The sequence below is a fragment of the Rheinheimera sp. genome, from assembly GCF_030824435.1.
GTDB lineage: Bacteria > Pseudomonadota > Gammaproteobacteria > Enterobacterales > Alteromonadaceae > Pararheinheimera.
Window position 1 is genome coordinate 1 of sequence record NZ_JAVBXS010000026.1, and the last position, 57,671, is coordinate 57,671.

42 protein-coding genes (1 of these 42 running past the window's edge) are annotated in these 57,671 nt (G+C 48.7%); 26 read left to right on the top strand and 16 right to left on the bottom strand.

Going from position 1 to position 57,671, the window contains the following annotated elements; genetic code table 11:
* From RCH83_RS06340 to RCH83_RS06355, 4 genes are all read left to right on the top strand, one after another.
* Positions 1 to 1,426: choice-of-anchor I family protein (locus tag RCH83_RS06340; protein WP_306520169.1), on the top strand; the 1,426-nt coding region annotated here is incomplete at its 5' end.
* Positions 1,427 to 1,750: 324 nt separating this feature from the next.
* Positions 1,751 to 2,182 (top strand): hypothetical protein, encoded by a 432-nt coding sequence (locus RCH83_RS06345; RefSeq protein ID WP_306520170.1) that lies wholly within the window; start codon positions 1,751 to 1,753, stop codon positions 2,180 to 2,182.
* Positions 2,154 to 3,356, top strand: coding sequence for a hypothetical protein (locus RCH83_RS06350; protein ID WP_306520172.1), 1,203 nt, complete (start codon positions 2,154 to 2,156; stop codon positions 3,354 to 3,356). Before RCH83_RS06345 ends, RCH83_RS06350 begins: the two co-directional genes overlap by 29 nt.
* 3 nt (positions 3,357 to 3,359) lie before the next feature.
* Positions 3,360 to 5,783, top strand: coding sequence for a bifunctional diguanylate cyclase/phosphodiesterase (locus RCH83_RS06355; protein WP_306520174.1), 2,424 nt, complete (start codon positions 3,360 to 3,362; stop codon positions 5,781 to 5,783).
* Between the two features lie 221 nt (positions 5,784 to 6,004).
* On the opposite strand, the gene RCH83_RS06360 is transcribed toward RCH83_RS06355, so the two are convergent.
* The 10 genes from RCH83_RS06360 to RCH83_RS06405 form a co-directional block, all read right to left on the bottom strand.
* The gene (locus tag RCH83_RS06360; protein ID WP_306520175.1) at positions 6,005 to 8,692 is read right to left on the bottom strand and encodes a CHASE domain-containing protein; all 2,688 of its coding nucleotides are present in this window, start codon (positions 8,690 to 8,692) and stop codon (positions 6,005 to 6,007) included.
* A gap of 499 nt (positions 8,693 to 9,191) precedes the next feature.
* Entirely contained in the window at positions 9,192 to 10,115 is a 924-nt protein-coding gene (gene lepB / locus RCH83_RS06365) for a signal peptidase I (RefSeq protein ID WP_306520177.1), read from the bottom strand.
* Between the two features lie 37 nt (positions 10,116 to 10,152).
* Positions 10,153 to 11,031 carry an SAM-dependent methyltransferase gene (locus tag RCH83_RS06370; protein ID WP_306520179.1) on the bottom strand — a complete coding sequence of 293 codons (879 nt, stop codon included), beginning with the start codon at positions 11,029 to 11,031 and terminating at the stop codon, positions 10,153 to 10,155.
* A 10-nt stretch (positions 11,032 to 11,041) separates the two neighbouring features.
* The gene (locus tag RCH83_RS06375) at positions 11,042 to 11,662 is read right to left on the bottom strand and encodes a GNAT family N-acetyltransferase (protein ID WP_306520181.1); all 621 of its coding nucleotides are present in this window, start codon (positions 11,660 to 11,662) and stop codon (positions 11,042 to 11,044) included.
* A 9-nt stretch (positions 11,663 to 11,671) separates the two neighbouring features.
* Positions 11,672 to 13,405 (bottom strand): GGDEF domain-containing protein, encoded by a 1,734-nt coding sequence (locus RCH83_RS06380; protein WP_306520183.1) that lies wholly within the window; start codon positions 13,403 to 13,405, stop codon positions 11,672 to 11,674.
* Between the two features lie 10 nt (positions 13,406 to 13,415).
* Positions 13,416 to 13,679, bottom strand: coding sequence for a hypothetical protein (locus tag RCH83_RS06385; RefSeq protein WP_306520185.1), 264 nt, complete (start codon positions 13,677 to 13,679; stop codon positions 13,416 to 13,418).
* 256 nt (positions 13,680 to 13,935) lie between these two features.
* Entirely contained in the window at positions 13,936 to 17,052 is a 3,117-nt protein-coding gene (locus tag RCH83_RS06390; RefSeq protein WP_306520187.1) for a transglycosylase domain-containing protein, read from the bottom strand.
* 138 nt (positions 17,053 to 17,190) lie between these two features.
* Positions 17,191 to 17,673: a peptidylprolyl isomerase gene (locus tag RCH83_RS06395; RefSeq protein WP_306520189.1), complete on the bottom strand. Its 483-nt coding sequence runs from the start codon at positions 17,671 to 17,673 to the stop codon at positions 17,191 to 17,193.
* Between the two features lie 93 nt (positions 17,674 to 17,766).
* Positions 17,767 to 18,228: a hypothetical protein gene (locus tag RCH83_RS06400; protein ID WP_306520191.1), complete on the bottom strand. Its 462-nt coding sequence runs from the start codon at positions 18,226 to 18,228 to the stop codon at positions 17,767 to 17,769.
* 103 nt (positions 18,229 to 18,331) lie between these two features.
* On the bottom strand, positions 18,332 to 19,156 hold the full coding sequence (locus RCH83_RS06405; protein ID WP_306520192.1) for a zinc-dependent peptidase: 825 nt from the start codon (positions 19,154 to 19,156) through the stop codon (positions 18,332 to 18,334).
* Positions 19,157 to 19,324: 168 nt separating this feature from the next.
* On the opposite strand from RCH83_RS06405, the gene upp reads away from it, so the two are divergent.
* Both upp and RCH83_RS06415 read left to right on the top strand, forming a co-directional pair.
* Positions 19,325 to 19,978: a uracil phosphoribosyltransferase gene (upp, locus tag RCH83_RS06410; protein ID WP_306520194.1), complete on the top strand. Its 654-nt coding sequence runs from the start codon at positions 19,325 to 19,327 to the stop codon at positions 19,976 to 19,978.
* Positions 19,979 to 20,008: 30 nt separating this feature from the next.
* On the top strand, positions 20,009 to 22,129 hold the full coding sequence (locus RCH83_RS06415; RefSeq protein WP_306520196.1) for a CHASE domain-containing protein: 2,121 nt from the start codon (positions 20,009 to 20,011) through the stop codon (positions 22,127 to 22,129).
* Positions 22,130 to 22,245: 116 nt separating this feature from the next.
* Here the strand turns inward: RCH83_RS06415 and RCH83_RS06420 are convergent, their stop codons facing one another.
* On the bottom strand, positions 22,246 to 23,550 hold the full coding sequence (locus RCH83_RS06420; RefSeq protein ID WP_306520198.1) for a DUF3422 domain-containing protein: 1,305 nt from the start codon (positions 23,548 to 23,550) through the stop codon (positions 22,246 to 22,248).
* Between the two features lie 279 nt (positions 23,551 to 23,829).
* Here RCH83_RS06420 and RCH83_RS06425 point away from each other — a divergent pair, with 279 nt between their 5' ends.
* Both RCH83_RS06425 and RCH83_RS06430 read left to right on the top strand, forming a co-directional pair.
* Positions 23,830 to 24,762, top strand: coding sequence for a sterol desaturase family protein (locus tag RCH83_RS06425; RefSeq protein WP_306520200.1), 933 nt, complete (start codon positions 23,830 to 23,832; stop codon positions 24,760 to 24,762).
* Positions 24,755 to 25,375 (top strand): LysE family translocator, encoded by a 621-nt coding sequence (locus RCH83_RS06430; RefSeq protein WP_306520202.1) that lies wholly within the window; start codon positions 24,755 to 24,757, stop codon positions 25,373 to 25,375. The genes RCH83_RS06425 and RCH83_RS06430 overlap by 8 nt, the downstream gene beginning before the upstream one ends.
* Positions 25,376 to 25,412: 37 nt before the next feature.
* Here RCH83_RS06430 and RCH83_RS06435 read toward each other — a convergent pair whose 3' ends face one another.
* On the bottom strand, positions 25,413 to 26,672 hold the full coding sequence (locus RCH83_RS06435) for a hypothetical protein (RefSeq protein WP_306520204.1): 1,260 nt from the start codon (positions 26,670 to 26,672) through the stop codon (positions 25,413 to 25,415).
* Between the two features lie 123 nt (positions 26,673 to 26,795).
* Between RCH83_RS06435 and RCH83_RS06440 the strand changes: the two genes are divergently transcribed.
* Positions 26,796 to 27,458: a methylamine utilization protein gene (locus tag RCH83_RS06440; protein WP_306520206.1), complete on the top strand. Its 663-nt coding sequence runs from the start codon at positions 26,796 to 26,798 to the stop codon at positions 27,456 to 27,458.
* Between the two features lie 170 nt (positions 27,459 to 27,628).
* Positions 27,629 to 28,126: a thiol peroxidase gene (tpx, locus tag RCH83_RS06445; RefSeq protein WP_306520207.1), complete on the top strand. Its 498-nt coding sequence runs from the start codon at positions 27,629 to 27,631 to the stop codon at positions 28,124 to 28,126.
* A gap of 82 nt (positions 28,127 to 28,208) precedes the next feature.
* Here the strand turns inward: tpx and RCH83_RS06450 are convergent, their stop codons facing one another.
* Complete coding sequence (locus RCH83_RS06450) at positions 28,209 to 32,459, bottom strand: hypothetical protein (RefSeq protein ID WP_306520209.1); 4,251 nt, start codon at positions 32,457 to 32,459, stop codon at positions 28,209 to 28,211.
* 426 nt (positions 32,460 to 32,885) lie between these two features.
* Here RCH83_RS06450 and RCH83_RS06455 point away from each other — a divergent pair, with 426 nt between their 5' ends.
* From RCH83_RS06455 to RCH83_RS06470, 4 genes are all read left to right on the top strand, one after another.
* Positions 32,886 to 34,076 (top strand): flavin reductase family protein, encoded by a 1,191-nt coding sequence (locus tag RCH83_RS06455; RefSeq protein ID WP_306520210.1) that lies wholly within the window; start codon positions 32,886 to 32,888, stop codon positions 34,074 to 34,076.
* Positions 34,064 to 35,152 (top strand): acyl-CoA desaturase, encoded by a 1,089-nt coding sequence (locus RCH83_RS06460; RefSeq protein WP_306520212.1) that lies wholly within the window; start codon positions 34,064 to 34,066, stop codon positions 35,150 to 35,152. Before RCH83_RS06455 ends, RCH83_RS06460 begins: the two co-directional genes overlap by 13 nt.
* 12 nt (positions 35,153 to 35,164) lie before the next feature.
* Positions 35,165 to 35,962, top strand: coding sequence for a thioesterase family protein (locus RCH83_RS06465; protein WP_306520214.1), 798 nt, complete (start codon positions 35,165 to 35,167; stop codon positions 35,960 to 35,962).
* A gap of 213 nt (positions 35,963 to 36,175) precedes the next feature.
* Positions 36,176 to 37,084 (top strand): ABC transporter substrate-binding protein, encoded by a 909-nt coding sequence (locus RCH83_RS06470; RefSeq protein ID WP_306520216.1) that lies wholly within the window; start codon positions 36,176 to 36,178, stop codon positions 37,082 to 37,084.
* Here the strand turns inward: RCH83_RS06470 and mutH are convergent, their stop codons facing one another.
* A complete protein-coding gene (mutH, locus tag RCH83_RS06475; RefSeq protein ID WP_306520218.1) occupies positions 37,085 to 37,753 on the bottom strand; it encodes a DNA mismatch repair endonuclease MutH in 669 nt (222 codons plus the stop codon).
* Positions 37,754 to 38,135: 382 nt separating this feature from the next.
* Between mutH and rppH the strand changes: the two genes are divergently transcribed.
* From rppH to RCH83_RS06515, 8 genes are all read left to right on the top strand, one after another.
* Entirely contained in the window at positions 38,136 to 38,636 is a 501-nt protein-coding gene (gene rppH, locus RCH83_RS06480; RefSeq protein ID WP_306520220.1) for an RNA pyrophosphohydrolase, read from the top strand.
* 38 nt (positions 38,637 to 38,674) lie between these two features.
* Positions 38,675 to 40,939, top strand: a complete 2,265-nt coding sequence (ptsP, locus tag RCH83_RS06485; RefSeq protein WP_306520221.1) for a phosphoenolpyruvate--protein phosphotransferase — start codon at positions 38,675 to 38,677, stop codon at positions 40,937 to 40,939.
* 203 nt (positions 40,940 to 41,142) lie between these two features.
* Positions 41,143 to 41,937 (top strand): sulfite exporter TauE/SafE family protein, encoded by a 795-nt coding sequence (locus RCH83_RS06490; protein ID WP_306520223.1) that lies wholly within the window; start codon positions 41,143 to 41,145, stop codon positions 41,935 to 41,937.
* Positions 41,938 to 41,946: 9 nt separating this feature from the next.
* Positions 41,947 to 42,753: a prolipoprotein diacylglyceryl transferase gene (lgt, locus tag RCH83_RS06495; RefSeq protein WP_306520225.1), complete on the top strand. Its 807-nt coding sequence runs from the start codon at positions 41,947 to 41,949 to the stop codon at positions 42,751 to 42,753.
* Entirely contained in the window at positions 42,750 to 43,583 is an 834-nt protein-coding gene (locus tag RCH83_RS06500) for a thymidylate synthase (RefSeq protein ID WP_306520227.1), read from the top strand. Before lgt ends, RCH83_RS06500 begins: the two co-directional genes overlap by 4 nt.
* Positions 43,584 to 44,008: 425 nt before the next feature.
* Positions 44,009 to 44,521 carry an RNA polymerase sigma factor gene (locus RCH83_RS06505; protein WP_306520229.1) on the top strand — a complete coding sequence of 171 codons (513 nt, stop codon included), beginning with the start codon at positions 44,009 to 44,011 and terminating at the stop codon, positions 44,519 to 44,521.
* A complete protein-coding gene (locus RCH83_RS06510; protein ID WP_306520231.1) occupies positions 44,511 to 45,128 on the top strand; it encodes a hypothetical protein in 618 nt (205 codons plus the stop codon). Before RCH83_RS06505 ends, RCH83_RS06510 begins: the two co-directional genes overlap by 11 nt.
* Positions 45,125 to 46,096 carry a hypothetical protein gene (locus RCH83_RS06515; RefSeq protein WP_306520233.1) on the top strand — a complete coding sequence of 324 codons (972 nt, stop codon included), beginning with the start codon at positions 45,125 to 45,127 and terminating at the stop codon, positions 46,094 to 46,096. Before RCH83_RS06510 ends, RCH83_RS06515 begins: the two co-directional genes overlap by 4 nt.
* A gap of 181 nt (positions 46,097 to 46,277) precedes the next feature.
* Here the strand turns inward: RCH83_RS06515 and RCH83_RS06520 are convergent, their stop codons facing one another.
* On the bottom strand, positions 46,278 to 47,744 hold the full coding sequence (locus tag RCH83_RS06520) for an OmpP1/FadL family transporter (protein ID WP_306520235.1): 1,467 nt from the start codon (positions 47,742 to 47,744) through the stop codon (positions 46,278 to 46,280).
* A gap of 348 nt (positions 47,745 to 48,092) precedes the next feature.
* Here RCH83_RS06520 and RCH83_RS06525 point away from each other — a divergent pair, with 348 nt between their 5' ends.
* The 4 genes from RCH83_RS06525 (at position 48,093) to RCH83_RS06540 (ending at position 56,465) form a co-directional block, all read left to right on the top strand.
* Positions 48,093 to 49,160, top strand: a complete 1,068-nt coding sequence (locus RCH83_RS06525) for an efflux RND transporter periplasmic adaptor subunit (RefSeq protein ID WP_306520237.1) — start codon at positions 48,093 to 48,095, stop codon at positions 49,158 to 49,160.
* A 70-nt stretch (positions 49,161 to 49,230) separates the two neighbouring features.
* Positions 49,231 to 52,464, top strand: a complete 3,234-nt coding sequence (locus tag RCH83_RS06530) for an efflux RND transporter permease subunit (protein WP_306520239.1) — start codon at positions 49,231 to 49,233, stop codon at positions 52,462 to 52,464.
* Between the two features lie 3 nt (positions 52,465 to 52,467).
* Positions 52,468 to 55,533, top strand: a complete 3,066-nt coding sequence (locus tag RCH83_RS06535) for an efflux RND transporter permease subunit (RefSeq protein ID WP_306520240.1) — start codon at positions 52,468 to 52,470, stop codon at positions 55,531 to 55,533.
* 368 nt (positions 55,534 to 55,901) lie between these two features.
* Positions 55,902 to 56,465, top strand: coding sequence for a TMEM165/GDT1 family protein (locus RCH83_RS06540; RefSeq protein WP_306520241.1), 564 nt, complete (start codon positions 55,902 to 55,904; stop codon positions 56,463 to 56,465).
* Between the two features lie 55 nt (positions 56,466 to 56,520).
* On the opposite strand, the gene RCH83_RS06545 is transcribed toward RCH83_RS06540, so the two are convergent.
* A protein-coding gene (locus RCH83_RS06545; RefSeq protein WP_306520242.1) for a hypothetical protein crosses the window boundary here: on the bottom strand, positions 56,521 to 57,671 show its 3' portion. 394 nt of this gene lie beyond the right edge of the window; the window shows 1,151 of its 1,545 coding nt (coding positions 395-1,545); the start codon falls outside the window, past its right edge; it ends in the stop codon at positions 56,521 to 56,523.

Below are 57,671 nucleotides of genomic sequence, written 5' to 3' on the forward strand. Positions count from 1 at the left end.
GGCCAGTAATCTGAGCAGTGTGCCGCTGGCAATTCCCCTTACAGTGACAGTTCGAAACAGTCAGGATCAGGATGAAAGTCTGAACCTCGGTTTTGCCAACTCTATTGCCGTTTATGGTAACTGGCTGGCGGTTGCGGTTGAAAACAAAATAAAAACAGCAGCAGGAGCAGTGTTATTTTTTGATATCAGCGCCGCGCCGGTATTTCGTCATGCGGTACAGGTGGGCGCTTTGCCCGATATGCTGACGTTCAGCGCTGATGGCACTAAGGTGCTGGTAGCCAATGAAGGTGAACCTTCGGCTGATTATCAGACCGATCCTGAAGGTTCGGTTTCGGTGATACTGCTGAACCAGCAGCAACCAGCCTTGCAGGCTCAACATATTGATTTTAAATCGTTTAATAACCAGAAAACACAACTTGCTGCCAAAGGGATTAAATTTGCAAGTCCGGCCAATACCACAGTGGCGCAGGATCTGGAACCCGAATACATCACCCTGAGTGTTGATCAGAAAAAAGCTTACGTGGCACTACAGGAAAATAATGCGCTGGCGGTGCTGAATTTAACCAACAATACAGTGGAAAAACTGTTGCCGCTGGGATTTAAAGATCACAGCCAAAGCAAAAACGCATTGGATGTCAGCAACAGGGACGGTGTGAATCTGGTGACAGTGCCAAAACTTTATGGCATGTACCAGCCCGACACTCTGGCCAGTTACAGCTGGAAAAACACCACTTTTATTGTCAGCGCCAATGAAGGCGATGCGCGGGATTACCCAGGTTATTCCGAACAGGCCAGAGTGGCTTCGTTAACCAGATCCGACAGTCTGCTCCAAAGTCAGGCGCAGTTATACAGCGCCACTGGTCTTGGCCGGTTAAATATCAGCACCGCCATGGGACAAAACGGTGCAGGGGCGTTTGACGCACTTTATGCCTTTGGTGCCCGCTCTTTTAGTATCTGGGACCAGAATGGTCTGTTGGTGTTTGACAGCGGCAACGACTTTGAACGTATCAGCAGTGCATTGCATGGTGACAAATTTAATAGCAATCATCTGACAGTGGAAGGTGACAACCGTTCGGACGACAAAGGCCCTGAGCCGGAAGCGCTGGCTTTGGGTCAGGTAGGCGATCGCACCTATGCTTTTATCGGCACTGAACGTATGAGCAGTTTGTTGATTTATGACATCAGCAATCCTTATACACCGCAGTTTGTGGATTATGTGCTAAACCGTGATTTAAACGCCCAATACAGTATCAACGATGATGTTGTGCCGGCACAAATCAGTGGCAATGTGCAGCAGGCAGGTGATTTGGGGCCTGAATCTATAGTCTTTGTTGACGCCGCAAAAAGCCCGACCAAACAAGCGTTGTTGTTGGTCGCTAATGAGGTCAGCGGCAGTGTTACCCTGTATCAAGTCACTAAAAAATAACTGATCTTTTTACCATGCCAACAACGGCAGCAATTGCTGCCGTTGTTGTTTTTTTATCTGCTCAGCAGCTTGGCAACAGTACCGCTGATGTTTTCCTGCCAGACAGCCTTGTCATTTTTGTGGTTGAAAATATTAATCACAATTTGCTAACATAATCTAAATAACTGCTTTTTATGACGTTATTGGCCTTTTTCTGCTGGCTTCATCTATAATCTGCCAGATCTCAGACAAACATTTACCGGATTTGTCGCTTAGGATGGCAGCATGATGTGTAGTTGCTAAGTGTTATCAGGGTAAAATTTAGCGATTATTCAGAAGGACACTGTGATTAAGTCAGCATTTGGCATCCTTGTTTTGTTGTTCAGTGCGCTGCTGTTTGCTGACAGCCCGGCACCTGCACCTTTAGTTCTGGTGCATCCGGCCGTGACTGTTGATGCACTAACCCCAGCCCAACTTCGCAGCATTTATCTGAAACGTCAGGTGATTTGGCCAGACGGCTTGCCGGTACAGGTTTTTGTGCTGCCGCTGCAGTCGGCGCTGCATAAACAATTCAGTCAGACCCAATTACAATTATTTCCTTACCAGCTGGAACGGAACTGGCAAAAGTTAACCTTTTCCGGCATTGGCACACCACCTACTGAGGTCAAATCTGCCACGGACATGTTGCGCCTGATCCAGACGACACCGGGCGCTATAGGCTATTTACCGTTTGATCATGAGACTACCGATGCAAAAGTTATTCAAATCAAGCCATAACGCAGCAGGAAGGCTGCTTGTTGCCCTTTGTCTTTATCAGGCAGCACCTGTTATTGCCAGCGAAACCTGGCATTGGCACGGTTATATTGCGCAGGGGCTGATGCGTTCGGCAGAAAGTAACTTTGTGAATAACGACGGTGCCATCAGTGCTGAACTGACCGAATTTGGTCTGAACTCGACCTGGCAATTAAGCAATACCCTTCGCCTTGCAGGGCAGCTGATGTATCTGGACGGTGGTAACAGATTCCAGCAAGGTGGTCGTATCGATTATTTGTTTTTAAACTGGACTGCCATCAGTGAACTTGATTGGCAACTGGAGTTATACGCAGGCCGTTATAAAAACATGCATTGGTTATATTCGGCCACCCGCGATGTGGCCATTACCAGGCCACTGATAGTACTGCCGCAGTCGGTGTATTTTGACGCTTTTCGTGATATTGCCGTAGGTTCAGATGGTGTGGCGTTAAAATCTACCCATAACTTAAGTTGGGGTGAGCTGGAACTGAATTGGAGTCTGGGTGCAACGCCCATTCCCAAAGAGCAAAGTCAGCGGGTGATCAGCACCTTGATTAATGGCAAAACCGAACAGGATTTTGTGCATCAGCTCAGCGCATTTTTGCGCCCTGAACAAAGCAAAAGTCAATGGGGCTTAAGCCTTTTGGATTCAGATTTTAATTATCGCCGTGTGGCAGAGGATATTTTTGCCGATGGCGATTTTACTGTGCAACGGGTGATGCTGAACTGGCGTTACAGCGAGCAGGACTGGGAACTATCCAGTGAGTTGTTTCAGGAGCGGGTGTCGGTTTATGGTTTTTATGCTCCGGGAACAGAACGTACCCAGTTTGGCTGGGGCGCTTATGTGCTGGGGCGTTACAATGTGTCGCCACAAAGCACTTTGTATCTGAGTCACGACCATTTTTTTGCCAACAAAGATGATAAAAGAGGCCATCTGTTGCCGCTGCAAAGTGGCGGTATGATCCCGTCTTATTTTGGTTACCAGCGTGATACTGCCCTTGGTGTCAGTTACGACATTCAACATAACCTGCGACTGAAAATGGAGTATCACTGGAATACCGGCACAGGCCGGCTTGGGCCTAATGTAGTGCCTGACATTGTGGTGAACCGCTCGCGGCATAATCAGTTGTGGGCAATGCAGCTGATGTATTGGTTTTAGCCGATGCGGCCATTTTTAAGCCTGCCCTGGAAAATACTGGTATTAACCCTCGGCGCTTTGTTGCTGATGACAGTGGTGCTGACCAGTTTTAGTCTGGTAAAAATGGAGCAGGATTTTCGCCTGCAGCAGAACAAACAGCTGGAACTACGGCAGCAGCAATTTAACCATCTGAATTTATTATTGGAAAACCAGCTGCGCAGCTGGATAGAGTCTTTTACCGACATGGTATTACTGCGCACCCAACCCGACTTTGCCACCTTTGCCACTAAATTGGCAGAACATTATGACGCTATTTCTTTGCATCTGAATGTTGAAAGCATGTGGTTACTCGACGCCAAACTACAACCTCTTTATGCATCTGTTGCCGAAATTCCCAAACCTGTGTTGACAGTTGCCCGTCAGGTTTTGGCGTTGCAGCAACCGCAATCGGCCATTTTTTGTCGTTTACAATGCACCAAACTGGTGATGGTGCCGGTACAAAACGCCAGCGGAGAATTGGCAGTGGTGGCCATTTCCACGACTTTGCTGGACGTACTGGCTTCGCTCAAACAAGGTGTTGGCTCTGAAGTGGCCATAGTGCGGATTGAAAGTGCCAATCAAAGCCCGTTGTTTAATTTTAAATTATTGTCCTTATCTAACCCCGAACTGATGCGGCCGGTATTTGCGGAATTGTCCGAAGCTTTATCGTTGCAACAGGCCATCACTGCGGGCATAGATGTGGAGCTTAATCAGCAACAATATCTGATTAGCCTGTTGCCGTTATTAACCCAGGATGAGGGGTTTTATCTGGCGTTGGTGGACGACATCAGTAAATTTGCACTAGCCAAACAACAATATCAGCAACAAATTATCTGGTTTGCCTGTGTCAGCTTTTTTCTGTTAGCCCTGCTGATTTATATCAGTACCCTGAGATTAAGCAGGCGTTTGTTAAATCTGGCGGCGCAGTTACCTTTGCTGGCACAACGCCAGTTCCGCCAGTTCCGGCAGCAAAGTAGCCATGCGCCGCTGCTGTTTCAGGATGAAGTGGATGTGCTGACCCAATCGGCCCACCAGCTGAGCGTTGAGCTGGAACATCTGCACCAGCAAATTGAGGTAAATACCCAGGAGCTGGAAAACATTGCGATGTTTGATTTACTCACGGGTTTGCCCAACCGCAATATGTTGCAGTTTCAGCTGAAAAAATGTCTGGCAGCGCTGGAACGCCAGGATGGTGCTTTGTCGGTATTATTTCTGGATTTAGACGACTTTAAAAAAATTAATGACAGTAAAGGTCATGCCGCCGGCGATCAGTTGCTGGTCGAAGCCGCCAGTCGTTTACGTTCCTGTATCCGCAGCGCCGATATTGCCTGTCGTTTTGGTGGTGATGAATTTGTGTTGGTGCTGACCCAGTCGAATGAGCTGAATTACCCTTATCAGGTGGCTGACCGTATTTTTGAAGCTTTTAAACAGCCCATCAGCCTTGGCAATCAGCTGTTTTATATATCCACCAGCATTGGCATCAGCATTACTGAAGATCCTGACGCTGTGCCGGATGAGCTGATTCGCCAGGCCGATATGGCCATGTATGAAGCCAAAGAGCGGGGTGGGAATAATGCCTTGTTGTACGATCAGCAGATGTATCAGCGGCTGGCGCAGCGTTTGGTGCTGGAGCGGGAAATTAAAGACGCTATCAGCCAACAACAATTCAGTTTAAGCCTGCAACCACAAATTGAACTTGCCACAGGCCGCTTGTCTGGTTTTGAGGCGCTGCTGCGCTGGCAACATCCACAACGTGGTATTGTGACGCCGGATGAATTTATCAGCATTTTGGAAAATTCACCCCAGATGATTGAACTGGGTTATTGGGTATTTAAACGTAGTTTTTTCCTGGCCAAAGAGCTGATTAATAAAGGTTATCCGGATATTCGTATTGCCATTAATTTGTCGGCAGAGCAGTTTTTAGACCCAGCATTACCGGATTTATTGGCTTTGTGGCTGGAGGATTTAAATCTGTCGGCCGCCCATTTTGAGCTGGAACTGACCGAACGCACTCTGGTAAAAAATATCGACGCTACTTTAACTGCCATGCGCGCGCTCAAAGCCCAGGGTTTTTATTTTGCCATCGACGACTTCGGCACCGGTTATTCGTCATTAAGTTATTTAAAACAAATGCCGGTCGACATTATTAAAATTGATAAAAGTTTTGTGTTTGGCATGCTGGAAAACGATGCTGATTATCAGATTATTGTGTCGACCATTGCCATGGTGCAGAAGCTGGAGTTAAAAGTAGTGGCCGAAGGTGTCGAAAACCGCGCCCAGCTTCAGCTGCTGCGCCAGCACCGTTGTGACTATGCCCAGGGTTATTATTTCGCCAGGCCACTGAATGACGTTCAGCTGCAGGAGTTTTTAACCGACAAGGTACCGAATGGGTATTTAATGCTGGGGTAGTGGGTCTGACTTATTTGGGCGCTATGCGACGCCTTTGTCTCTCTGTATAAATTCATTTTCAGCTTGCAGCTGATGGCGCTGTGTAAGCCGGCGCGAAACCCGGTATAGCAAACTTAGCTGCAAGCTGAAACAACTGCATTTCTAATGGCTTACAGAAATCTGATTGAGTGCTGCCGATGAAAAGAAATAAAACCAACCGGTTACAATAAGTCCATAACGGCCTAGTCCCCAGCCGTTGGTACCACCGGCTCCTCCTGCACTATTGGCAATGTTATAAAAAACGTACTGCCAACCCCTTCGGTGCTTTCATAGCCAATGCTGCCATGCATTTTTTCCATTAGTTCTTTGCAGATACTTAAGCCAAGGCCGGTGCCGCCGCGTTGGCGTGAGTCGGAGCCATCGGCCTGGGCGAATTTCTGGAAAATTCTGCCGCGAAATTCCGCCGGAATGCCGGGACCCTGGTCGCAAACTTTCACCAGCACTTGCTTGTCCTGTAGCTCGGCTATGATTTGCACCTTGCTGCCGGCATCGGAAAACTTCACGGCATTGCTGATTAAATTACTCAGCACCTGTTGCAGGCGCTGACTGTTCACCAGTACCGGAACTTTGGCTGGCAACTGTTGTATATCAAGGCTGAGACCCACGGCAAAAGTGGTGGCATACCCCAGGTTCTGTGACAACGCCAGCTCCAGCAGTTCACGCAGATCAGCGTGTTGCAGCGGCAAACTGGCGTCAGCCAATTCGAGTTTTTCAATATCCAGAATATCATTTACCAAAAGCACCAGACGTTCGGTGTTTTTCTGCGCCAGATTTAACATATCGCCGGCGGCTTGCGGAAGCGAGCCTAACACCCCGGCATTTACCAGCTCCAGCGACCCTTTAATAGAGGTCAGTGGGGTACGGAGTTCATGACTGACGGTGGCTACAAATTCACTTTTTAATCGTTCTATTTTTTTGCGTTCGCTGATGTCGTGCAACAAACAGATAAACCAGGTATGTCCTGGCAAACTGTAGCTGCTCAGGCTGATTTCCAGCTCCAGTCTGGTACGCCCGGCAGTCTGGCCCACAGCTTCAACCGCAGGTCCTTGCCGGCTTTGCAGCATTGCTTCATTGGCATCTTGCAGCTCAGGTAACAAAGCACCTATCTGTAACTGCAATAACTGGCTGTTGTTGTAGCCAAAAAGCCGTTGTGCTGCTGTGTTGGCGCGTTCTATGTTACCGGCAGAGTTGAAGATTAAAATGGCTTCGGCGGCATTGTCCAGAATGCCGCTCAGCTCCAGAGTGCGTTGTTTTACCTGCCGGCGTATTTGTTCAGCACGGCCGGACACTGACAACAAAAAACCACCCAACAGGCTGCACAATAACAAACCGCCAGTCAATGTTGCCCAGGGGTGCAGGCTGCTTTGTGTTTGCAGAAATTGCTCGCTTGGCTGAATGTCCATACGTAAACGCCGGCCTGCCACCTCAAACTCTTCTTGCCACAACAAAGGCCTGGCATAAGCAGGAATAGCAGATGTCAGCTTGCTGAATACCAGCTGTGACTGGCCTTCGCTGATATCGGCAAGCTGCAGCTGGAAGCTGTGTTGTGGATAATCAGCCAGGGCTGAAGCAATCACTTCAGTGATATGGAGCACTGCCACCACATAACCCCGCAATAAATGTTGCCGTTCAGCCAATGAAGTAGGGGGCTCTGAGCTGTGATAAACCGGATAAAACAGCAGCATACCGGTTTGATGCTGCTGATCCTGCACCAGTTTAAGCGGTGCAGTTAAAGTCGCAGTGCCGGTGTCACCTGCTGTAAGCATCGCCCTTCGCCTGACAGGTTCTGAAGCAACGTCGTAACCAATTGCCGCAGCGTTTTGTTCCAGGGGTTCAATAAAGGTGATGGGAAAATAACTGGCCCTGTCAGCTGCTCTCAGCAGTTGGCCCTGGTTGTTGCGTTCAGTGATTTGCCTGAGATTATCAGTGCTTGTCTGCAGCAAGGCTTCAAAAGAGCGGCGTTGTTCTGCTGTCACTTTGGCGTTCCAGCTCAGCGCACGGATGCCGGGATGATTTTTGGCCATAGCGTTAACAAAGGTGGCAAAATCTTCACTGGTTACTTCACCTGAAGCGGCAAAAAGCCGTTCAATTGGCATCACCGAGCTGGTGTATAAGCTGATCTGAGATTTGATGCTTTGTGCCATCAGTTTGGATTGTTCATGGAAACGTTGTTGCAGCCGGCTCTGCTCCCCTTCGATGGTGCGGAAAAACAGCACCACCATCAGTGCACAACTGAGCAGCAATGGTAGGCCTACACTGCTGATGCGGCTGCGCCAGATGTCGCGGGGTTTGGCAAAAGCTATAAACATCAGTGGCATTGCTATCAGCACACCAATGCTGTCGCCCACCCACCAGCTCCACCAGCTAAACATGACCTGACCGGGAGTAATAATTTGATGCAGATACAACACTGCGGTGCCGGCGCTGGCGCTCAGCAGACAACTTAAAGGGCCGCCAATCAATAATAACCACAAAATGTGTTTATCATCGGTCAGCGGGTTAGGAAAACCTACCCAATGTTTAATACACCAGCTGGCGCATAACGACTGTAATGTGGTGCCCAAGGCAATACTGCAGGGCACCACCAACTGGCCAATATTAAATTGCTGCAAACTGTCGATGGCAATCGTCAGGTTCAGCAAGGTAGAACCTAAAAATACCCCAAGCAACATGGGATAACCCCAGATAAGCACCGCGGCCAGCGCAAGACCCACAGGCGGGAAAATAGCACTGACAAAACCAGGCGGCGCTGCCAGCAATATGGCCAGATGGCCGCTGCCAAGATAAGCCAGCGCCAGCAAAACGATTTTTGTTGTGACGGCAACAGCAGACTGCACTGATGCGGCTTGTGGCAGGTTTACCGGAGGCATTGGTTGCAAGTCCGGTTACACACAAAACACAGCAGCATCAGCTGCAGTGTGGCAAGCGCCTGACTGTGGGCAGATGTGATGAAACAGCATGTGGCTCCCTGATTGGTTTTTCTGACCTGATGGACAGGACCAACAGCAGTATATGGATGATTAAGTATTATTTTTCAATTTGATAGCACACAGAGCTAAGATAGCGCAAAGCCCGCAGCTACGCCATGCGCTGCTGTTGTTCAAATCTGAACTGTCTTGCATGCGCTTAGCCGGCTTTTCAGCTCAACATTGTGTATCCGCTGACAAGCGTTATCCAAAGGCGCCTGCACAGCTGCAGTTCTGTCCGCCTTATGGAAGATAAAATTTGGGTTTATTGTCTGCAGGCAACAAAATAACAGCACACAAACAGCGGATAACTGCATTACAAAGCTCAATAAAGCTGACCTCTGAACAGCCTAAACTGCAGTTTGGCATAATAATTTACGCAACTATCTGATATTTAATTGCTTTATTGAATTAAGCCTAATCGTTCAACCCGAATATTTACCGGCAACCAGCCAGGCACCCAGCTGTTTGTATCTTCGCTGTATTCCAGACTCATCCATTTAAATACGGCTTTGCCAACCAGATTTTGCTCAGGCACAAAACCCCAAAACCTGCTGTCGTGGCTGCTGTCTCTGTTATCACCCATCATAAAATAGTGTCCTGGTGGCACAATAAATTCACCTGTTGCAGCACCGGATTGACGGTAATAGTTGTGAATAGGATCGGGCAACATGGTGTTTTGTAAAATGTCATAACTGTGGTTCGGGCCCTGTTCGGTCAAGCGGGTGGATGGATAAGGCCCTAAAAAAAATTCGCCTTCGGCTTGTTGATGTTGCGCCAGTGGTTCTATTGCCGGACATGCTGTTGTTGATGTGTTGTCACAAAACTTTTGCAGATACAACTGCTTATTTTTATACAGAATACGGTCGCCAGGTAAACCAATCACTCTTTTAATAAAATCAACAGTTGGTTGCTCGGGGTTTTTAAATACAGCGACATCACCGTGTTGTGGTTTGCCCGTTGTTAACAAGGTGCTGCGCCACACCGGATCTTTGACATCGTAAGCGTATTTTTCCACCAGAATAAAATCATTGATCAATAAGGTGGGCATCATTGAACCTGAAGGTATTTGAAAAGGTTCATACAAAAATGAGCGGATAATGGTAATAACTGCTATTAACGGGAAAATCGACTGTGCGGTTTCAGCAATATAAGACTGAGGCGCAATTTTTTGTTTTTCTTCATCGGTAAGCACTGTGCCAGCGCCAGGCTGAAACTGCGCAAGTTTTAACTTTCTTTTTGGCGCCAGCAGCAGGGCGTCATACAGCCAGATTAAACCACTGCTGAGGGTTAACACCACTAAAAAAATTGCGAAATATCCTGACATAAAAAATCCGTTCCTTGTTGAGATAAAGTTTTATCAGTTAGCTTTGCTGGCAACTCATGTCATCAGGCCGATATTCGCTTTCCGGCAGCTCAGCTGTAGCAGCTTCGGCAATATCCGCTGTTGTTTGAAGTTGCTCGGCAGCACGAATAGCAGCCAGTTTATCCAGTACAGCCTGGTTTTTTTTAAGGCTCGTAGCAGGCGGCAATACCAGCGTGGTTTTTAAATTCATTTCTGCTTGTGGCAGCGCTGATAAAGGCAGTTTGCTAATACGGGCTTGCTGGAAGGGCAGGCTGGCCGCTTCATATAAAATAACTTGATGAGAAAGCGGGTAATGCTCAGCCAATAACTCCACCAATACCTGGCGGTAAGCGGCGCCTGTGCCAAAACGCGCCATGCTTTTATCACCGGCAATACCCACTTGCCACAGCACTAAATAAGCCGTTGGGTCGATATTGCGCTGATAAAACATATATTGGCTGGTTTCAAAATACTGACAACCCACTTTGCCGGGATCTATACCAAGTTCGGCATGTAAACAGTCGGCCGAACTGATACCAGGTTCCATATGGGCGGCATAACCTTCAGCACGGGCAAGTTCAATCACTTTATGCGGGGCATAAGCAAACACACCGGGGTGACCATAAAAAGCACAAACCACTTTTTTACCAAGCCGCACTTCAGCCAGCATTAAATCAATCATTTGCTGATACGTCTCATGGCGTGATTTGCCTTCTTCATACAGCGGGGCAAAACTGCGCACATCCTGGTGCATTTCTTTTAGCCACAACTCGGTAATACCATCGGCCACCCCGGCAAATACCACATCGGCATTTTCAATATAACTGCGGGATAAAGGGCTGATATGTGAGCCTAAAGTAATACCAGTGCCGACTATGACGATGCTGCCAGTGGCCATTATGCTTCCTTTAAAAAACGGCTTCAGTTGTCAAAGCAGATTGTTGCTGGCTTTGTTGCAGCTGGACAAAACGAGCGGCCAGTTGCTGCAGATAGCAGATATTCTCTGCACTGGCAGCCAACAGATAGTTCTGTAATGGTTGTTGTTTTGGCATGTCGTCCGGCGCTTCGGTAAAACCAAAGTTCCGGATATGTTTGACGGCACCTTTATTCGACGGGTTCACCCTGGCCAGTAATGACGGTTGTTTTGCTTCTAAAAAACAATGTAAAAACAAAGCGGTTAAAGCTTCATCGGCATAACCCAGCCCCCGGGCTTCGGCACTTAACATAATGCCAAGTTCAAAAGGGGCTGCTCTGTGTTGTGTTGGGATCAACGAAATAAAACCGATAGCCTGCTGTTGCTGGTGGAGTCGGATAGCAAAAAAATACCAGGGCGACTGCAGGTGCATGCTTTGTTTTAGACAACGCCGGAAAAACTGTTCACTTTGAGCCTGATCATAACAGGGGCCGATAAACTGCATTGTCGAAGCATCACCATACAACTGCTGATAAAGCGACAGCTCAGTTTCAGCCATGGCCGACAATGTCAGCCGGGCACTCTGGATCTGTGTTTGAATATGTGGTTTTGCCATGGTTGGATTCTATTTGCTTTTTGTCTGAGCAGACTCAAACAAAGTGACTCTGTTTCGGCCCTGATTTTTAGATAGGTATAACGCGATATCAGCGTCACGGAACAGTTGCCTGAGTTCATAACCGGAAAGGTCGGTGCTGGTCACTCCAAAGCTGGCACTGGTTTTAATTGGGTGGCCACTGCCGCTGCAATCAATTTTTTCAATCACATCTCTGAGTATTTCTGCCAATAAGGCGGCTTTATCTGCTGAACAGGCTGGTAAAAATACCGCAAACTCTTCACCACCAATACGGCCAAAAGTGTCGACATTGCGGATAAACTGCCGGCAGTGTTCAACCACAGTTTTTAAAATCCAGTCGCCGGTTAAATGGCCATACTGGTCATTCACCTGTTTAAACCAGTCCAAATCAAAAATAATAAAGGCATCCTGTTGTTGCTGCTGTTTGCTGCGCTCCAGCAAGGCAGATACCTTTTTGGTAAAGTGATATCTGTTACTGATGCTGACTAAACTATCGTTTTCCGCCAACGCCCGGTAAATACGGGTATTCTGAAATGCACGGAAGGCAAAATAACTTAAAAAAACCAGCACTGTAATAAGCAAGGTAATAAACAGCTTTTTGTTGCTGTTTTCGACTTCAATCAGGTTCTTTTGTAACGTCAGCAGGGTGTTGTTTTTTTCCAACAAGGCAATTTGCTGATTTTTGTTCAGAATTTCATTCTTGGCCAGATGGTAGGCGGTTTGTTGCAAAGATAAGGTGTTTTTGTAGAGTTTGTCTGCTTCCACAAAGTCTTTATAAAAATTCAGTGCACTTTGTGGCCGGCCAGACATTTCTTCCAGTTGGGCTTTTAACTTATAAGCTTCAACCATAGGTTCGCTACTGGATAACTGATGTTGAATGGTAAAAATCCGATCCAGACTCTGACTGGCCGTAGTGGTCTCGCCAAGCGCTAACTGGGCGCGGCTTAGCAGCACATAATAGTGTCCCAATAAGTGCACAAAACCTATTTTTTCCACTGCACTCAGATGTTGTTGTAACACCTGCTGAGCCTGCTGATAATTCTGATGGTATAGATGGTGACGTGCAATCAATGCTTGTCCGAACAACACAGTTAAAGGGTCGTCCTGACTCTGGCAATAATCAATACTGCTTTGTAACCGCTCCAGACTGACTTTCGCCGGGTTCAGTTCCTGCATACTGTAATCGTTGTAAAACAAGGCGGCGCAACGATACCTGCCGCGAATTTCTGCGGCAAGTAATTCCAGGCTAAGGTCTTGTGTTTCCTGATAAAGCTTCAGACTCATATAGGTCGACAAAGCGGTAACTTTTGCCACAGGTTTCAGATCCGCCTTCGACACTTTGTCGGCAAGTGCCACAGCTTCAAATAAATAACTGAAAGCAGCGGTCATATTTTGTTTAACCGTCATCAGGTTAGACAACAGCACCAGTACTTTGTAATTAACGTCTATTGAATCACCTGTGTTTAGCGCTTGCTGGTACAGGTTTTGTGCTTTGTCGTGTTCGCCAACATATTGGGCATGAAAGCCCTGCAGATACAGATAAAGCTGCTGTTCGTTGGCACTTAACGGCATTTTTTGCAGCTGCTGAAGCAACGGCTTCAGCGCTGATGGATTGGATACTTTAGCTGTTTCGGCCTGTTCCAATAGTGCGGCAGGAGATGTGGCTGCCAAAGCTGGTGTTAGCAGTAATAACACCAGCCCAAAACTCAGGACAAAGCTTTTCATCACAACCTGATTATTGGAAGCGGATAGATTGTTGCTGCCGCGCTTTTTCGTCTTCTTCGGCTGGTTGTTCATCCTGCTGCTCTGGCGGAACCTGCAGCACACAGCGGTACACTGGTGTATCCATTAAGTCGCTCAGACCATCAATGTCGCCGCGCATTAATGCATCGAGTGCTTTCTGATCGGTATTGCCAAACAAAGACAGCAGCTGCGCCTGATTTAACTGTTGTAATGCTGCATTTGCGCCTAATTGTTCAATCATCTGAATAAGTGACATAGCTATCCTTAAAGTACTTACAGGGGGCCAAAGATGAAATGTGCATGCTGGAGACTGCCACAACATCAATGTTATGTTAATAGAATAAAAAGCAAACCAGCCTAACTGAAGCCGGTTGTTTTGAAAAGGAAAAAATCAATCAGAACCACGGAGCAAGCAGTGCAGCCAGGCTTGTGTACGGATAGGTAAAAATAACAAGAAGGCACCTCAAGGCACTACAACAGACCGATATCAGCGCCTGCCGTAGTGCAGTGAGTTATTTGTTGTTGATGCTACACATCGACTCATCCTTCACCACATAAGGCTGTAGCAGCGGGGCCATGCCTTTGAGTACCTGCAGCGGCAGGGCTGAAGTAAAGCTAAAACCGTCGGCGCCTTTGCCTGGCACAAAAGCGGTGAGGGTACCAAAGTAGTTGTCGCCTAAATAAAATACAAAAGTAGCGGTTCTGTTATTCACGGTAGAAGCCATTACTTTGCCGCGCACCACCTGAGTGGCAATACGGTTATCCCCTGTGCCGGTTTTACCGCCAATTTTTAGTGGTGTGCCATCGGTTTTGGTAAAGCTGCCGTTTAAGCGTCTGGCTGTACCCAGCTCAGCCACCTGGCCTAAAGTCTTTTTCAGCGCACGTGCTACTTCAGGGCGCATCACTCTTTCACCTGCACTGGCGTTATATTGCAGCAGGGTTTCATAAGGGGTTTTGGCGGCAAAATGCAGGCTGTCGATACGGATGGTCGGTAAACGTATGCCGTCGTTCTGAATAATCCCCATCAGTTCAGCCAGGGCGGCAGGGCGGTCGCCTGAGCTGCCAAGTGCAGTGCCTAAAGACGGCACTAAGTGGTCAAAAGCGTAACCCAGTTTGGCCCAGCGCTGGTGAATATCGAGGAAAGCTTCTACCTCGAGCATAATGCGGATGCGGTTGTCGCGGGCGCTGCGGTTACTGGTTTTAAATAACCAACGATACACTTGCTGACGTTGTTCACTGCTTTGCGCCACGGCGTCATTAAATTTGGCGTCCGGGTTTTTATTCATAAAACTCAGTACCCACAGCTCCAGTGGGTGCACTTTGGCAATATAACCCTGATCCGGCAAGCTAAATTTGCCCGGGCCATATTTGTTATACAGCTCATTGAGCTTTTTCGGGCTCAGTTGTTCATCCGGCAGTTTGTCGAGTAAAAAGCGGCTAAACAGACTGAAATCAGATTCAGGTAATAAATAACGGTGCACGGCTGCTAACCGGTCCGGTGTTTGTTTTAAACCATCAAAAAATACTTCGAGGCGTTCATCTGCCGGTTTTTGCTGGTATTTTTTCCAGAATTTACGTAAAAACTCTGTGCCTTCTTTGTCGATAAAACGGCGCAGGTATTCTTCCCGTTTGGGGTCTTTGTCGCTTCTCAGCAATAACGAGCTGCTGCCCAGGGTTTGATAACTGCTGGAATAAGCCACGATGTCACGCATTAACCGCACAAAAGGCAGGTTGTGTGACTGTTGCAGACTTTCGGCAACTGTCGGTACTTTGCCATCTTCTTTTTTGTCGAAGTTATTAAAGACCTGCAAACCACCACCGGTAAAAAAGCGCTCGTGCGGCGAGGCCGAATAAGTGCGGTTCAGCGCAGCGTCCAGCATAGCGGTGAGGCTGCGGTCTGAGGTTTGCGCCATATAGTTGGCGGCCCAGCGGGTAATATGGTCTTGTGGTGCTATATCGAGGTTCAGTAAATTCACCGGCAGTTCGTCGGCAAAATTCTGATGCAGCTCAGCCACTATTTCTAAATAAGTGCTGAGTACCCGCAATTTGGCAGTTGAGCCAAGCTCCAGTTTACTGTGTTCGTTTAAGTCAAAAGGCTGATCTGTACTGTCGGTTTGCACCCGCACTCTGTTGCCGTCCGGCGTTTTTTCAAACAAGGTAAAGCTATACAGCACATCGGCGGTGCCGTTGGTGCCGAGCAGCCTGTCGCCAATCAGGCCGTATTTGGCGGCAGTTTCGGCATTGGCCAAGCTACGCAAATAAGCGCTGACTTTTTGTTGTACGTCACCATGCAAGGTGCTGTGGGCGTTTAAATCCAGCCGGTCTAAATCGTACATTGGCTGGTTGAGTAAATTGCCAAGGCGCAAACGGGCGGCGTTAATGCCTTTTTTGGCGTCTTGTTCGGCTTTGTTTTTATTGGCTTTGGCAACGCGGAAAGTTAAGCGTTGTGACAGCGATTTATCGCGAAGGTCTTTATCTATCACACCGGCGCCGGAGAGCAAGCGGATATGGCTGTCGGTCAGCTCTTCTAAATCGTCATGGCCTTGCAGCAAATAATAAGAAGGACGGCGCTGCGCTATCATCAGCGCAACAATTTGGCGGAAATATTGCGCACGTTCAGTGGCGTTTTCTTCATTGGCTGGCGTGCTTAACAGGCTGTTGGCTTTATCAAAATCACTGCCAAACCAGGCATATAGCGCATCACCTACCCCATGTACTTCACCATGACCAGGTGCGGATGACAAAGGCACTGTATTTAAATAATCCTGTACTATGCGGGTACGCATGCCCATGGTATTGACACCATGCTGATACACCCTGATGGTGCCCGAGATAATCTGAATGGCTTTGTCTTTAAATCCGCGGGTTAATCCCATAGGGGAGTGGCGAAATTTTTCAATTTGAGTGGCCAGGGTACTGCCACCGGCCGACTGACCGCCGACTGACAATACTTTGCCGACCTGACTTGCCGCCGCCATGATAAAACGCGGCCAGTCCATCACAGGGTTAGCCGTTGGTGGAATTTTTAATAAGTTTCTGTTTTCAATAAATAATAAACTTTGTGCCACCACCACAGGAATTTGTCTGGGGTCGCGGTACACCCGCTGTGGGTAGTTAAAGTCAAATAAGGTTTGGTTGCGGCAATCGGCTAAAAACAACCCTGATTGTACTTTTTCGCGATAAGGCGGAAATAAACCCTGCGAAGCATAATGATGCAGCGCCGGCGAAAACTCGGCCTGGCCTGTGATACTAAAATTGCGCTCCAGCAAACGGGGTAATAATTCGGGTAATTTGCTGTAACCATGGCGTTCATCAAAAGGTCCACCCTGCGGATACACTACTTGTTTGGCTGGGCTCGATTGCAGCTGATAAGTGAGGGTTTTGGCGTATGCAGCAATTTTTGGCGCGCTGTAATTGGCGGTATGTAATTCATAAGCCACCAGGACCGCGATAGATGCCAGTAACAACAATAACAACACCGGGATCAGACTACGGCGCTGATAACGGATTTCCACCTGTGGTGCCGCTGCGCCTGATCGCACGCGCTCTTGCCCTGCGGGTTCGCGGTAGTTATCAAACTGCATTTTTTCAACAGGTGGTGGGGTAGAGGTAGGCAACTTTAAATCCATTTTGCACAGCAAAGAACAAGGCTGTGGATTTTATCCTGTTCCGGTGTGCTTTGCAGCTGAATTTTCTGGGTAAAAACCACAGCAGAATCGCTGTGCACCGATGTGCACAGCCTTTGCCTGTTGCCACAATAACCACTGTTAGTGGTGATGATGACCGCCAACGCCATGCGCATGTCCGTGGGCAATTTCGTCTGCAGTGGCGGCACGAACATCCAGCACGTTAAACTTAAATTTTAAAGTTTTGCCAGCCAGTGGGTGATTGGTGTCCACATCTGCTTTAAACATGCCAACTTTTACCACTTTTACCTGACGTGGGCCATGTTCAGTTTGCACAACAGCCATCATGCCGGCTTGCCATTTTTTGGCGCCTTGTAAATGTTTCACCTGCACACTCTGAATGGCATCTTCACGGCGCTCGCCATAGGCGTCGCCTGGCGTTAACGTCAGTTCCAGCGTGTCGCCCGCTGCTTTGCCTTCCAGCGCCTTTTCAATGGCTGGCAACATATTCTGATGACCGTGCAGATATAACAACGGGTCGCTGCCTGTTGAATCTTCCAGCAAGCCGGTTTCATCATTTAACTGATAGTGCAGCTGCACTACGGTGTCTTTTGTGATCAACATGTATTCTAAGTTCCTGAGCTACAAAAAAGGTCGTTATTATCCCGACTTGCACCACAAAGTGCGACCAGTTTTTACAGTTTCTGCAGCTGTGGTTTAGTCATGACGGTGATAATGCCGGCGTTCTTCACGGCTTTGATGGTGGCGGCCGTCATAACCGTAACTTTCCCTGCTGTGGTAACGTGGACTGTCATAAACTTCAACAAACCTGACTTCGCGGCCACAGGCATGATACTGATGACAATGTTTTTTCCAGTGTTTACGGTGTTTTTTTGGTGCATGAATAATAATGGGCTGCACCACAACAGGGGCATAATGCCGCTCAACATAAACGGGTTCGTGATAGACCCGAACCGGCTCATGGTAAATCACAGTCGGGCTGCGATCACCAATATTCACTGAACCATAAAGTCCGGGTTGTACCTGACCGTGCAGACTGATGCTGACATCTGCGGCTAAAGCGCTGCCACTGATAAGGGTCAAAACCCCCAGATATAACCAACGGGCATGTCGGCTTAATGAAGCTGGTACTTTGCTGTTGTTGTTTGTGTCTGACATTTGATTACCCTCCGCCCTGCAAGTTGGGCTTGTTGATAATCACACTATGGCAAGCGGCGTCTGAATTTTGGCTGAACTGATTATTGAATTCAGCCTGGAAGTTTTAATGCTGCCAGTTGGCTGGATCCAGCCGGTAATATTGGCTTAACTGCTGATACAAAGCCGGATGTTGTGTTTTTAAAGCGTGAGGTTGTTCAAAAAACACTTCGGTGGTAACGGCAAAAAATTCTGCCGGATTGGTGGCGGCATAAGGGTTAAATAAGCCTGGTATACCCTGACGCAGTTGTTTTTGTAGTTGATCAAATTCAGCACTCAGTACCTGACTCCAGACCCGGTAGGCTTCGTTGCTGGCTAAAAAGGGCGCACCGTTGGCTACACCGTTTTCCTGATCCAGCTGATGGGCAAATTCGTGTAACACCACATTATGGCCGTCAGACGGATCGGCAGCGCCCTGTTGACTGTCAGGCCAGGACAATACCACTTTGCCTTGTTGCCAGGATTCACCAAGCCGGAGTTCGGTCTGTTCGCTGACAACGCCAGCAGCATCCGTGTTGTGCCCTGGCACCAGATAAGCCGCAGGGTAAACCAGAATACTACGCAGGTTTGGATACAAAGCAGTAGGGCGGTTCAGCATTAATAAACAGGCCTGAGCTGCAATATTCAAGCGGATTTCGTCGGTGATTTCCAAACCTTCACAACCAATAAACTGTTTTTGCGCAATAAACAGCTGGATCAGCTTTTTTAATCTGAGTTGCAAATCGGCCGGTAAACTGCGATACAAAGGCAGCTGACGTTTCAGGCTTTTGCGCCAGGCCGCTGGAAAAGCGGTATCGGCAATCTGACTTTTTAACCGGCGTTGTTGCCACACAGGCCAGAGCACCAACAGGATCACCACGAACATCAGTAAAAAAATCAGGCTGTTTTGCATATAAACCACAGTTATTGTTGCGCTCCGGCAGCAGTTGCCTTCTACAGTCACAGAAATGGGTCAGGCATTGTGGTTTTTCAAGCAATGCCATGGCATTTCTGTTGGCGTCAGGCGCAAAAAATGTCATCTTTGTATACACTGTATGCATTCTTGTTAGCGGAACCTCGCATGAACATTTTTCAATTACAACAACAACTTTCCATTGCTCAATCTATTCTGGCCCAGCTGCGGGAACCACAAATTCAGCAAGACCGCATGCGTTTTCGTTTTAATCTGCAACGTCTTGGCAATCTGCTGGCTTATGAAGTTTCCAAAGCTTTGCCTTACCAGCAATTTGAGATAACAACAGCACTTGGCACGGCCAAAGTGGCTGATTTAGCACAACAACCTGTGCTGATTTGTGTGATGCGTGCCGGCTTGCCTTTTTATCAGGGTTTTTTGGATATGTTTGAACAAGCCGACAGTGGTTTTGTCGGGGCTTACCGTGAAGAAGGTGCGGACGCCGGCGACCTGGATATTTTTTTAGGCTACAGTGCCGCACCTGATATTGCCGGACGGGATCTGATCCTGATTGATCCTATGCTGGCGACAGGTTCATCTTTGTTAAAAGTCTGGCAATTGCTCAGACAAAAAGGTGAACCCCGTAGTTTGCATATTGCTGCCGCTATAGCGGCGCCTGAAGGGCTGTTACTGTTGCAGCAACAGCTGGATTTTACCGCGTCATTCTGGCTTGGCGCCCTTGACGAACAATTGAATGCGCAGGCTTACATAGTGCCGGGTCTTGGTGACGCCGGTGATTTATGTTTCGGCAGCAAAAACTAACAAGGACTGGTTGATGAAGAGGACTGCGGTATGATGCCGCGCGCACACTTGCCGCAGCCAACCCCACTGACTGCAGCACCTCAGGGCTGGGGTCTTTGGTTCAGCAGGCACAATGCATCCAGTTGGTTGGTGATGGCGTTGATTTTGCCGTTTTTCCTTTATTATTGGCTGAGTTACAGCCAACAGATAGCCCGTGAGCAGCAGCAGATTTTTCAGCAACATGCCGATGCACTGGAGCTGAATTTAAAACAGCGCCTGCAGCATTTTGAGTTTTTGCTGGGCTCAGGCATGGCTTTTGTCACTTCATCTGAACGGGTGACACAAGCTGAGTGGCAACGTTTTGTCACTGGTCTTGATTTAGACAAGCATTACAGCGGCATTCAGGCTTTTGGTGTAGTGAATTACCGTTCTGCCAGCGATATTGACGCTCTGGAGCAACAAATCAGACTGGATGGTGTGACCGATTTTGCTGTGCACCCCGCCGGGAAACGGCCTTATTATGCAGTAGTAACTCATATTCAGCCGGTTAACGCCAAAAATACCGCAGTACTTGGTTATGACATGCTGACCAACCCGATGCGGCAAAGAACGGCGATGCGTTCAGCAAGTCTGGGTGCTATTGCGGTCACCCCGAGAATTTTACTGGCGCAGGACGGCAGCAATGCCGTGGACTCAGGCCTTGTGTTGATGCAACCTGTGTATCAACCTGGCGCCGAATTACAAAGTGCCGAGCAAAAACTGAAAGCTTTACAAGGTTTTGTCTATGCAGCTTTTCGGGTCAAAGACATGATGACCCGCTTGTGGCACAGTCAGCACACTGAGCTGGATTTTGGTTGGTATTCGTCGGCGCAACAGGCTCCGGCAGATTTGTTGTATCAGCGTCAGTCAGGTCAAGAACCAGGTAGTTTTGTGCTGCGAAAAGAACTGGAATGGTATGGTCAGCCGTTTTGGCTGCAAATCAGCAGCAACCAGGATTTTGTAAAAAACTATCTGCCGGTTGCCAATTATTGGTTGTTGTTCTTTTTGTTGTTGACCTTGTTGTTGTTGTTTGTAGTGTTAAGCAGGGTGAATTTGCGCAGATACCATGCTGAACGGCTGCAGCAGGAACTGCAGCATCAGTTACATGCTCAATATCAGCAGCTTATTGCCAACGAACAACGTCAGGCGCTGGCGCTGAAAGCCAGTCAGCTGGCCTGGTTTGAATTTGATTTATCCAGCGGTGATGCTTTTTATTCCGATAACTGGTGGAAATTGTTTGGTTTTCCGGGGCCGCAACAACATGCCACTGAACAAACCATGCTGGATTTATTATTGCCGGGGGAACGGGATATATTCCGCCATGATGTACAACGTTTATTGGCATCAGGTCCGGAGCAGTTCAGTCAGCGTTATCAGTTTATGCATCGTCAGGGGCAGGTGCTGTCCGTATTGATGCAATGCCAGTTGTTGCGTGATGCCGAAGGTTCAGCTTTGCGTTTATCAGGCGCTTTACTTGATCAGACCCGGCAAGTCAGCCAAACCGAACAACAACAGCTTGTGATGCGGTTGTGTCAATACGAAATGGCAGCAGCAGTGACCAGTTGTCAACTCTTGCTGGTGAAAGACAGTGCTTCTGCCGCACGCCAGCTTAGTCACTGCCACTGGTTATGTCAGTGGTTTTGTCAGTTGTTGTCAGGCGCCGAAGTGCCGGAACCTGTGGTGGCAAGGCTTGATTTTGCCGTGATGATGCCGGAATTACTGCAGGTGTTAACGCCTGTCGCGGCCCAACAACAGTTAAAGCTTAGATGGCGACAAAGCCAAAGCCCTTATGGTTTAACCGGCAGTGAAGGTGTGTGGTGGCAAGTTTGTACTGATTTGCTGCAGTTGGCGATATCACTCGCCAATCCAGGCAGCCAGATTGAGGTTGCTATGGAGTTCTACCCAGGCATTATCAGTTGGCAGGTTCAGCTGGACGTTGATGCCGAACAAACTGCAAATTTCCTTGCCACTCAGGACAATACCGCCATGTTGGATGGTCCGTCGGTGCAGAGTAATAACAGATATTGTGCGCTGTTGGCGGCAAGAACCTGGGCGATGCAGCTGGATGCTGAGCTGAATATCAAACATGAACAACAGCAGTTGTGGTTTTATCTGACGGTCAGACAACATTAAGCACAAAACCAGATAACAACAGTGTAAAGCTGCGCAGTTAATGCCGCAGCTTTGTTGCTTGTGCCGGCACGCCAGTGCTCAGGCTAAGTTGTTTTTAATGGCCAAAAAACAGCAGTTCAGGAGCGCCGGCCTGGTTTTCTTAATAGATACCAAAGGCCGCTGATCACCAGTACCACCAGCGGCAAACTGAAGGCTTGCAGACTTTGCAGTGGCATGGCCGGCCACAGTGGTTGCAAGGAAATTAAAGCCTTATCCAGCAATTGCACAGCGTAATAACAAATAGCCACTGTTGACAGCCGTTCGACCGCAGTTTGCAGCTGCAGTTGTTGTCTGGCTCGTTTTTCCATCGACATTAACAGCACGCTGTTTTGCCGCTCCAGTTGCAGGTTAATGCGGGTTCTGAGCAGTTCAGTAGAGCGGCCGAGCCGGTTGGACAAACTGCGTTGACGGCTTAATACCGACTGCGCAGTGCGAAAAGCCGGTGTCAGTCGCCTTTCAGAAAAGTCCTGTAACGACATTAAACCATCCAAAGGCGTTTCTCTTAAGGCTTTAAGCCTGTCCAGCGTCAGTTGGTAATAAGCGGCACTTGCTTCCAGCCTGGCGCTGTTGTTGGCTATCAGATGTTCAGTTTGTGCCGCCATCTGACTGATTTCCTGCAGCATTTTTTCATCAGAGCCTTGTTGTTGTTCAATACGTTGGGTGATATCTGACAGTTGTTGCTCCAGAGTATGCAACTGGCTAAGCGCCTGACGGGTCAGCGGCCAGCCCAGCAGACTAAGTTTGCGGTAGTTGCCAAGGTCAAACAGTTGTTGCACTAAACGGGCTAACGCACTGGGCGACAGGCCTTTATCCAGCAGCACCATACGACCACCCCCTTCAGGGTGTTTGCGAAAGTCGGTCCAGATTTGTGCTTGTTGGTTGGCCACCAGGCTGGAAATACAATGTTCGGCGGCAAATAAAGCGCCTGGCTGGTTGTGGCTGTGTTGCTCTTTCAGCACCAGCAACTGCACCACCCGAAACAGTTGGCCCGGCACTAAATCAAACCAGTCGGGGGAGGGTAAACAACTGGCGGGGTCAACAAAGTGCGCCTGTTGCCGGGGAACAATAAAACTGTAAGTTGAAAATTCACTGTGCCGCTCCCAGCGCAACATCATATCGCCCAGCTGCAAATTGACGTCAGTGTCACCTTCGTGCAATTGCACACCGGCCGCCAAAGCGCGTTGTTGCATCAGCGCAAATTCGGCGGCTCTGGAGCCGGCATTCAGGGTCAGCATAAAATGGCAGATAGTGCAGGGTGCTGTTAAAGCCGGAAAAAAGCGCTGTTGCAACTCTTTTTCCAATAAGTCGCGTTGTGGATGGTTGCGGCTGTTTAGCCAGCCAGCTGCGCTGTTGTTGTCAGAATATGCTGGAGTTGTCGCCATAAAAAACCTCCTGAGCGGACAAATGCTGTGGTGATAGTGCCAAAGTCCGGTGGCATTGCTGTGACAAAGGGTGTTGTCTGCTGAGGTTATATTTGAAGCAACGGTTATACCACAGTGTTTTTTTAGCTAAGTAACTGAAATTAAATTTGTTTTAATCTGTGTTGTTGGCTGTTTTTGCCTTGATTGCAAAAATTCAGTGCAACAGGCACAAAAACAGGGCGTTGATGGGTTTCTTCAGGCGCTGGCTTGGCGTAAAGTCGGTGTTTTCTGAGGTTGTTTGTGGTTGTGAGGTTGGTGGTGATCCCGGTAGAACTGATTTTGATCCTGGCAAGTCCGGTATTTTTTATTTTTATTGCGTACGAGTGGTATCAGTCGGAGCGCCGGCAAAAGGCCATTTACCAGTGGCGCGACAGTCTGGCCAATCTGGCCCTTGCTGCCATGCATCAGGCGGGGGACGCAGTTTCGCTGCTGATTTTATTGCCATTTTTTTATTGGTTAAGTCACTTTGCCCTCTTTGAGTTGCCCTTTAATGCACTGAATTTATTGCTGCTTTTTGTGCTGCAGGACTTTTTATATTATTGGTTTCACCGTGCATCCCACAGCATCCGCTGGTTGTGGGCTTCGCATGTGGTGCACCACAGTTCAAGGTTAATGAACTTCAGCACCGCCTTTCGCCAAAGCCTGACTTATCCGCTATCCGGCATGTGGTTATTCTGGACGCCGCTGGTGCTATTGGGCTTTGACGTCAAATTGGTACTGGCTGTGGTGGCTATTAATCTGGCGTTTCAGTTTTTTGTGCATACCCGCTGGGGCAAACACTGGGGTTTTTTAGGGTTAGTGCTGAATACACCAAGCTGGCATCGTGTGCATCACGCCTGTAATTCTGTTTATATCGACAAAAATTTTGCCGGTGTGCTGGTGGTGTGGGACCGCCTGTTTGGCACCTTCGAACCTGAACATGAAGACATTCCCTGTGAATACGGCATTACCGACGATTTTGAATCGGTGAATCCTTTGACCATTACTTTTTACGAGTGGCGCCGCATTTGGGCCGATTTTTGTCAAAGCGCCGGCCTGAAAACAAAGTTACAGGCGCTGTTTGGTGCACCAAAACCCAAGCTGGCTGAAGGGCCCCCTGAGTTAGAACTGCCGCTTTATAGCAGCCAGCAGCAGAGCAGCCAGCAGCACAAGAGCGGTGCTACACATGATTAATCTGGCGTTGTTATCGGTGTTTATTCCGACTTTTTTATTTGTGTCTATTACCCCTGGGCTTTGTATGACATTGGCGATGACCTTGGGCATTAGCCTTGGCGTGCGTCGTACCTTGTGGATGATGTGGGGCGAAATGCTGGGTGTGGTCATAGTTGCCACCAGCGCAGTGCTGGGTGTTGCTGCTATTTTGCTTGGCATGCCGGCTTTATTAGCGGTATTTAAATGGCTGGGCGGGCTTTATCTTTGTTATGTTGGCCTGCAAATGTGGCAATCCAAAGGCAAACTGGCTATCCCTGAGCCTGGTAGCGTGGTGCAGGTGTCACGCCGTCAGCTGTTCTGGCAAGGGCTTTTTACTGCAGTTTCTAACCCTAAAGGCTGGGCTTTTCACATGGCGCTGTTGCCGCCTTTTATCGATGCCAAACTGCCATTCTGGCCACAGCTGGTGGCGCTTTTGGCCATTATTTTGCTGCTGGAATTTGCCTGTTTATTGTTATACGCCAGCGGTGGCAAAGCGCTGCGGCTGATTTTTTCCAAAGAAGAAAATGTGCGCTTACTGAACCGTATTGCCGGCAGTCTGATGTTGCTGGTTGGCGTCTGGCTGGCGCTGTCATAAGGCTTAGTCATAAGGTTATGTGGCTGTACCTGAAAAGTCAGTCATAACGCCAGTTCAGTAACAATTGCAGCTGTGAAAAGGTTTGAGCAACAGGCCAGTCCTGCCACTGGGCTCTGCTGGCCTGACTGCTGTGCAGTTGGTTAAGCTCCAGCGAAACGGCAAAAGTGGAGCTGAGCGGATATTGCCAGGCAAGCGTCCAGCCATGGCCATTGCCATTGTTATCATCACCGGGGAACTGGTCTTTGTCCTGCTGGATAAAATGATCGTATCTCAGCGTCCACTGCATATTGTCCAGTTGCAGATTAAACAATAAAAACCAGCTTTGATAATCAACCACTACGGCTTTTGGGCCCATTTCGGTGCTGCCGCTCAGGTATTGCCCCACCAGACGCAGCTGGTCATGCAATTGATGTTGCAAAGCCAGACTTTGAAAACGGGTGTCCCAGGCATATTGACCATGGCGCAGCACCAGCGGATCGCCGTTATTATCATAATGATACAACCGCAGCTCAGTGTCCTGACGGTATAACCAGTGCACACCGGCGTAATAACCAAAACGATGATCAAGCTCTCTGGTCGGTTGCACCCAATCTGGCTGGGCTGCTAAATCGCCACTGCGGATGCTGGGATAATTGGAAAAACGCACCCTTTCGCCAATATTGCTTTGATAAGGGTGGATAGCAAAACCACGCCAGCTGAGGATAGAGCCAAGCGGATCGTTACCCTGAAAAACACCGGCCACAAACTGATAACTGTGCTCCGACTGAAAAAAACGACCCGGGCGGCTTAAGTTCAATTCAACACCGCGGGCGCGCAGCTCTTCGCCAAGCCAGCTGTTTATCGCGGAAAAACTACTGCTATAAGGTGAACTCCAGGCGGTGTCAGTATTTTCCAGCGACATGGCCGGATAAAACCAGCCTGCTCTGGTAGAAAAGCGGTAACCTGAAAACGGCAAAGGTCGATAACTCACCCAGGCTTCGGTGATGCCAAATTCGCTGGAAGGTTTGTTGTGCCACTGCGCGTTGACAGTGGCAAAAAGGTGATCTGTAGCCTCCAGCCCCAAAGCCAGCAGCTGAGGGCCAAACTGCAGACCATTGCCCGCTTCCGCCAGCTGGCCGGTGCCACCTTGCCACCAGGGGCGTAAACCCGGTATTTGTTCTTTAATTTTCACCAGGCTCACGTCACCTTTAGCTTTAATGCTGACACCAGGTGTGACTTCAGCCGCCATACAGTTTATTGGCAGCATCACTGCAAGCAACAGGCTCAATTGCCGGTAACAATGTGAAATAAAAGACATAAAAGACCGTAACATCAACCATTGGTGCTGCAATGATAGCAGCTGATGCAATGACACGGACAGTTACAATAAAGGGCGTTATACTGGTTTTCGGCCAAAATGGCTTTGTGGGGAGTGTGGTTGATGTTACAAAAATCTGTGGTGTTGTTCTGTGGCAGTGTCTTGTCTACTGTATTTTTTTCACTGGCTGCGGTGTTTGCAAGCCCATATGCAGAGGCTGCGCCAGTGCAGGTACTGGTGACAGATCAACAAGGCAAACCACTGGCCGATGCGGTGGTTGAATTGTATAACCCACAAAGCGCGGCCAAAACCAGTGGGGTTGCCGAAGTGGCGCAGCAGGATTTAACCTTCAGGCCTTTTGTGTCGGCTGTGCAGGTCGGTAGCAAGGTAGATTTTCCGAATCAGGATAAAACCCGTCACCACGTGTATTCGTTTTCACCGGCTAAAAGTTTTGAACTGAAGTTATATGCCGGCAAACCAGAAGAGCCTTTAGTCTTTGATAAAGCGGGGGTTGTTGCCCTTGGCTGTAATATTCATGACTATATGCAAGCTTATATTTATGTCGGGGAAAGTGCGTATCTGGCGGTGTCGGGTGAAGATGGCATCGCCCGTTTTAATGAGGTGCCTGATGCAGCTTATCAGCTGAAACTCTGGCACCCCTGGCAGGACGCTGAAGTAGCGGCAAAGCAGGTACAGGTGCCTTTTGCTGCGCTGAGCCTGCAGCTTGCTGTGACCCGGCAACAAAAACCCAGCAGGCCGAAAAAAGGTTTTGGTAATAATTATTAGTGTCATAGGGGTTGAAAAAGCCCTTTGCCGGCGTTATCTCGTTGCAACAACACAAGTTTTGTAATTGATCAATACGATAAACCAGCACTGCTTTTCAGAAATGAAGAGTACTGCAATCTTCATCACAGCCATTGAAGATATGGCAATCAAATAACTTTAGGAGCAAACAAATGGCAACAGTGACTTTAAAAGGCAACCCGTTTCAAACCGTCGGCAATTTACCGGCTGTCGGCAGCAAAGCGCCGGATTTTACTTTAACAGGCGCTGGTCTTGCTGACGTAAAGCTGGCCGATTTTGCCGGTAAACGGCTGGTGCTGAACATTTTTCCAAGTGTAGACACGCCAACCTGTGCAACTTCAGTCCGTACTTTTAATCAGGTATTAAGTAGCCTGCAAAATACTGTGGTTCTGAACGTTTCTGCCGATTTACCTTTTGCTCAGGCGCGTTTTTGTGGTGCTGAAGGTCTGGAAAATGTGCAAAACGGCAGCAGTTTCCGCAGCGGCTTTGGTTCTGATTATGGTGTTGCTTTTGCCAATGGCCCTTTAACGGCTTTGTTGTCGCGCGCTGTGGTGGTGATCAATGAACAAGGCACTGTGATTTACACCGAGCAGGTAGCAGAAACCGCAGATGAGCCAGGTTACGATGCGGCTGTCAAAGCCCTGAGCTGAGCTTAATGGCCAGGTAGCTGTTACACTGAAGACGTAAATCAAAGGCCGCTTAAGCGGCCTTTGTTATTGCCGGAAACTGTTGTTAGTCCTTTTGTTCCGGTTCTGGCTTGTTATTCTGTTGAGCTAAAGGGGCAGCCGGCCAAAAACCACCTTTACTCAGCTGTTGCCAGACCCAGGGTAACCAGCGTGTTAAAGCTGTTGCTAACCATAAAGACCATAACAACATGGCGAGCTGATAACACCAGAGTGGCAATGACAATACCCATGCTTGGGGAAGTTCAGGCTGACTAAAGTCCTGATACCAATACAGTTGTTGCTGATAAGAGCCATTACCAACCAGTTGCATATCAGGTGCAGACAACAGACCGTATGGGATAGCTGAAAATAATGCCAGCAGCGCCGACAACGTCAGCAGGATCAGACCAAGCTGGCTTAGTCTGGCATAACTACCCTGTAACGTATTGTGCAGCTGGCCTCTTTTACTGACGGCCAACAACCACAGGCTGACCAGCAACGGGATCCAGAAACTAACGGTACAGATCCCAGCAAATAACAGTAACCAATGCCGGCGTCTGAGCGGACTTTGGATAACAGCTGGCAAAATCAAAGCCAGCAACAACATCACAGCCAGCATGCCCCAGAATAACAAGGCTGGTCCTATTGAAGGACCACCCAAAGCCAGGATCCAGCGGTCCGGTGCCAATGCCAGTTGCAGATAAATATTGGCGGCAGCCAAAGGCAAGGTGAGTTCAGTGCTATGTAATAACAGACTCTGGCCATTGTTTTCTTTAAAGTTAAGTTGAAGTTGTTGCCGGCCTGGTTTGAGCTGCAATGTCAGTTGTTGCTGATTAACCGTCAGGGGCAAGGCAACACCATCCAGCGAGATAGCCTGCAACAGGGCATTTTGCGGCAAGGGCAGACTGAACTTTTGTGCCTGACTGGCATTCAGTTGCAAGGTCAGTTCCACATCACTGCTGCGGTTGCCTTGTTGTTGTTTTAACGCCACCTGATGAATGGTTAACATCTCACCTGCAACAGCTTCGGGTTGACTGATGTTCAGTGTCAGGGCTTCACCAGGCCAGGGTTGCCATAACGAAGGCAAAGGGCTGTGCACCTGTGCCACAGCAGCGAGTCCGGCACTTTGCACATGCCATTTGGGCGCTGCGGCCAGTTGCCATATTTCAGTGTATTGCTGCTGTAGCGGGGTGTTGAGTTTAAGTTTGGTGTTTTGTTTCAGGCTGGATTGCCAGCTTATGGTCTGCTGATTGGCATTCAGTTGTAATTGCAACACAGCGTTTAATACCGGCAAAGGGCTCAACGGTGTTTCTCCATCAAGCAAGGGTACCTGCAATTGCAGCGCCTGTTGCGACTGACCCACACGTCTGAGTGTTGAGGTCATCTGCCATTCCAGTCCAAGCGTCAGATGACGTTCCAGTACGGCAAAAGCCGGTAAATTTTGTTGGGCGGAAGTGCTGTGCTTTGTGTTGGCCGGCCCTTCTTTCTGCTTATCTGCCAGCCGTTCCAGCCGCAGTTGTTTTCTTGATTGTTGCAGCGCATCGGCATCCTGCAGATTGGTGCTATCCGGCACAATACGCCAGCCATTCAGGGTATCGGTCAGCTGATGCCAGGCGGTATCAAAGTTCAGCACCAGGCTTGGCTCAGTCGCCAGGATCCAAAGTTCCAGCTGATGGCGGCCCGCTGGCAACATCAGCCAGCTTTGTTGCTGTTGCTGTTGCTGGAAAATGGCGGCATTTTGCTGGTTGAGCTGAACCGCCAGCAGCTGCGCCGCCGGTACTGGCAAAGCCCAGGCACTTGGGGCCTGACTGTCGAGCTGCATTGTCAGTTTAATATTGTTATTGCTGTTACTCAGCGCCAGAGTGTTCAGACTGCTGCAGACAGGTAAACAAAGGGGCGGTTGCAGCAGTCGCTGTTCAAGTTCAGCCAGCAGCTGTTCATCCGGATAATGACCGGCTTGTGCCATTGGCGACTGCAACAGTGCATAACAGGGTAACAGCAAACCCAGCAGCATCATTTGTTGTCTGGTACGGATAAGAGTCCAGAATCCGCCGTTGTTAAATTTGGTTGCCCATAACGGCTGACAAAGTTGCCACAACAGCAGCAGCAACATCAGTACCGTCAGCAGATTCCCCAGCCGGTTTAACCAGGCCGGAACCAGATAAAGCCGGGTTTGTTCTTCTGCCAATAACGGACCTTGCCAGAATAACTGCACTTGTTGCCAATGCCATGCCGGTTCAGCCGGTCCGGTCTGAATACGGGCATTTGGATCTCTTTGTAACACTGCAGGTTGCAAGCTACCTGAATGTTCTGCCCCGGCAGAATGTGCCATTTTGAGCCGTACCTGCGACTTTTTGCTGACCTGCTTTGCCAGTTCATCACTGCTGCTGTCGCCTGTGGCAACTGGTGCTGCTTGTTGTGGTGCTTCCTGAACCGGTGCAGATGCCACAGCTACAGCCTCAGCATATGCAGGGGCTGGCGCAGCAGCGTGTTCTATGTCCGGGTGCAGTTGCAGATAAGACAATTCCAGTTGCGGGTAAATGGCCTGACGGATTTGGTTGACGGCAAAAGGCACCACAATGATCAGTAATATCAACACATTCAGATAAGCGGCTTTTTTCAGCCATAGCTCAGCTTTGCCTTTGGCAAGCGGCAATAATGCCAGTAACGCCAGCAGGCTGAGCCAGCTCCATTGTGGTGCATCAAAACGTTGATAACTCAAAAGCAAGGTGGCAAGGGCCAGTAATCCAAGCTGCCAGCCAAACAAACGGGCGCACGCCACGCTAAATAACAACACAAAAAAGATATCCCACAAAGTCCATTGCTCCAGCACAGAGCCGTCAATGCGGTCGGCGCCGGTAGCTGTGATTAATGACCAGCCAGGTGGCAGATTCAGCTGCCAGCTCACTTCACTAAAACTGCTTTGCCAGCCGCTGACCGGCAGCCTGTTGTTCAGTTCAGTGCGGCTTATTGTTTTGAGCTGCAGTGGATTTTGCCGCAGTTCAATACCGGCTTGTTGTTGTGGCAACTGAGTGATTAACTGAGCTTCACCATTTAATTCGGCCCGTCCCAGCTGATAAGCGCTTTGTACTTCCAGCCGCGCCTGACTATGCAGCTGACCGCTGATTTGATCAGCCACAGTGATGCCAGCATTATTAAAATCAAGCCAAAGTTGTTTTTCCAGCCGCAGTTGATCGACAGGGCTGCCACCGCCGCGTTGCAGTTCGGTCAGCTGCAAAGTACTGTCCGCAGCCATGGCGTATAGCGGATATTGTTGCCAGGCTGGCGGCACCCTGGTCTGGTTTGGATCCAGACTGGCAACACCAGTCACATCGACGGTACGAAGTGAAGGCTTTGCCACAAAAGCCCAGATCTCTTCGCCAGGCCAGGGCGCTGTGGTGACGGGCAGTTTTAATTGGGCCACACGCTGATGGCTGACAGCCTCCAGTTGCACCTGATACTGACCGGCACTGAGTTGCAAGGTTAATTGGCCTTTATCGTTCAGCAATACCGGTAAGTCACTCTGTAATGCTGAGGCGGAAAATCCCTGTAATAAAGCCGCATCCAGCGTGATTTCTCTTGCTTTACCACTGACATCAAGTTGCAGCAAAGTCGTTAAACTTGCCGGAATATCGTCACTGAATAAGCGGAATACTTTGATCTGCAGTTGATCTGTGCTGTTGTCAGCTGCCACTTGTTGTTGCTGCAGCCATAACTCAGTACCAAGACGTTTGGGATCGCTGATGTCTTTACCCGACAATTGCAGTTTTAGGATGCCACTTTGCTCCGGCACTCTGATACTCAGTGGTAATTCTTGCCAGTGAAATTCGCCCCGCAATTTCCAGCGCCCGGCACCCAGATAAACTTCAGGCACACCATTGTTGTCACGCACAGTGGCTACAGTGCCGTTTTGCCGGTCGGTATTGGTCTGATCTTCAACGACCTGAACATCAAGCGGCCAGTTTTTCACATCGCCTGGCAGGCTGACCCAACCTTCAGCAAACAGTACCAGCTGATAACTAAAGCTGCCGCCTTCTGCTCCGGCAATCAGGCTTAAAGTTTCACTCCACTGGCATTGTTGATGCTGCTCACCAAGCCAGGGGCAGGGGTGTTGCGGATGTTTTGCCAATACCCAGTCTTGCCAGACGGCAAGATCTGCCGGTATTGGCGTTGGCAATTGTTGTGCCTGTGCCGGTATCGACAGGGCAAGGAGCGGCAAAAACAACAAAAAATGTAATTGCTGGCGCAAAAACAAGGTGGTAGTGGCAAAAAGAGCACCGCCTTGTCTGTATAAGCGAGTGGCAAAGCTGAAAGTCATAATCCATTCCTGTACTTATCTGCCGCCAGCGCCATTGCTGCTGCGACAAGGCAAGTGTAACTCTGTTGTTGCAGGATGTAATAGATGGCCGCTGATTTTAATGGCTTTTTTGTGTTTCTGTTCAAACTTGATGGCTGATTGAGTGGCCGCAACAACGAAGCACTGATGCTGTTGTTGCGGCCGCTGTTAGCTCCGGCCGCATGATTTCCCACTGATATTTGCAGATGATATTTGCTGGTAAGTTTGCGTACAGTTGTAATCTTATTGTGCGTACAGCTGTACACTGATGCTTGCTGGTTTTTTCTGGGTTTTCCTGGTGATCTCTTATATTGCATGGTTTTCGTAAGTAATATTTTTATAAATTACGCTGGATGGAAAATAAAAAATAGAGTACAACTGTGCGCCGAAACTTTGAGGTGGGTTGTTATGGTGCAAATTCAGGGCAAAGCTGCGATCACAAAAAATCAGGCTTTTGTGCATTTTTTAACAAAGTGCTGGCGCTGGTGCTGCAAAATGGCGCTGGTGCAACCGCGGCTTTGTAGTTATTTCGAACCGCTGATCCGGCTGTTTAACCCCGGTTATCGTGCGGGTTTGATCAGCGCACAGCTGTTGTCTGTGAGCCAGCAGCAGGATTACCTGCACCTGCTATTAAAACCGGGCAAAAAGTTCCGTGCTTTTGTGCCTGGTCAACATCTGCAGCTGAGTGTCGAATTGGACGGCGCTTTGGTGCAGCGTACTTTTAGCATCAGCTCCCCGCTGCAACAGTTTCTGGCACAGGGTACTTTACAGCTGACATTAAAAATTCAGCCTCATGCTGGTTTAACCCGGCAGCTTGCCGCCAGAGCAGGTGAAAATCTGTTTTGTTATGTCAGCCAGGCGCAGGGAGATTTTGTACTCGACCAGCAGCGCAGTGCATTGATTGTTGTTGCAGGCAGCGGCATTACCCCGGTGCATGCGATGTTGTGTTCATTAAGCCGGCTAACCCAGCCTGTCCGGCTGATATATAGCTACCGTGGTGCAGACAATTTGTTATTTGCCAGCAGCTGGCCGGAACTTAAAGCGCGTTTCCCGTTATTACAGATAGAACTTTGGGATACCAGTTCCGGGCCGCGGTTCAGCGCCGCTGCGCTCGCCGCCGCCTTTGCAGCATTGCAACAACAAAAAGCTGCACAAGCCGCACTGCAGGCCGAACCATGCATTTTGTATGTCTGTGGTCCCCTGACTTTTAGCCAGCAGTGGCAACAGCAAGCTAAAACGCTCGGTATTTTGCAGGTCCGGCAGGAGTCTTTTGGCTGCCTGAATGCTGCTGATGGTGAGGCTGTGACCGTGACAGCCCGTCAGCATGGCCGCCTTGTGCAGTTACAAAGTCAGGGCAACTTATTGCAAAGCCTTGAGCAAGCTGGTTTATCACCCCGTTATGGTTGCCGTCGTGGTATCTGCATGCAGTGCTTGTGCATAAAAACTGCAGGGCAGGTGCGTAACGAATTGACCGGGCAAATTTCAGATACAGGGGCCGGATTAGTACAACTTTGTATCAGCACCGCTTTAACAAAGCTTGAATTACAACTTGATGCAGTCAGCACAACAGCACAGGACAACACCTCATGCACAACTTAACGTCACAGCAACTGGATACACTGGCCACCGAGCTTGACACTCTGGCGGCGCAAACCCGCGCTAAAGTAGGGGCTGAAGACGCCCGTTATCTGGAGCGGGTATTATTGGTGCAGCGGCTGGCGGTCTGGACTGGCCGTTTGTTGTTACTTGGCATTATCTGGTCGCCCTGGTTATGGCTGCTGGGGGTGTTATTGCTGGCGCTTGGCAAAATTCTCGACAATATGGAAATTGGCCACAATGTATTGCACGGCCAATATGACTGGATGCAACATCCCTATTTAAATTCGCGGCAGTTTGAGTGGGATATTGCCTGTGATGCCAAATCCTGGCAGCGCACCCACAATTTTGAACACCATACTTACACCAATATTATTGGTAAAGACCGCGATTTTGGTTATGGCCTGCTCAGGCTCAGCAACGACTTTCGCTGGCGGTTGCGTAATTTATGGCAGTTTGTCACTTACCTGCTGTTAAGCACTTTGTTTCAGTGGGGCGTTTCTTATCACGAGCTGGCGGCGCAGCGGGTGTTTTTTGGGAAAAAGAAAAATGACCGTCACAGCCAGGTGTCTGATCACGAGCTTAAAAAAGCGTTTTTTGGCAAAGGGTTACGCCAGCTATGCAAAGACTATTTGTTGTTTCCGCTATTGTGTTTTCCGCTGTTTTTTGAGGTGTTAGTGGGTAACTTGCTGGCGAATATCATTCGCAACTGGTGGACAGCCACAGTCATTTTTTGTGGTCATTTCACCAAAGATGTTTATGTGTTTGCGGCTAAAGACTGTGAAAATGAAAGCCGCGGCCATTGGTATTTACGCCAGATGTTGGGTTCATCCAACTTTACCGGACCACGCTGGTTCCATATTCTTACCGGGCATTTAAGTTGTCAGATTGAACATCATTTGTTTCCGGACTTGCCGGCCTGTCGTTACCCTGAGCTGGCACCTCAGGTGCGCGCTATTGCTGAGCGTTATCAGATCCCATATAACAGTGGCAGTTTTATTCGTCAGTACGCTACTGTATTACAACGTATTTTGCGTTATTCATTGCCTGCAGGGGCAGCACCACAACGGCAGATGTAAAAGGAAACTAAGATGGATTTTGACAACTGTTTGCAGCAGCTTCAGCACCAGAACGGGGATTCTCAGCAATTTCAGGTTCCGGCAGATTGGGGGCAGGGCCGGGCTTTGTTTGGCGGTATAGCTGCAGCGCTGGCGTTGCAATATCTGACCCTCTGGGTGAACGCCGGTATGAGGTTGCGTTCTGTCACTCTGTCTTTTGTTGCACCGCTTGAACCCGGCGAAGCACTGGCAACCAGACGCATTTTGCGACAGGGGAAATCTGTGTTACAGGGGCAGGTGGAGCTTTGGCAACATGGGCAGGTTGCACTGGTGTTGTTGGCAAGTTTTGGTATAGCGCGCAGTTCCGCAGTCACTTTAACACCAGCTGTTACCACTGCTATTGTGTCTGAGCCAGAAGGCTTGTGTTTACCGGCAAATGCAATGGTGCCTGAATTTACCAAACACTTTGATTACCGTATTGCGCAAGGGGGGTTACCTTTTAGCGGGGTGAAAAGTGTCGATTTTGGCGGTTTTATGCGTTTTTGCCAGCAACAGCAACAACCTTGTACTTTTATGCAATTGCTGGCTCTGGTAGATGCCTGGCCACCTGCAACTTTGCCCTGGCTCAGCAATCCGGCACCTGCCAGTACTTTATGCTGGACTCTGGAGTTGTTAACTGATCATCTGGAGGCTAAGGCGTCTGACTGGTGGCGTTATCTGGCGCATATCGACGCTGCCGCCGATGGTTATGGCCATATTCAGGCAAAAATCCATGATAAAAATGGCAACCTGGTGGCGCTCAGTCGCCAGACTGTCACTTTGTTTGGCTAAGGCACTGTGTCGGCGCCGCTTTATGCAGAAGTTTGCCAGCCACGGGAAGATAGGTATGGGTTGTGATGGCTGATGCATAAAGCGGTTAATAACAGGTTGTTTTCAGATAGAAACCGGACTTTGTGGCAATAAAAAAGAAAGCCGGTCACAGAACGCACGCTTTAGAAATTATGCACTAAGCTTGGTTTGGATAGACCAACAAAAGAGGCGCATATGAACAATCCTGCCCTTCCTTCGTCAGCAAAGTTGTTGTTTCATAACCTGTTTTACCTGATATTTCTGTTGGCGCTGAGTGGCTGTGAGCCGGCGGCAATAAAACCTGCAGCTGAAACCCCCGCCACAGCTGCTGCTCCGGCTGCGGCCACCGACAGCAACACTTCAGCTCAGGTACCGACTGCTGCCACTTCTGTACCTGCAGCTCCGGTCTGTGAGTTACGGCTGGGTTTTGAAACCTGGGAGCCTTATCAGTATCTGGGCATTGACCAAAAAGCCGGCGGGCTTGATATTGAGCTGGTGCAGGCCATCGCCAAACGGATGTCCTGTACTCTGGTGACACAACACAGCAACTGGCTGGAGCTGGTTGGTGCGCTAAAAGAGGGCAAAGTGGACTTGTTGATGGGGGCGTCCATGACACCATCCAGGCAGGAATTTGCACATTTTTCTGACCCTTACCGTAAAGAACAGTTTGTGCTTTTTGTACGGTCAGCCGATGCGGCCGGACTACCACAAAATACCATTGCAGATTTTATTGGCGCCGGTAAAAAGCTGGGTATCGTCAGCGAATATTATTACGGGCCTGAGCTGACTGAGCTTTATAGTAATGAAACATACAAAACTCAGTTTGTTGAAGCGTCCTTAAGTGAACTGAATATTGCCAGATTGGTCGACGAAGATATCGACGGTATGCTGGAAGATAAGTTTGTCGGGGTGTCGATGCTCAGGCGTAAAGGGCTGGACCGTGACATAGGTCAACACAGCATTACTCTTGGTAATACCGATGTGTATGTGATGTTCAGCAAAACAACGGTGAAACCAGAAACTGTCGCAGCTTTTAATAAAGCATTGGCGGAGATCCGTCAGAATGGCGAATACGACGCCGTGTTGGCCCGTTATCAGTATTAATTAACGCACGCCAAACTGGTGTTGCAATATGGCGGCAGTAAATGCCGCTTTTAGATAAAAACCGCGTGGCAGGGTCTGAATGGGTTCTCCATTCCGGCCCACTGCCTGAGTTAATGCCTTGCTGTTGGCAGCTTTAGGTCTGAGTTGCAACACCTTGCCGTGTGCGCCGCGAATTTGATGAATACCGCCCAGTACTATCAACTCCATCAGCTCTTCCCAGTCTTGTTGTAACAACAAAGCCTGTTCTGCATCAGGCTGCCATAAAAAAGCACTGCCAATCACTCTGTCGCACAGTGGTAAAGAACGCTCCGCCCAAATAGGTACCCAAAGCACATGGCTGAGCTTGCGGCATACCCAGGAGTTGTGCCATTGCTGCATGGCGACGTCTGTTAAGGGGGCAGTGCAGACATAGGTACTTTCCAAAGGTTTGCCTTTTGCATCAATAGGCAAGGATTTGAGCTCTATGCCAAGCTGCGGAAAATCCGGTTCAGCTTTGGATCCACTGCTGGCTCCGAGCGCTTGTTCCAGCATTTGTCCAATCAACCCTTTGTCTCTGAGTAAATTGGCTGGCAATTGTATTTGAAGTTCAGCGGCAAGTTCACCCAGTGTCAGACCAGCCAGTCGCTGGCTGCGGTTTAATAATTCAGCAATGGAAGCAGGGGCAGACATGGTCACTCGGCTCATTTTTCTAACTGTCGGCAAACTAACATTTTTTTGATGGTTTGGCTGGTTAATTTAGCAGCAATTCAACTTATGCACAGCTGTTTTGGGATGATGACAACTATATTTCATCTGTAAGTGCATGAAAAATAATGATTAGATATAGTTTCAATAGCCAGAATAAGCAGCAGGGAAAAAGTTATTCAGGGATAAGAACATGGATATGCACAGATTTATCGACAGGTGCTGTGTAGAAGTGCACAAAGTCTTGCTGTTCATTTGTTGAACTGTGGATAACTTTTGCAAAACTGTGGCGAAATACCGTTTGCTGTGACAGCTACTTTATGAAAGAATCTTTTCACAAGCTGTTGTAAATAAGCTAGAGGTTAGTGTGATCGATGCCGAAGGTTTTCGGGCCAATGTCGGCATAGTGATTTGTAATCACCAGGGACAGGTGTTTTGGGCTCGCAGATTTGGCCAACATTCCTGGCAGTACCCGCAGGGTGGCATTGATGATGGTGAAACGCCGGAACAAGCCATGTATCGTGAATTACATGAAGAAGTTGGATTATTACCGCAGGATGTGGAAATTGTCGCCACGACAAAACACTGGCTGCGGTATAAATTACCTAAACGACTGATTCGGCGTGATTCCAACCCTGTATGTATCGGACAGAAGCAAAAGTGGTTTTTATTGCGTCTGACCTGCCGGGATGAGGATGTCAATTTGCTAAAAACTTCGCATCCGGAGTTTGATGACTGGCGTTGGGTCAGTTATTGGTATCCGGTGCGTCAGGTCGTTGCTTTTAAACGGGAAGTTTACCGTAAAGTAATGAAAGAGTTTGCCCCGGTCGCTTTGCCGTTTATTCGTCGTGAAGTCAAAAAAAAGTAGCATAACGGCATCCACCGTTATGTGAAGAAGGGGATGTTATGCTCGGCCAGTTAAGGCGTATTGTTCAGGATGTTGCGCAGGAACCTTCACTGGCCAATGCCTTGGCCGGTTTGGTCAGTAACGTCAAAAATGCGCTGCATACCGAATGTTGTTCGGTATATCTGGCTGATTATCAACAACAACATTTTATGTTGATGGCAACAGACGGACTGAACCCTGATGCCATTGGTAAAGTGTCTATTGGTTTTTCTGAAGGTCTGATTGGTTGGGTGGGGCAACGTGAAGAACCTATCAATCTGGCCCAGGCGCATTTACATCCCCGTTTTAAAGTCACTCCAGAAGTCAGTGAAGACTGTTTTTCCGCTTTTTTAGGTTGCCCTATTATTCATCACCGCAAGGTGCTGGGCGTGCTGACCATTCAGCAATCGGCCTCCCGCGTGTTCAGCGAAGATGAAGAATCCTTTTTAGTCACCCTTGGTGTGCAGCTGGCTTCAGTACTGGTGAACGCTGAAATGCGGCAGCTTACCAGTCAAAGCCCGAGTCAGCATGTACATGTGGGTCAGTTACAAGGTTTAATCGGCGCGCCTGGTATTGCTATTGGTGAAGGTTTTGTATTGCAACCTGCCAGTGATTTTGATGCCATTTCTTTGCAAAAAACGGATGACCCCGAGCGTGAACTGTCGCGTTTTTACCGCGCAGTAAAAGTCACCAAAGCTGAATTTAACCGGCTGGCAGAACGTATGTCCGGCCATTTGCCGCCGGACGCTCTGGCCATTTTTGATGTGTACCATCAACTGCTGGATGCAGCGAGCTTAGGCCATGAAATTGAAGCGCAAATTGCCGAAGGTTGGTGCGCCAAAAGTGCATTAAAACGGGTGGTAGAAAAATTTGCCCGCCAGTTTGACGATATGGACGACGCTTATTTACGTGAGCGCGGTACCGACATTCGTGATTTAGGTCAGCGCGTGCTGAATCATTTACTCGACACTGAGCAGCGCCATTATAAGTTGCCCGAACATGTGGTGCTGGTGGCCGAAAATGTCACTGCTTCTATGCTGGCGGAAATTCCGCGGGTGCAGCTGGTGGCCATAGTTTCGCTGAAAGGTTCTGTGAATTCCCATGCTGCTATTATGGCGCGGGCTTTGGGTATTCCGGCGGTGATGGGCGTGGACGAGCTGCCATTGATGCAGTGGCAGGGGCAGCGGCTGATTGTCGATGGTTATCAGGGCAATATTCTGGTGTCGCCGGCCGATGCCATTTGTCATGAATATCAGCAGCTGATGAATAAAGACGCTGAGCTCAATGCCCGCTATCAGGCCGAGCTGCATTTACCGGCACAAAGCGCCTGTGGCACCCGTTTTAAACTGATGGTGAACTCGGGTCTTGCGATAGAGCTTGAAACCACTCAGTCCGATTTTACCGACGGTGTTGGCCTGTACCGCACTGAATTTCCTTTTATTATGCGTAGCCGTTTCCCGACAGAGCAGGAGCAGATTGAGCTATATCGCAAGGTGATGCAAAGTTACCCGGACAAACCTGTGGTGATGCGTACCCTGGATGTGGGGGGTGATAAACCGCTGCCGTATTTCCCCATTTCGGAAGAAAACCCCTTTTTAGGCTGGCGCGGGATCCGGTTAACCCTTGATCATCCGGAAATTTTCCTGGTGCAAATCCGCGCCATGCTCAAAGCCAATATTGGCAGTGGCAATTTGCATATTCTGCTGCCGATGATTTCAGATTTAGCGGAAGTGGATGAGTCGTTACGGCTTATTCGTCAGGCTTGGTTTGAAGTGGATGACGAGTTTAACAAAGAAGGTATAGTGCCCAAACCCAAGGTGGGGGTGATGATTGAAGTGCCCTCTATTATGTATCAGCTGCCGGAACTGGCGAACAAAGTCGATTTTTGTTCTGTTGGCACCAACGATTTAACCCAATATCTGCTGGCGGTTGATCGTAATAACCCGCGGGTCGGTAATTTATATGACGCATTGCACCCGGCGGTATTGAGGGCGCTGCATCAGCTTGGTCAGCAATGTCAGGGGTTACAGTTCCCGGCGAGTATCTGTGGTGAACTGGCCGGCGAGCCTATTGGTATTTTGATCCTGATTGCGATGGGTTTTAAACGCTTTAGTATGAACCATCGCAATCTGGCGAAAATTAAATGGTTATTACGCCGTATTGATATTTCCGAATTAAAACTGCTGTTGCCGGAAATTTTGGCTTGTCAGTCTCCTAAACAAGTACGGTTACAAGTACAACGCTTTTTGGATCAGAAAAAGTTACTGAACCAACTGCGTGCTTGAAGCTGCTGCACTACAGCGCGGAAAATCAGCCGGAACACATAAAATATGCGGACACTGAAGTTTGTTGATTTGCCTGGCGCCAGCTGAATTGACTGGCTCGCCTGGGGTCTGCTCTGTACAATAGCGCACCGCAAAAATACAGAATATCTGTTGCAGTTCTACTGCCCGGATAGGATCTGGCCTTAGCCGCTTTAGGTAGTACTGTGCTGACTTTTATTTTGATTTGTATGGCGCTTGGCGCACTGGCTGGTTTATTGGCTGGTTTATTAGGCATTGGCGGCGGTTTGGTGATAGTGCCGCTGTTGACCTTGTTGTTGCCACTTTATGGCATAGTGCCGGCCGAACATGTGATGCTGGTTGCAGTTGCCACTTCGCTCGCCACTATAGTGATCACTTGTTCTTCTTCAACCCGGGCTCATCATCGTCTGCATAATATCCCGTGGCGTTTGACACCTGCAGTATTGTCTGGTGCTGCCGTGGGTGCTTTTACCGTTGGTTCTTTTGCCCATCTGGTAAATGGTCAGTTTTTGCAATGGTCTTTTGCCTGTGCTGTGGCTTTAATCGGGCTTCGGATGATATTCAGCCAAATGGCCAGTGGATTAAGGCCTTTACCGACAAAGCCTGTGCTTGCGCTTATTTCCGCTTTGCTTGCCAGTATCGCCAGTTTGCTTGGCATAGGCGGCGGTGCTTTGTTTGTGCCAACGCTTAACTTTTTTTCGGTGGATATGCGCCGTGCTATTGGGCTTGCTGCGGTAGCGGGGCTGGTGATTGCCATCTTTGCTGTGATAGGGTACGTCAGCTCCGGCTTAGCTTATTACGCTTTGGCCGATGGTTTTGTTGGTTTTGTCTATCTGCCTGCTGTTGCCGCTGTAGTGTCAACCTCGATGCTGGCGGCGCCGCTTGGCGCTAAACTGACACAAAAACTGCCGGTACTTCGGATAAAAAGGATATTTGGCCTGTTCCTGCTGTTGGTCAGTGCCAAGATGATGTTTAGTTAAGGGTTTTTTATGTCTTCGAGTTATATCGTTTTTCCACAGATCGACCCCGTGATTTTTAGCCTTGGACCGCTCAGCGTGCGCTGGTACGGCCTGATGTATCTGATTGCCTTTTTGCTTGCCAATTTGTTAGCCAATAAAGCGGCCGATAAACCAGGTTCTGGCTGGACACGCGAGCAGGTCAGCGATTTGATGTTTTATGGTTTCCTGGGGGTGGTGCTGGGCGGCAGGCTGGGTTATGTGCTGTTTTATCAGTTTCCGTTGTTTTTACAAGACCCGCTGTATTTATTCCGCATCTGGGAAGGCGGCATGTCATTCCACGGTGGTGTAATAGGTGTATTGGCTGCCATGGCGTTTTTTGCCTGGAAAACCGGCAAAAACTACCTGAAACTGGGTGATTTTGTGGTGATTTTATTGCCTTTGGGTTTAGGTGCCGGTCGTATTGGTAACTTTATTAATGCTGAACTCTGGGGCCGCACCACTGACGTGCCCTGGGCTGTGTTATTCCCAAATGCCGGTTTATTGCCACGTCACCCGTCACAACTTTATGAGTTTGTGCTGGAAGGTTTAGTGTTGTTTGTACTGCTGCTTTGGTATCGCAGCAAACAGCCACCAGCCGGTAATGTCGGTGGTTTGTTCCTACTGGGTTATGGTTGTTTCCGCTTTATTGTGGAGTTTTTCCGTGAACCTGACGCGCACCTTGGTGTGTTGTCGCTGGGTATGTCGATGGGGCAGTGGTTGTGCCTGCCGATGATTTTTGCCGGTATTGCATTGATTATCTGGGGTTACCGTCGCCGTAGCATGGGAGAAACCATATGAAACAATATCTGGATTTAATGCGTCATGTGCTGGATACAGGTCATCAAAAAACCGACCGCACCGGCACCGGTACTCTCAGTGTGTTTGGTTATCAGATGCGCTTTGACTTAAGTCAGGGTTTTCCGCTGATCACGACCAAAAAGTGCCATTTACGTTCCATTATCCATGAGCTGTTGTGGTTTTTAAAAGGTGAAACCAATATTGGTTACCTCAAAGACAACGGCGTGTCGATTTGGGATGAATGGGCAACAGCAGAAGGTGAACTCGGGCCGGTTTATGGCGCCCAGTGGCGCAGCTGGCAAGGGCCCAATGGCGAAGTGATTGACCAGATAAGTCAGCTTATCAGCGACATTCAACGCACTCCGGACTCACGCCGCCTGATTGTCAGTGCCTGGAATCCTGCGGTGTTGCCCGACACCCGCTTGTCGCCAAAAGACAATGCTGCCGCTGGTAAACAAGCTTTGCCACCTTGCCATACCTTGTTCCAGTTTTATGTGAATGACGGCAAATTGTCTTGTCAGTTATATCAGCGCAGCGCCGATATTTTATTGGGTGTGCCTTTTAATATTGCCAGTTATGCACTGCTGACGATGATGGTGGCGCAGGTCTGTGATTTAACACCTGGTGATTTTATTCATACCTTTGGGGATGCACATTTGTATTCCAATCATCTGGAGCAGGTGAAGCTGCAGTTAAGCCGTGAGCCTTATCCACTGCCTTTGATGAAAATAAACCCGGCTATTAAAGATATTTTTAGCTTCAGCATTGAAGATTTTGAACTGCAAAATTATCAGGCGCATCCACATATAAAAGCGCCGGTGGCTGTGTAAGGTGCAGTCAGGGCAACAACAGCCTCATTATGCCGTTGTCATCGCTCTGTCACAGGCCTTTGTCATGATCAACCGGCTGCTGGACAGGGAGTCCATCAGCACATTCCTGCGTGTGTTGTTCAAACCGGCTCCATAGTGAGCCGGTTTTTTCTATCTGTTGCCATAGTGGCAGCAGCATCTGCTGTCAGAGCCCACTTCTTGTCTTTTATTGTTATTGGCTCTTTTTCCCTCCTGTGTATATGCAGCTCAGTTTTTAAGTTTGTTGATGACCGGTATAACCTCAACTCTAGATAAGTTAAGATTATCTTATTGTTTTTGTTATCAATTTAATTATTTTGTATTTTATTTATTTTTCTTTTAAACCCCGGCAGCAGTCGGAGCGACTAATCTTGCATAGAAACAAAAAATCCGGAATTTAACCAAGAATGCATGAGCAGCTCGACAGCTGGATACAACAGGCCAAAAATGGCGATCAGCAGGCTTTTTTTAAGTTGTATCAGCAATTTAAAGGCAAGGTCTATGCAATTTGCCTGCGGTTGCTCGCCGACAGGGCTCAGGCAGAAGATGGCTGTCAGGAAGCCTTTGTGCGGATTTGGCAACAGTTGCCTGGTTTTCGTGGCGACAGTAGTTTCAGCACCTGGTTACATACCATTGCCAGCAGAACCGCAGTGGATTTATGGCGGAAAAACAAAATATTACGTTTAAGTACTGACGAAGAAGTACCGGAGCAGCCTATTGAATTGTTGCCGCAAAACAGCGAACTGGAAGATGCAATTTTACGTTTACCCCACCAGGCCAGAGCCGTTTTTGTGCTTTTTGCGCTGGAAGGTTATCAACATCAGGAAATTGCCCAAATGCTGGATATCGCCGAAGGCAGCAGTAAAGCGCAGTATCACAGAGCGCGTCAGTTACTCAGAGGTTGGTTAGATGAAAACTGAACAACAATTGCAGGCGCAGATTGATGCCCTTGCCAAAGACATTGAACCAGAACGCGATTTATGGCCAGAGCTGGCGGCGCGTCTGGCAACTACACCACAGCTAGCGCCGGCAAACGAAGTTGTGCCGGACGCAGCAGAGTTTCAGAACGCGCCTGAACGCTCGTTATTTTGGTGGACGGGTGGTATGGCCGCTGCGGTGCTGGTTTCTGTGTTGTTATGGCCACAGGGTGCGGATGTACCAAAGCTTGCACAACAAGCGCCTGCTGCTTCTGCAGAACCTTTGCCTTCGCAATTTACCGGCGACGACAACACCACAAGTCGTCAGTCGCAAGCCGGCAGCCAGGTGCAGTGGCAACTGACCAGTGATTTTGAAATACAAAGGGCAGCTTTGCTGGCGCAGGTGCAGCAAGTGCCTGATTTTTATCAGGATTGGCAGCAGCAGCTGGCTATCTGGCAACAAGCCAGATCTCAGGTGCTACTGGCATTAAGTTACCAGCCGGACGAACCGGTTTTATTACGACAGCTGTCTCAGCTGCAACAACAACAAATGCAATATTTACAAAAATTAGTCAGTGTAGAACTGACCTATTCCGGAGTGACATCATGAAAAAATTTATCCCTCATACCCTGACGCTGGCTTTAGTTTCTGGCCTCTTGTTACCACAACTGGCTTTTGCCGCAGGTGCGCCTGTGAATGAAGCAAAAAACGTCAGTGCCAATGAAAAAATCTATATTGAAAACATGCGTGGTCATGTGGAAATTAAAGCGGTTAAAAGTCCGGCTTTTAGCGTAAAAGGCACTTTGGACGAAAAAGCCGAAGGTTTTGATTTTACCTCCAAAGACGGTATTACCCGTTTTGTTGTAAAAATGCCGCGCACCAATTTTGGCTGGGGTGACCATAGCGACAAAGAAGGTTCACAGCTGGTGATAGAAGTGCCGGAGGGCAGTGCGCTGGAATTTAGTGGTGTCAACAGCAGCGTCAGTGTCACAGGGGTGGCAGGCAGCAGCAAAATTCATACAGTCAATGGCACTATCACCGCTAAACAGCTGAGTAATGACGTAGAGCTGGAAACGGTCAACGGTGAAATTGACAGTATTGGCAACAGTGGCCGCGTCCGGTTAAATACCGTCAATGGTTCAATAGATGATGAAGGCTCCAGCGGCCGTGTTAACGTCGAGTCGGTAAATGGTGAAATCAACCTACAAAGCAGTGCCAAAGAAATTGAAGTGTCAGTAGTAAACGGCGAAGCCGAGCTGATGCTGAGCGGCACAGAAAGGTTAGACTACAGTTCTGTGAACGGTGAAATCCGCGCAGCAGTGACCAACAGCAAAGCGCCGAGAATTAACGCCAGCAGCGTCAGTGGTTCTTCTATTCTGAAATTAGACGCTGATGTCAGTGCCCGTTTTAAACTGGTGGCGAGCGCCGGTGGTGACATTAACAACAAAATCACAGAGCAAAAAGCCGACAAAGCCAAATATGGCCCACGCCGTAGCCTGGAATTCAGCACTGGCAGTGGGGACGGCAGTATTGATATGAGCACTGTTAGTGGTGAACTCAGAGTTGAGAAAAACTAACAGGACTCACAGCTTCCTGAAGGAACACCAGCACCAGCTGATAAAAAAACCGACGATAACGTCGGTTTTTTGTTTTAGATACAGGAATGTACAGCAAATCCGCTATGCCGCTATTGCAAGAGTAAATAGCGGCGTTGGTAGTGAGTGAGCGTCAGAGCTGTAATTGTCAGAGCTGTGAGTGTCAGAACAAGTAGTTCAGCTGAGCACCCAGTACCTGGGCATGGTTTTTATAATCAACCTGTACACCGGATTTATACAACTGCACGTCATTGGCGTTAAATTCGTGTTCGTTGATGCTGAGTTGACCCATCCACATATAACCATAAGCCAGGTCCAGGCTCCAGTTGTGCGCAAGCTGCCAGTTGGCGCCAATGGTCAGCCAGGTGCGGTCTGCTGTAGGAACACGGGCCGTTTTATGGCTGCTGCTGATTGGGTTTTCATCATAAGCCAGGCCGGTTTTCAGCTTTAAATTGGGTTGATACTGGTAGCTTAAACCCAAAGCGCCCGACAAAGTGTCGTGCCAGTATTCCGGGATATAACCAATGTAACCGGGTTTCGCCAGATTGGTTGGCTGCTGCGTTGATAAAGACAACGAAGGTTTAGCGTCAATACTGGTAATTTCAATATGTTCAAAAGCACTCCAGCCGGTCCAGCTCAGGCTTGCCTGCCATGCCCATTGTGGCGCAAATTGATGATCAAGACTCAGGCTCAGGTTGGCAGGGGTGGTCAGTGGTACCTGACTGCGCTCCACCAGTTGCGTGCTTGCTGCCAGTTTGCCGGTTTTTTTGTCAATGGCCGGAAGTTGTGGTGCCACCACTATATAGTTGGGTGAACCCGCAACATTAGCGCCTGTGATAGGCGTATTGGTAATCACCGAGTCCCCGGTTAACCGAAAACGCAGCTCTGAGTGGTACACCAGTGCAATGGCCAGATTGTCGGTTAATTTGCCATGTAAACCCAGGCTGTAACCCGGCGCTATATCATCACCACTGACTTCATAATGGCTGTCGCAATAAGCGCTGTTATACACATCAGCCTGATACAGAGCGTTAATGCGGTTGCCGGTTTCACATAAGCCGTTGTGATCTTTGTATTTGGATAAAGTGCCTTCAATATGGTTCACACTCAGGCCCACACCTAAAGACCAGTTGTGATTGAGCTGATAGGCCATTGAACCTTGCAGCGCAATAACCTGAATGGCGGTTTCATCGGCAAAATAACGGCCAACCCAGTCATTGTCGTAGTCGCTTGATAAGCCAAAAGGCACATAAAAACCGACGCCATAACTGAGCTTGTCATCGAGTTTGTCGGCATAAAATGCAAAAGGCACAGCTTCTAATAAACTATTTTCACCTTCGCTACGACCAACCACAGATAAACCACCGGCACTTTGTGCTTTGGCGTTTTTGTAATCCGTTTTGGCGGAGATCAGATTTAAACCAGTGGATAAAGAGGCTTTGGACAATTGGCTTAAAGCAGCAGGGTTAGAATACACCAGGCTGGCGTCGGTGATTTCTGCACCACGGCCTGCATAAGCGTTGCCCATAGCGCTGACCGATTGTTCATAAAGTTTGTAGCCTTCGGCATGAGCCTGACTGGCGCCAAATACCGCAATAATCGCCACAGCTAAAGACGATGGTTTAAACATAAAAGCCCCTTGGTTGACATAAAGAGTTGTTATTATCAGTTAGTGTGAAGCATGGCCGGAAAGCCTGGTCAGACCTCAAAAGGCGGGCAGTATAAAACGTGGTTATCTTAGAGTACAGGCTCTAAATCGACGCTTAATTGTGTTTAGTCGCAACAAGGGATGAGCTAAATCACTAATAGATAGTGAAATTCGCCAACAGCGTGAAACATCTTGTTGCACTCTAAAATAACAATTGCGGTATATCTTAATGATTTATATATATAATTTATGCAATAGCGACACTGGCACGACAGATGCTATGTGCACAACAGTGAAGTTTAAAACTGCAAATCAGCCAAGGAATTTATCATGCACATGCCATCCAAATTAGCCACCGCCATTTCTGCCTCATTAATTGCTGCAACCCTGTTGCTGAGTGGCTGTGAATCGGCCAGCGGCAGCCCGGATACTGAGAAAAAAGACATTGCAGTCAGTATCCCTGTTGAAACAGCAGCCGTCAGTCGTGGCGCTATCAGCAGCACTTATCGCACTACTTCAACTTTAGAAGCCAAAGCCGATGCTGAAGTGAACAGCAAAGCAACGGGCCTGGTGCAGTCAGTGCTGGTGGAAGAGGGAGACCATGTAGAAGCGGGGCAGGTGCTGGCTACTTTAGACACTGAGCGTCAGCGTATTCAGCTGGCTAAAGGAAAAGCTGAGCTGGGTCAGCTGCGCAGCGAAATGCAACGTATTGAAAAAATGTATGAACGTAAACTGGTCAGTGCCGATGTATATGACAAATTAAAATGGCAGTTAGAATCTATGACTGCAGCTGTCGATATGCAGGAGTTGTCATTACGCGAAACTGAAATCCGCGCCCCTATCTCCGGTGTGATTGCCCGTCGTTATGTCAAAGTAGGCCAGCTTATTACTGAATATTCATCAAAAGCTTTGTTTCATGTGGTGTCACAACAACGGCTGGAAGCTGTGATTAACCTGCCTGAGCATCAGTTACAAAGGGCCAAAGTAGGCCAGACTGCCTACCTGAACTTTGCCGGTATGCCACAACAACAAGCCCAAATAGTGCGGATTTCCCCTGTTGTTGACGCAACTTCTGGTACAGCGCGTGTGACCATTGGTATTGATAACAACGATTTAAGCTTAAAAGCCGGTATGTTTGCCCAGGTTGAGTTGCAATACGATTCTAAAGCCGCTGCGTTATTGGTACCAAAACGTGCCGTGCTGGCGATGGACAACTCAAGTTCAGTATTTGTGGTGAAAGATGGCAAAGTCAGCCGTAAAGTGGTGAAAACCGGTTATGAATCTGATGCCGCTATTGAAGTACTGGAAGGCCTTGCCGAAGGCGACCAGGTGGTGACTGCAGGTCAAGCCAGCCTGAAAGATCAAAGTCTTGTCAATGTGGTGGGTAACCACAGCTAATCCAACATTCCAACTGTCGCGGGCCATCAGGCCCGCGCTGTCTTAAAACTAAAACTACAGGAAGAACACAATGAAACTGGTGGATTTGGCTGTTGCCCGCCCCGTAACCATGTGGATGTTTACGCTTGGCATTATGTTGTTTGGTCTGGTGGCGATGGCGCGACTGGCCGTGAATTTGTTACCGGATTTATCTTATCCCACTTTAACCATCCGCACTGAATATCAGGGCGCAGCGCCTGCTGAAGTCGAGCAGCTGGTCAGTAAACCTATTGAAGAAAGTGTCGGTATTGTCAAAGGCATTCGTAAAGTACAGTCGGTGTCGCGTGCTGGCCGCTCTGATGTGATTATGGAATTTGAGTGGGGCACAGACATGGATCTGGCCGGCCTCGAAGTGCGGGAAAAGCTGGATGTATTGTTGTTACCGCTGGATATCAAGAAACCTCTGTTACTGCGTTTTAACCCTAACTTAGACCCTATAGTCCGTCTGGCGTTAAGCCGCAGTGACGCAAAAGATCAATTAACCGAAGCCCAGCTGGTGGCGCTGCGTACTTTTGCCGATGAAGATTTGCGCCGCAAAATGGAAGCGCTGACCGGTGTTGCCGCTGTGCGGCCGGACGGTGGTTTAACCCAGGAAATTCAAATTCTGATTGATAACGAAAAGCTCAGTCAGCTGAATCTGGATATCAGTGCGGTAAATGCGCGTTTAACCGAGCAAAATCTCAATCAGGCCGGTGGCCGGTTAGAAACAGCAGCTCATGATTATCTGGTACGTACTATCAATCAGTTTGAAAGCCTTGATGAAATGCGCAATTTGTATATTGCCACCGTCAACGGCAGTCATGTGCGACTCAGTGACATTGCCGAAGTGCGGGATGGTTATGTTGACCGTCAGAGTATTACCTACGTTAATGGCAAACCTGCGATTGAAATTTCTATTTATAAAGAAGGTGATGCCAATACGGTTCAGGTTGCCAAAACTGTCATAGCACAGTTGGAAAACCTGCGGAAAAACCTGCCGGCAGGTTACGAACTGACGTTAGTGTATGACCAGTCGGTGTTTATCAGCGACGCCATCGCCGAAGTGAAGTCGTCGGCCTGGCAAGGTGGTTTATTGGCGATGCTGGTGCTGTATCTGTTCCTGCGTAATGCCTGGACCACTTTGGTGATTTCAATTTCGATTCCGCTATCAGTGATTGCCACTTTTAACCTGATGTATGCTCAGGAAATCAGCCTGAACATTATGAGTCTGGGTGGTATTGCGCTCGCTATTGGTATGCTGGTTGATAACGCTATTGTGGTGCTGGAGAATATCGCCCGTTATAAAGATCAGGGCATGTCATCGCTGGAAGCCGCCAAAAAAGGTGCCAGTGAAGTATCTATGGCTATTACCGCCTCCACCCTGACCACTGTAGCAGTATTTTTCCCGCTGGTATTTATCGACGGTATCGCCGGTCAACTTTTTAAAGATCAGGCCTTAACCGTAACTTACGCCTTGCTGGCCTCGCTGTTGGTCGCGCTGACGCTGATCCCGACCATGGCTGCTCATGAGCGTAATTTTTCGCCCGCTGACAGCCGCAACACAGAGACAACAGCAAAGCAAAAACCACAACGTTGGTATCAGTGGGTCATCTGGACTTTGAAGTTACCTTTTAAAGCGATTGGCCTGTTGTTGTCCTGGTTGATCTCGTTGTTGACTTTGTTATGGCGCGGCATAGCCGCTGGGTTTGGCTGGTTGTTTAATCCTTTGCTGAACCTGATGCAACGCTTTTTAAAAATGCTGGAAGCTGGTTATCGCGGTGCTTTAACCGTGGCGCTGCGAGCCAAAACTATGGTGTTGATGATTACACTGGCTGTGACTGCTTTATGTTTTAGTCTGGTACCAAGACTTGGTTTTGATTTAATTCCGGCGATGAGTCAGGGCGAGTTTTATGTCGAAGTGCAGTTACCTGTTGGCAGTGCCATTGAACGCACAGATACGGTGTTGACCAAACTTGCTGCTGTGGTAGCTCAAGAGCCTGCTGTTGAACGTAGTTATGCTCAGGCGGGCACTGGCCAGCAAATGACAGTGGATCCTTCGATAGGTGGCAGTCACTGGGGCAAGTTGAACATCGTATTAAAACCGGGGTCCAGCACAGCGGATGAGCAAAAAGTGATGCAGCTGGTGCGTGATACTGTGGCTGCAATGCCGGATGTGGTTGCCAAAATTGACGCACCTGAACTGTTTAATATGGCAACGCCGATGGAAATTGAATTGGCAGGTCATGAGCTGGCAGCGTTAAAAGAAGGCTCGGCCATGTTGGTAAAACAAATGGAAAGCAACGACCGTTTTACCGATGTCAAATCCAGTCTGCGTGCCGGCCAACCGGAAATTACCCTGCATTTTGATCATCAACGTTTATCTCAGTTGAATATGACCGCTTCTGATGTGGCTAAACGTGTTGCCAACTACGTCGGTGGTGAAGTGGCTGGGCAATACTCCATTCAGGACCGTAAAGTGGATATCCGGGTGCGGTTGGCCGAACAATATCGCAATTCCGAGCAGGAACTGGCGCAGATTATTATTAACCCACAAAGTGAAATGCCATTGCCGTTATCTGCTGTTGCCAAAATAAGCCGGGAAATTGGCCCGAGTGAAATTACCCGTATTGGTCAGCAGCGTGTGGCTGTAGTGAGCGCCAACCTGGCTTATGGTGATGTTGAACAAGGCGCGGTGGCGGTTGAAGTTATGCTGAAACAACTGCAATTGCCTTATGGTGTTACAGCCCGGGTGATGGGACAAAGTGAAGAAATGCAGCGTTCTTTTAATTCTTTGGTCATAGCGCTGACATTGGCGGTGTTTCTGGTCTATCTGGTGATGGCATCGCAGTTTGAAAACCTGCTGCAACCTTTATTAATTCTGTTTACTGTGCCTTTGGCTGGCGCTGGTGCTGTGCTGGGATTATGGCTGACCGACACCCGTATTTCCGTCATCGTGTTTATTGGCTTGATTATGCTGGCCGGTATAGTCGTCAACAACGCCATAGTGCTGATTGACCGTATTAATCAGCTACGGGATGAAGGTATGGCGCTGGATGCGGCTATTGTCGAGGCTGGTGCCACCCGTTTACGTCCGGTGCTGATGACCACTTTAACTACTGTACTTGGTTTAATGCCGATGATGTTTGGTGGTGACGGTGCAGAAATCCGCGCTCCTATGGCCATTACCGTTATTTTTGGTCTGAGTTTATCAACCTTGTTAACCTTGTTGTTTATTCCGGTGTTGTACCGTCTTACAGCGCGTAACAAACTCACGGTTAAGGAGTAACAGATGGAACATAAACCCTTAGCCCTGACGCGCTGGGCACTGAGCAAGCCTGTCACCCTTTGTATGTTGTTTTTATCTTTGTTGGTGTTTGGTTTGTTGGCGAGCCGCATGTTGCCGCTGGAAAAGTTTCCGGGTATTGATATACCGGAAATTTACATCAACGTGCCTTACCCGAATGCCACACCGGCAGAGATAGAAAGGTTGATCACCAGGCCGGTGGAGGAGGCTTTGTCAACTGTCACCGGCATTAAAAAAATGCGTTCGTTTTCTAAAGAAGACAGTGCCGAAATTGGTCTGGAATTTAACTGGGAAGAAAACATCAATACCAAAAGTATTGAAGTGCGTGAACGGCTTGATGGTATTCGCCATTTACTGCCGGCTGACGTAGAGCGGGTGCTGGTATTTCAGTTTAATACCAACGATATGCCTATTTTTCAGCTGCGCATTTCCAGTGAACGTGATTTGTCGATGGCGTACGACTTGCTCGAGCGTCAGGTAAAAAGACCACTGGAGCGGGTGCCTGGTGTGTCCAAAGTTGAGCTTTATGGCGTGGACAAACGTCAGGTTATTATCAGGCTGCAACCCGAGAAATTGCGGGCGCTACAGGTTGACGCCAAAGCTTTGGTCGCCACCTTATCAAAACAAAACTTTGCCATGACGGCAGGTGAAATCAGAAGTGCTGAGTCCAGTATTCTGGTGAAACCTATTGGTGAATTTGGCTCTTTGGAAGAAATTAAACAGCTGCCGATTGGCCGTGGTTTAAAGCTGGGTGATATCGCCGAATTGCAACTTGAATTGCCAAAAAGGGTAGAGGGTCGCAGGCTTGATCAGTCGTACGCTGTAGGTATGAACGTGTTTAAAGAGTCAGGTGCCAACCTGGTTGATGTTTCAGCAGCTGCGCTGGAGGTCGTGAATGCTGCAGGTAAAGATCCGGCATTTAATGGCATTAATATGTTTGTGATGGACGACACCGCCAAAGGGGTAACAGATTCGTTATCTAATCTGTTAGGCTCGGGCGCCATGGGTGCGGCTTTGTCTTTTGGTGTGTTATTCCTGTTTTTACGCCATATTCCGACCACTTTGCTGGTGGTGATGTCTGTGCCTGTGTCTATCGCTATCACCCTTGGCATGATGTATTTCCTTGATTACAGCTTAAATGTGCTCAGTATGATGGGCTTAATGCTGGCTGTGGGGATGCTGGTGGATAACTCAGTGGTTGTGACTGAAAGTATCTTCCGGGAAAGAGCTACAGACAATAATGTGCGTCGTGCCACCGAGCGTGGAGTGTACAGGGTAAGCCTTGCTGTATTGGCTGGTACTGCCACCACCGCCATCGTATTTTTACCAAATATTATCGGCCAAAAAGTGGATGTGACTGTATTCCTTGAACATGTGGCTATCGCCATTACCATCTCGCTGGGCGTTTCTTTGCTGATGGCACTGACGCTGATCCCCTGGTTATCTACCCGCATTACCAGTATTACCAGTTCGGAAAACGCCAAGGCCAGCAAGGCGGATGTTTTTTACGGTAAATGTTTACGCTGGGTGATGCGTAAACCAGCAGCTGCCACGCTGATTGCCATAGGCCTGCTGTTGAGTATTGCTATTCCAATCAGTCAGGTATCCGGCGGCGATGACAACGAAGGTGATTCAAACCGATTATTTTTAAATTACAACATTCAGAGTAATTACGCTTTGGCTGAAGTTGAGCAGGAAGTCAGTAAAATGGAAGCTTATCTTTATGCCAATAAAGAAAAATTCCATATCGACTCAGTGTACAGCTACTACCAGCCGGGTTTTGCCGTATCGACCATTATGTTTGTTGACCCACTGCCTGTGCCTGTCAGTGAGGTAAAAGAGGCGATTCGGAAAGACTGGCCGACATTGGTGCGTGCTAAACCACAATTTGGCTGGGGAGATGCCGGTGGTGGTATGCAGGTACATTTACTTGGTCCTTCCACCGCTAAATTGATGGAACTTTCACAAGAACTGGTGCCTGTGCTCAGTACCATCAAAGGTATTGAAGATGTGCGCTCAGAAGTCAGCGACGGCCAGTCTGAATTACAGGTATTGCTGCAACAAGAACAACTGCAGCGTCATGGTTTGTCAGCTCAGGATGTCGCCAACACTATTAGTCTGGCACTGCGTGGTTCTAATCTGCGCACTTTCCGCACCCTGGATCAGGGCGAAGTGCAGCTCAGAGTGCTGTACGATGAAAAAGTAGGTTTATCCCAGCAGGAGCTGGAAGCTGTACCTGTCAAACTGAAAGACAACAGTGTGGTGCGTTTGTCGCAGGTAGCGACCTTAAAAGTGGAAAAACGTCTGGGTGAAATCCGTCGTTTTAACCGCCAGACCGGTTTGGCTATTGGCATGAATATTAACAAAGAACTGAAAATGGACGATGCCCGCAAAGAGCTGACCCGCGTGATGGATCAGCTGCAACTGCCACCGGGTTACAGCTGGTCTTTTGAAGGTAGTTTCCAGTATCAGGATGAAGCGCAGGGCATTATGCAAACCAATATGCTGCTGGCGGTGGTGATGATTTATCTGGTGATGGCGGCACTGTTTGAATCTTTGTTATTACCAACAGCAGTGATTGGCTCTTTATTGTTCTCTTTTGTAGGTGTGTTCTGGGCCTTTTTATTCACCGGCACCCAAATGGGCATTATGGGTATGATTGGTATGCTGGTACTGATGGGCATAGTGGTGAACAACGGCATAGTGCTGGTTGACCGTATTAATCAGATGCGGGAAGAGCAACCTGATACTGAGCTGGTGCCTTTGATTATCGAAGCTTGTGAAGCAAGGCTGCGGCCCATTCTGATGACAGTATCCACCACAGTGCTGGGTTTGTTACCTCTGGCTTTTGGGGATGCCAATATTGGCGGGGATGGCCCAAGTTATGCGCCTATGGCGGTGGCTATTATCGGCGGTCTGGTGTTTTCAACCTTAACCAGTTTATTGCTGGTGCCACTGACGTACTGGGGGCTGATCCGCCTTGGCGCCAGATGGCAGCGGTTTAGCAGCAGCGCCAGAGCCAGGGTGAACCGCATATTACCGGCCCGCTAAAAATCTGCAGACGACCAACAAAAGAACCACAGGCTTGCCTGTGGTTCTTTTTGCCTGTGACAAAAAGTACCAGGCCCTGATAACAGGTTGCTGTTCGCCATGAGCCCGTGTAGTTGTAATTAAGAAATTTTGCATGTAAGTGATTTTTTGCTTGTGGCAACAATGATGAAATAGCTACAATGCGCGCCTTCCTGCTTGGGGGAGTAATCTGTTGCCAGAGATGGCGGCGTTGTTGTCAACACACTTGTGCCGCATGCACATGGCAACAACAACCGGTTGAACCGGTTTGATGAGACCTGAGACAGTACTGTGGCCCATAGCGGGAGCTGCGGTTCTGTCTTATGTCATTATCCCGCTGAGTACTATTGATGGATGCCTTGTTTTATTCTTTTACCGGTGTTGCTATTGCAGAGATCGGTGACAAAACCCAGCTGTTGTCGTTATTTCTTGCAGCCCGTTTTCGCTCACGTCTTGCTATTGTTGCCGGTATTCTGGTGGCTACTTTATTAAATCACGCCGCTTCAGCCTGGTTTGGCGCCTGGGTTGCAAACTTTATCCCACAAGGCTGGCATTCATGGTTGTTAGGTGGCTCTTTTATTGTGGTGGCTTTGTGGTTGCTTATTCCGGATAAAGACGACAGCGAAGAAAACGCCATGTTGAAATATGGTGCTTTTACCGCCAGTTGCGTGTTGTTTTTTCTTGCCGAAATTGGTGATAAAACCCAGATTGCTACTGTGCTGTTAGCGGCTAATTACCCAATGCAAACCTGGCTGGTGATAGTAGGCACTACCTTGGGTATGCTGGCAGCCAATGTGCCTGTGGTGTATGCCGGTCGTTATCTGATGGAAAGACTGCCGTTAAACCTGGCCCGCCGTGCCGCTTGTGCGGTGTTTTTTCTGCTTGGTGTGATCACTATACTCAGTGGTGTCTGAACATAAAAAAACAGCAGCCAAAGGCTGCTGTTTTCTGCCGTGATGTCTGCCGGTTTCAACTGCCGGCAGCTTCGAGCTGTTTTAACCTTGCTTGTGCTTGCTCCCAGTTGCGCGTTAACCGCTCAATTGTGGCGGTGGAGTTGGTTTTCACAAAAGACACCTGCTCCAGCAATTGTTGATTTTGCTCTGCCATCTGTTTGCGCTCTGCTTGTGCCTGTGCTGTTTGCTCACGCAGTTGCAGCATTTCTTCACGCAATTGTTTGATGGTTTCGCGTTGACTGCTCTGATGTTCAGCAGTGCTGGCGTTTTGTTCTTTTAATAAACTGTTGACGTCACGCAGTTGTTGCAGATTTTGTTCTAATTCCGGTAAATACTGGTTCAGCCGGGCGGCTTCTGTTTGTGCTTGTGTCAGCTGAAATTGCAAATCGTCCAGTTGATGTTGCTGGGCACTGGCGGCGGCAACGGCCTGATCCCGCTCTTGTCTCAGTGGCGCCACTTTTTGTTCGATATCTTGTTCAGCTGCGCTTAGTTGTTCGTTCAGCTGTTGCAACCTGCTGCATTCAGCTTGCAGTTGTGTCAGTTGTTGTTGTAATTCCTGCTGACCCGACAACGCCTGTTGTTGTGTGCTGGTTGAGCTGTTTAGTTGTTGTGCCAGCTGTTGTTGTTGGTTCTGGCTTTCTGCAAAAGCAGCAGTCAGCTGCTGTTTTTCCTGTTGTGCTTGTTGTAAGTCTTGTTGTAGTTGTTCCAACTGCTGCTGTTGCGTCTGACACTGAGTGTGCAGTTGCTGTTGTTGCTGCTGTTGTTCAAGCAGCTGTTGCTGCACTGTCTGTTGCTGCTCCTGCTGTTGTTGCAGCTGTTGTTGTAATGCCGACAACTGCTGCTCGGCCTGACGCAATTCCTGAGTGGCGCTGATCTGTGCCTGGTTTTTGCTGTCAAGTTGTTGTGCCAGCAAAGTGTTTTGTTCAGAAAGCTGTGCCAGCTGAGTGCTGAGATTGGCCTGATGTTGCAGTTGCAACAATTGAGCGTCTTCAAGAAGTTGGCGTTTATGTTCAGTGTCGGCCAGCTGTTGTTGGTTCTGCTGCAGTTCCTGTTGCAGCAGCGGCATTTGTTGTTGCAGTGGCTCCAGCAGATATTGTTGTTCCGTCAGCTGGCTTTTTAGTGACAGCAGCAGTTCCTGCAGTTGGTTTGTTTCGGCGTGAGATTCGT

What these genes read in the sequence shown, in the direction of transcription:
- RCH83_RS06450 (WP_306520209.1), bottom strand. Translation starts at nt 32,459, where the DNA reads ATGACTTTCAGCTTTGCCACTCGCTTATACAGACAAGGCGGTGCTCTT.
- RCH83_RS06350 (WP_306520172.1), top strand. Translation starts at nt 2,154, where the DNA reads ATGCAAAAGTTATTCAAATCAAGCCATAACGCAGCAGGAAGGCTGCTT.
- RCH83_RS06355 (WP_306520174.1), top strand. Translation starts at nt 3,360, where the DNA reads ATGCGGCCATTTTTAAGCCTGCCCTGGAAAATACTGGTATTAACCCTC.
- RCH83_RS06360 (WP_306520175.1), bottom strand. Translation starts at nt 8,692, where the DNA reads ATGCCTCCGGTAAACCTGCCACAAGCCGCATCAGTGCAGTCTGCTGTT.
- RCH83_RS06460 (WP_306520212.1), top strand. Translation starts at nt 34,064, where the DNA reads ATGCACAACTTAACGTCACAGCAACTGGATACACTGGCCACCGAGCTT.
- RCH83_RS06435 (WP_306520204.1), bottom strand. Translation starts at nt 26,672, where the DNA reads ATGTCTTTTATTTCACATTGTTACCGGCAATTGAGCCTGTTGCTTGCA.
- RCH83_RS06385 (WP_306520185.1), bottom strand. Translation starts at nt 13,679, where the DNA reads ATGTCACTTATTCAGATGATTGAACAATTAGGCGCAAATGCAGCATTA.
- lgt (WP_306520225.1), top strand. Translation starts at nt 41,947, where the DNA reads ATGTCTTCGAGTTATATCGTTTTTCCACAGATCGACCCCGTGATTTTT.
- RCH83_RS06500 (WP_306520227.1), top strand. Translation starts at nt 42,750, where the DNA reads ATGAAACAATATCTGGATTTAATGCGTCATGTGCTGGATACAGGTCAT.
- RCH83_RS06515 (WP_306520233.1), top strand. Translation starts at nt 45,125, where the DNA reads ATGAAAAAATTTATCCCTCATACCCTGACGCTGGCTTTAGTTTCTGGC.
- RCH83_RS06465 (WP_306520214.1), top strand. Translation starts at nt 35,165, where the DNA reads ATGGATTTTGACAACTGTTTGCAGCAGCTTCAGCACCAGAACGGGGAT.
- RCH83_RS06525 (WP_306520237.1), top strand. Translation starts at nt 48,093, where the DNA reads ATGCACATGCCATCCAAATTAGCCACCGCCATTTCTGCCTCATTAATT.
- RCH83_RS06470 (WP_306520216.1), top strand. Translation starts at nt 36,176, where the DNA reads ATGAACAATCCTGCCCTTCCTTCGTCAGCAAAGTTGTTGTTTCATAAC.
- RCH83_RS06535 (WP_306520240.1), top strand. Translation starts at nt 52,468, where the DNA reads ATGGAACATAAACCCTTAGCCCTGACGCGCTGGGCACTGAGCAAGCCT.
- RCH83_RS06375 (WP_306520181.1), bottom strand. Translation starts at nt 11,662, where the DNA reads ATGGCAAAACCACATATTCAAACACAGATCCAGAGTGCCCGGCTGACA.
- RCH83_RS06510 (WP_306520231.1), top strand. Translation starts at nt 44,511, where the DNA reads ATGAAAACTGAACAACAATTGCAGGCGCAGATTGATGCCCTTGCCAAA.
- mutH (WP_306520218.1), bottom strand. Translation starts at nt 37,753, where the DNA reads ATGTCTGCCCCTGCTTCCATTGCTGAATTATTAAACCGCAGCCAGCGA.
- upp (WP_306520194.1), top strand. Translation starts at nt 19,325, where the DNA reads ATGAACATTTTTCAATTACAACAACAACTTTCCATTGCTCAATCTATT.
- RCH83_RS06505 (WP_306520229.1), top strand. Translation starts at nt 44,009, where the DNA reads ATGCATGAGCAGCTCGACAGCTGGATACAACAGGCCAAAAATGGCGAT.
- RCH83_RS06420 (WP_306520198.1), bottom strand. Translation starts at nt 23,550, where the DNA reads ATGGCGACAACTCCAGCATATTCTGACAACAACAGCGCAGCTGGCTGG.
- RCH83_RS06380 (WP_306520183.1), bottom strand. Translation starts at nt 13,405, where the DNA reads ATGAAAAGCTTTGTCCTGAGTTTTGGGCTGGTGTTATTACTGCTAACA.
- RCH83_RS06530 (WP_306520239.1), top strand. Translation starts at nt 49,231, where the DNA reads ATGAAACTGGTGGATTTGGCTGTTGCCCGCCCCGTAACCATGTGGATG.
- RCH83_RS06455 (WP_306520210.1), top strand. Translation starts at nt 32,886, where the DNA reads ATGGTGCAAATTCAGGGCAAAGCTGCGATCACAAAAAATCAGGCTTTT.
- lepB (WP_306520177.1), bottom strand. Translation starts at nt 10,115, where the DNA reads ATGTCAGGATATTTCGCAATTTTTTTAGTGGTGTTAACCCTCAGCAGT.
- RCH83_RS06400 (WP_306520191.1), bottom strand. Translation starts at nt 18,228, where the DNA reads ATGTCAGACACAAACAACAACAGCAAAGTACCAGCTTCATTAAGCCGA.
- RCH83_RS06540 (WP_306520241.1), top strand. Translation starts at nt 55,902, where the DNA reads ATGGATGCCTTGTTTTATTCTTTTACCGGTGTTGCTATTGCAGAGATC.
- RCH83_RS06520 (WP_306520235.1), bottom strand. Translation starts at nt 47,744, where the DNA reads ATGTTTAAACCATCGTCTTTAGCTGTGGCGATTATTGCGGTATTTGGC.
- RCH83_RS06395 (WP_306520189.1), bottom strand. Translation starts at nt 17,673, where the DNA reads ATGTTGATCACAAAAGACACCGTAGTGCAGCTGCACTATCAGTTAAAT.
- RCH83_RS06430 (WP_306520202.1), top strand. Translation starts at nt 24,755, where the DNA reads ATGATTAATCTGGCGTTGTTATCGGTGTTTATTCCGACTTTTTTATTT.
- RCH83_RS06440 (WP_306520206.1), top strand. Translation starts at nt 26,796, where the DNA reads ATGTTACAAAAATCTGTGGTGTTGTTCTGTGGCAGTGTCTTGTCTACT.
- RCH83_RS06405 (WP_306520192.1), bottom strand. Translation starts at nt 19,156, where the DNA reads ATGCAAAACAGCCTGATTTTTTTACTGATGTTCGTGGTGATCCTGTTG.
- RCH83_RS06415 (WP_306520196.1), top strand. Translation starts at nt 20,009, where the DNA reads ATGATGCCGCGCGCACACTTGCCGCAGCCAACCCCACTGACTGCAGCA.
- RCH83_RS06370 (WP_306520179.1), bottom strand. Translation starts at nt 11,031, where the DNA reads ATGGCCACTGGCAGCATCGTCATAGTCGGCACTGGTATTACTTTAGGC.
- tpx (WP_306520207.1), top strand. Translation starts at nt 27,629, where the DNA reads ATGGCAACAGTGACTTTAAAAGGCAACCCGTTTCAAACCGTCGGCAAT.
- ptsP (WP_306520221.1), top strand. Translation starts at nt 38,675, where the DNA reads ATGCTCGGCCAGTTAAGGCGTATTGTTCAGGATGTTGCGCAGGAACCT.
- RCH83_RS06390 (WP_306520187.1), bottom strand. Translation starts at nt 17,052, where the DNA reads ATGGATTTAAAGTTGCCTACCTCTACCCCACCACCTGTTGAAAAAATG.